Below are 54,984 nucleotides of genomic sequence, written 5' to 3' on the forward strand. Positions count from 1 at the left end.
TGCACCACGAGGATCAGCCCGGCATTGCCGAGGCTGGTGAGCACCAGAGGGTCCTCGAACAGCCGTGCGTACTGGTCAAGCCCCACCCAGGTGGATGCGCCGCCCCTGGTGCTGAAGAAGCTCTGCCAGAGCGAGACGACGAGGGGATACGCGAAGAACACGGCGAACAGGGCGGCGGCGGGCAGCGCGAACCAGGCGCCAGGGCGCTGGAGCCTGCGCCCCAGCGACCTGGCTGCTCTCGGCCGCGCCGCCGTGCGACCCGCGGTGACGGAGTCGACGGTGGCCATGCTCAGCCCGCGATCGTGCGGCCGGTCGCCGTCGCGATCTGCTTTGCCGCATCCTTCAGCGCGCTGGCAGGGTCTGCGCCGTTGATCACCGACGAGACGACGGCGTTGGCGACGATGTCCCCCGCCTTCGCGTTGTCGGCCGTGTAGGCGATCGCGGGGATCTTCGCGGTCTGCTCCGCGAACAGCTGGTACACCTTCTGGCCGCCGAAGTACGGGTCCGGCTGCTGGAACAGCGGGTCCTTCAGCGCGGGGAGGTAGGACGGGAACAGGCCGTCCTTCTTCATCATCGACACCTGGTTGGCGGTGTCGGCGAGCGCGAACGCGGCGAACGACGCGGCGAGCTGCGGGTTCTTCGCCTGAGTGGGAACAGCGAGCGCGGAGCCTCCGCTGTTCGAGGTGCGGGCGCCGTCCGAGTCGAACGCCGGCAGCTCTGCCACGCCGTACTTGCCGCTCAGCTCTGCCGCCTCTCCGGTCAGCGTCGCGATCCACCACACGGCCTCCGGGGTGACAGCGGAGTCGCCGTTCTTGGCGCTGGTGACCCGCGCATCCCAGCCCTTCACGTTCTTGAGGAGGCCCTTGTCGTTGAGCTCCTTGAGCAGTGCGAGCGCCTTCACGGCCTGCGGAGACGAGACGGTGATGTCGCCCTTCGCGTCGAAGAGCCCCTGGCCCTGCTGCTGCAGGAGCATCTGGAAGAGGCCACCGGAGGAGACATCGGCGGTGAGGAGGGTGTGACCGGTCGCGGCCTTGATCTTCTCACCGGCGGAGACCAGAGCGTCCCAGGTGGTCAGGCTCGCCGGGTCGACGCCTGCCGCGTCGAGGTAGTCGGAGCGGTAGAACAGGCCGACAGTGCCGGAGTCCCACGGCACGGCCTTGATCGCTCCGGCGCTGTCGACGGACGCCGCCCACTTGGACGGGTCGAAGTCGGCCTTCTTGTCGCCGATGATCGGGGTGAGGTCGGCGAAGCCCTTGGGGAACTGGCTGAGGTAGCCGGGGGTGTGGTCGGTCTCGATGGTGACCACGTCCGGGAGGCCGGTTCCTGCCTGGAGCCCGACGGACAGCTTGTCGTATGCGTTGTCGTAGCCGATGTCGACGACCTTGATCGTCGTGCCGGAGTGCTTCTTCTCGTACTCCCCCGCGAGGCGCTTGAGAGACACGGCTGCCGCATCCCACGACCAGACGGTGATGCTGCCGGACACCTTCGCGTTCGGGTCGATGGTCGCAGCGGGGCCGGATGCGGTCCCCGCCATCGCGCAGCCGCTGAGGACCAGCGCCGCGGCGGCTATGGGAACGAGCGTTCGCAAGCGTTTCATGATGACTCCTTTGTCGATTGAATATTGTATACAGTTAGAGACGCGGAACGATCCCGCCTCCCCCGCGGAGCGCCCGGTGTCAGCCGGTGGCGCGCACCGCGAGGTCGATGCAGAGCGCGGCAGACCAGCCGAACGACGTCGTCGCCGTCCTGGCCTTCGCACCCGTCAGCGGGTTGAAGTACTCGTGCGGACCCCCGGCGTGCTGCACCAGCCGCAGGGTGGCCTCGACCAGCTGGCGCGAGCGCTCAGCGTGGCCTGACACCGCCAGCCCCTCCGCGACGAGGGCGTTGATGTTGACCCAGACGGGGCCGCACCACATCCGCTCGGCGGAGAAGTCCGCGTCCCTAGCCGCGACCGTCGGCACGGCCCACGGGGTGGCGAACCGGTCGGGGTCGTCGAGCGCCTCGAGCATCCGGGAGACGATGCGGCCTGGCAGGCGGCCGGTGAGCAGCGGAAGAAGGCTCACCGCGGTCTCGGCGCGAAGCGGTGCGCCAGCGCCGCGGGAACGGAAGAAGCCTGCGTCGTCGTCCCACATCCCCTCCAGCAGCGCGAGCGTCCGCTCGGCGCGGGCGGTGTGGCGGTCGGCGGCCTCGGCGTCGCCGACCGACCGTGCGCGGGATGCGAGGAGGTCGTCCTGCAGGATGAGGTACGCCGCGAGGTCAGGCGACGCGACCGGCAGCTCTCCGTCGAAGATCGGGCTGTCGTCGAGGCCGGAGGAGTACGGGTGGCCGTACTCCGGCATCCCGTCGCCGTCGAGGTCGGAGTGTGCGAACCACCACTCCTGGCTGCGTGCGACCGTCGCCCAAGCGTCGTCGAACCACGCGGGGTCGTCGACCAGGCCGTCGAGGGAGCGGAGAGCCCAGGCCGCCAACGGCGGCTTGGTCAGCGGGATGGGGGCGGTCGGGTCGGCGATCGCCGAGCCTGCGCGGCGGAGGTTCTCCCTGTCGCCGGGCGGCAGGTCGTCGCTCGACGCGAGGATGCCATCGTCGTGGACGACGTCGGGAAGCTGGCCGTTCGCGGACGGGAAGCCGAAGGCGAGCGCGAGCTGCTCGCGGGCGAGCTCCGGGTCGCCGTGGCGGAGCCCGGCGGCGATGAAGTACGCATCCCACTGCCAGAGGCCCACGTAGCCGATCTTGGACGGCACGACAGCGCGCGCGTCGCCGCGGCCCGGCAGCGTGACGACGTTGGCGCCGAGCACCCACCAGCAGAACGCGGTGAGGTCGGCGAGGTCGTCGCGCACCGCCGGGGTGCGGGCGAACCAGTCGTCCCAGACGCCGGTGGTCGCCGCGAGGGCGTCGGCGTGGGTGCGCTCGGCGTCCATCGTGGCTGGGCCCAGCGCGATCCGCAGGCCCGCCCCGTCGCCGCCGGCGAACGACAGCCGCACCACAGTGTCGCCGTGCGCCTCCCGCACGAGCAGATCGTCGGCGCCCGCCGCCCGCCAGGACGCCTCGGGGGCCGACGGCAGCCCGGGCGACCAGCGGCCGGATGCGGTGAGGGCGCCAGGCAGCGTGAGCTCGACCGTCCAGCGCGTATCGCCGCCGAGGCTCAGCGCCGTCGGCCCGTCGAAGGTCAGCGTCACGCCGCCGTCGAACGCGATGCTCTCCGGGCGCACGTCCGCGATCTCCGCGATCCGCCCGTCCGCTCCGAACACCCGCACCGCGCGCACCACCACGCAGTCGTCGAGTCTGCGCTCGTACTCGGCCAGCCGCGCCGTCACGCCGCCGTCCGTCCGCTGCACCAGGATGCGCGACCCCGGCAGCGTGAACGGCGCGTTCTCGAGGTCGAGGAAGCGCGCTGCGCGGTCGGCCGCATCCCGGGCCAGGGAGACCGTCCCGCTCATCGGCCGCCCAGCCCGGAGGCCGCCATGCTGTTCAGGATGCGGCGCTGCCCGATCACGAACGCGACCAGCATCGGGATGGTCGCCACGGCGGACGCCGCCATGATGAGCCCGTAGTTGATCGACCCGAACTGACCGCGGAAGCTCTGCAGCAGCAGCGGAACGGTGAAGAGGTCCTGGCTGTTGAGCAGCACGAGAGGCAGCAGGAAGTTGTTCCAGGTGGAGAGCGCCACGATGATCGCGAGCGCGCCGAGCCCCGGGCGCAGGTTGGGCAGGATGATGCTCCAGAAGATCCGCCAGCGACCGGCGCCGTCGACCAGCGCGGCCTCCTCCAGCTCCTTGGGCAGCGACAGCACGAACTGGCGCATCAGGAAGACCGCGAACGGGTTCGCGAGCGCGGCCGGGATGATCAGCGACAGGTGCGAGTCCACCCAGCCGAGCTTGGCCATCAGGAAGTAGAACGGGATGAGCGTGACCTGCATCGGGATCATCTGCGTGGCGAGGAACACGATGAACAGCACGCGGCTCCCTCGGAACTTGATGCGCGCGAACGCGTACCCGGCCATCGCCGCCGTGATCAGCGTGCCGATGACCACCAGGATCGCGATGTAGATGCTGTTGACGTACGCCTGCGCGAACGGGGCGTCGTTCCACGCATCCACGTAGTTCTGGAAGGTGAACGGCTGCGGCAGGAAGCTCAGCGGGTCGTTGAGGAGCTGGGGCAGCGTCTTGAACGAGGTGATGAGCATCCAGATGAACGGGAAGACCATCGCGATGCCGCCGAGCGCCAGCACGACGTGCAGGATCGTCTTGCGGGTGCGTGCGCCTGCACGGCCCTCGCGGGACGCTTTCTGCGGCCCTGCGGGAGCGGAGCCGGGCGCGGGAGCCTGGGCGGATGCGGTTCTGACGGCGGTGGTCATGCTGCACCATCCTCGTAGTGGACGAACTTCTTCTGCGCCGTGAACTGGATGCCCGTGATGACGAGCGTGATCAGCAGCAGGATCACCGACGCGGCGCTGGCCGGGCCGAACTGGAACTTGCCGAAGCCGAGATCGTAGATGTGGTAGACGATCGTGCGGGTGGCGTTGTCCGGGCCGGCGTTCGCGGTGAGGATGAACACGGTGTCGAAGGTCTGCAGCGAGCTGATGAACGCGATGACCGACGAGAAGAACATGATCGGCGACAGCAGCGGCATCCGGATGCGGAAGAACAGCGTGAGCGCGCCTGCCCCGTCGATGCGTGCCGCCTCGATGACCGCGGGCGAGATGTTCTGCAGCCCGGCCAGGAAGATGATCACGTTGAGGCCGAGGGACGACCAGATCGAGACGATGCAGACGGCGATGAGCGCGAGGTGCGGGTCGCCCAGCCAGTCGGGCGCGGGAACGTGGAACACGCTGGCGATGAAGCCGGAGATCACGCCGTCCTTGCGGAAGAGCTGCTGCCAGATCATCGCGACGGCGACCGACGAGGTCACCACCGGGGCGAAGAACAGGATCAGGTACAGCGTCTTGGTCTTCAGCTTCTCCAGTGCCACCGCGATCACCACGGCGAGGCCGAGCCCGACCGGCACGGTGATGACCGCGATCAGCAGAGTGTTGATGATCGCCCTGCCGAACAGCGGGTCGGCTAGCTGGTTGCGGAAGTTGTCGAAGCCCACCCAGCTCAGGTCGTTCAGACCATCCCACTGGGCGAAGGCGAGCACCAGGCTCGCCGCGAACGGGAGCACGACGAACAGTGCCATGCCGATGAGCTGCGGGCCGACGAACACGTAGCCCCAGCGCCGGTCGCGCCGCCGCCAGGCGGACTCCCCTCGGAGTCCGCCCGGCTCGGTGCCTGCGGGTTTCGCCGACCCCCTCGTGTCGGGGGTGTCGGTCAGCGACCCTCGGATTGCACTCACGCGTCGATCCCTTACTTACCTGTCTTGCTCTTGATCATCGCTGCGACGTCGTCGAGCGTCGCCTTCGTGGACGCCTTGCCCTCGTAGAGCGCCAGCATCTTGTCGCTGATGTCGCTGGAGAGACCGGGGACGGATGCCTCCGTCGCGTAGTCCTCGAACCCGATGTCGCGCATGTCGAGCAGCGTCTGAGCGTGCTTCGGATAGCCGTCGAGCACGACGGAGTCGGCGCCCTTGATCGACGGGACGGCGTTGCCGCCGCCCTTCAACCGCGCGGTCTGGCCGGCTGCCGACAGGTAGTTGGTCCAGAACTCGAACGCCGCGTCCTTGTTCTTTGTCTTGGCGTTGATGGCGAGGTAGCTCACCGCTGTGCCGGTCGGGGCGGCCTTGCCGTCCGGGGTCGGCCACGGAGCGACGTCGTAGTTCTCCGGGTCTCCTGCCGACGTGACGGTGCCGATCGTGTACCGGCCCTGGACGAAGAAGCCGGCCTTGTGGGTGACGAAGACGCTGTCGGCGCCTGCGCCCTGCGGAAGCGTGTCCGCGACGACGAAGGTGCCGTTCTGGAAGTTCTTGGCCAGCACATCCATCGCCTTCACACTGGTCTGGTCGGTGTTCGCGACGAACTTACCCGAGTCGTCGAACGCCTTGCCGCCCTGCGACGAGATCCAGGAGTAGTGGGTGGACCAGTAGTTCCAGAACATCGAGCCGGTGAGGCCTGCCTTCTTGAGCTTCTCGTTCATGTCGAGGTAGGTCGCCGTCGTCCACTTGCCCTCGGAGGCGAGGGTGGCCGGGTCTTCTGTGACACCGGCCTTCTTGAGCGCGACCTTGTCGTACCAGAGCGCATCCGGGTTGGAGTCGTTGGGGGCTGCGTAGATCTGGTCGCCCTTCTTGGTGGCGCCGAACAGCCCCTGCGCGAAGTCCTCCGGCTTGGTCTTGCTCGCGCTGGAGTTCATCAGGTCGGTCAGCGGCATGAGTGCCTTCGAGTTGACGAACTGGCCGATCTTGTCGTCGCCGATGTAGAACACATCCGGTGCTGTGCCGGACGCGAGCTGGGCGAGGAGCTTGGTGTGGTAGTCGCCGTAGTCGGCGACGGGCTGCAGCACGACCTTGATGTCGGGGTGCTCTTTCATGAACGTGTTGTCGAAGTCCTTGTAGCGGGCGATCTCCTCCGGAGTGCCCCAGGTGGACCAGACGACCGTCTTGCTGCCCGATCCCCCCGATCCCGACCCTGAACACGCTGCCATGCTGAGTGCGATCGCGACAGCCGCCCCCACGGCCACCAGCCTTCTCATCTTCGAGTCGACGCGAGACATGCCTACCTCATTCCTTGAAGTGTCTCTTGCAATTGGGGGCCCACGGGTGAGGCCTCTCCTGGTCTGTATTCTGTATACAGTAGGCAGACGCGTTATGCAAGCAAAAGTGTTCCGCTGCGATGGGATGCGATGCGACGGGATGCGACGGGATGCGGTCGCTACGGCGCGGTGAGCGAATCCACACCGGCGGCGGGCTGGCCGGCCGCCCAGCTGGCGAGCAGGCGGAGCCGCTCTTCCGATGGCGAGCCAGGCTCTGCCGTGTAGATGAGGAACGACAGCTCTGGCTCCGCCGTGGACTCGAGACCCTCGAAGGCGAGTGTCAGATCGCCGACGACCGCGTGATGGAATCGCTTCACGCCCGTGCCGTGCCTGCGGGCAACGATGGCGGCGCTGGCTGGTCGCATCCGTGGGGATGTGCTTGCGATGAATGGTCGCGGCAGTGACCTCGAATATGAGTCCTCTGCGGCGGCGTCGTCTTGTCGTAACCATGACTTGCGGGTGCTGCAATGAGTGTCCGCGGGTGCCCAGTGCCAGCCCCCGGCAGGACCTCCCACCGGCGGCCCCACAGGCTGGGCGCTACTTCTTGCCCCCGCGCTACTGAGCGCACTGGCCACTCGGGATGGACGGTGTCTACAACGTACCGCAGCCGCGGTGCCTTCGAAGAGGCTCGGCTTGTAGGGCAGCGACAGGGGCTCGGGGCATGGTTGTTGGATGGATACACCGAGCGGCCCTGCGCCGACCGGTGCTCCAGCCGCTTCTGTTGTCACATTCTTGCAGCCGAGCGCAGCCGGCGCTCTGCGGACGGGCGACCGCTCCAGGTACGACATTGCAAGAGACCGGATGACTGAGCTCACGTATTTGCATTCTTATAGAGGAATTTCACGCTTGCGGTAGTGCTCGATACGTTGTGAATGTGGCCATAGGGGGCACGTCTAGCCGTCAACGACGCGGCCGAACGATTGGAGACAGCGCATGAGGAACACAGCCCGGGTACTGCTGGTGGGGGCTTTGTCTGCGGGACTTCTAGCGGGCAGCGTGACGTCCGCTTCTGCATCCGGTATAGCTGAGGCTACTGAGCGGCAGATCACAGTTTCGAGCTCAACGAGCCAAAAGTTCAATGGTGAGGAGCTTTTCCGCGGCGTGGTCTTTGGCCAGGGAGCAGCGGGCAACGTGCTGGGTGGCTTGTCGGCGCGTGTGCGCATCACGCCAGAGGTCGAGCGAGAGATCGATCGGATCGTGGCGGATATTCAGGCTGAGGACGAAGGGTTCTTTTCCGAGTTCGCAACCCTCGCGCAGAGCGGCGACGTGCTCCAGGTCAGGGACGCGTTCGCTAGGTTGGGCCAGGTCCTTGAAACCTCTTTGGAAAACTTGGGATATTCGGATGGCTCGAATGCTGCAACGGTCACGCCCCGATGTATTCAGGTAGTTCTGTTCGCGGTCGCAGCGTTGGTCTACGCCGGCGCTGCAATCTTGCAGGTCGCTGCGGTCGCCGTTTCGGTCTGGTACGCCGGCCCCCGATCGATGGACACGCAACCGCAGCTGTCCTACGAGAAGTGGATTGCTGAGGCCACGGTGCGACTCGCACGCTGATGGCGAAATTGTCGCTGCCGGACAAGGAGCTTGGGTCTGATTCAGGTGAACATTTAGGCGAGGGCAGTGTTCTTCCCAATCGGCGCGTCACGATTTTCGCTTTGGTTCTCGCCGCACTTTGGACACTAGTCGGCGGGTTCGTGTATCTCACCAATCAGCCAGAGAACGTGTTGACGACTTCATGGCAGAACTCGGTGAAGACCACCGTTCAGACCGTTCTCCCTGAACAGTGGGGCTTCTTCACCCGCTCTCCGAGAGAGGATGAGCTCCTGCCGTATCAATACCGCTCAGGTCGTTGGGCGTCAGCGTCGGCGTACCCGCACAGCCAGGCCCAATACGCTTTCGGCTGGAACCGGATCTCGCGAGCGCAGGGCATCGAAATTGGCGTGCTTTACAAGGAGCTTGCCGACCAGTCCTGGCAGCAGTGCTCGCCGGGTTACCTGGTGACGGATTGCCTGGTCGGGCTGACGGCGAAAGCGGAGTGGATCCGGGTATCCAACCCGTCGCCAGACCCGACGCTGTGCGGGCGCGTTGCTATCTCAAAGGCGCTCCCGCCCCCTTGGGCATGGGCCAACATCGGACAGGCGAAACAGGATGTGTCGGTGATTTTCGTGGACGTCGCGTGTTGAGGGGCGCCGATCGGGGAGTTGCCCGGGCTCTCACGCGTGATGTGTGGACGGCGAACCTGGGACTCGCGCGCACGCTCATCGCTCTCTCCGGATTGGGGACGCTCTTGGCGTCGTCGGTTTCCACCCTGATCCGGCCAGCGGCGGGTGTCAACGAACTGTTCTGTGCGGGGCCTGCCGCGATCAGCTCGTGGTGTATTACGCCGCCAGCCGCATACGAATTGATGCGATGGGTGAGCATTCTCGTGCTCCTCGTCGCCGCCTTGGGATGGCGCCCGCGCTACACCGCCATCCCCATGTGGTGGGTGCTGTTCAGTAACCAAGCGTCGCTGACTGTTGTGGACGGCGGCGACCAGATCAGTGCAGTGCTCGCGCTGTTGCTTGTTCCAATGTCACTAACCGACAATCGGAGATGGCATTGGGCATCCGCCGAATCGGCCTATCTCGACTCTCGCCCATATGCGACAATCACCGCTCACGTGACACTCGTAGTAATCCGGGTGCAAGTGGCGTACATCTACATCAACGCCTGTCTCGCAAAACTCGGAGTTCCCGAGTGGCTGGATGGTTCCGCCGTATACTACTGGCTTCGCGACCCGATGTTCGGGCCGGCTGGCGCTCTTCGGCCCTTAACGGAGTGGCTCATGGCCAAGCCTGTCCCGGTGGCGGCAGCCACGTGGGGAACTCTCTTGCTCGAGTTCGCTTTGGGTATCGCAATATTCCTTCCCACCCGCGCCCGTCGCATCCTCCTACCGATCGGTGTGGCTCTGCATCTCGGGATCGCGATCACCATGGGGCTATGGAGCTTTGCATTCACGATGTGGGCGGCGCTACTGCTCCTGCTATGGCCAGACGGCAACTTCGCACAAATGGGTAGCAGATGGCTTCAGCGAATCGCTGCACGGCGACATACTGCCTCAGCGGCTGAAGACACACGATCGCCTATCTAGTTGTTCTAGTACAATGGAAATATGTTAATCCGGCTCGATCAGGCGTCGCCGATCGGGCTCGCGGAACAAATCGCCGCCGCGATTCAGCAGAATATCGGGGAGGGCGCTGTCTCGATCGGGGAGAAACTGCCAGCGGCACGTGAGTTGGCAGCTGGGCTCGGAGTCAACGTTCATACAGCACTTCGGGCATATTCGATATTGCGCGCTGCTGGTGTCATTGAGCTACGGCAGGGACGCGGTGCTCGTGTCTTACCGCCTCCGGATGGGCTACCGAAAGAGGTCGTGGACGCTATTGATGCGCTCGTTCGGGGTGCAGCCAGTCGAGGAGTGTCGCGCGCACAGCTCGTCAGATATCTGGAGGAAATGTCATGATTGGCGGTGCGTCGACTACTCGAAACGGCCTCGCGCGAATGAGCGTTGCCGCGGCGTTGGTTACCGTGCCAGTGGTCGCGATTGTGTGGTCATTGCTGGTGTGGTGGCCCACGTTGCCCGCCGAGCTGCCCGCGCAGTGGTCCGGCGACGAGGTGGCGTCACGCTTGCCCACGTTCTTCTTTGCTGGGACCGCGGTCGTGATTGCTGGGGTTGCGGCAGCGTTCGGGTGGCACGCTGCGCTGCGTCCGCGCAGCTACGAACGCCATCGTCGGGTGTTGTTGATTTCGGGATCCGTCGCGGCCATTACCGCCGCAGCGTGGCTGATCAGCGCCAGCGTCGTCCGCAACCCTGACCAGGAGATTGGTGCCGCGGGGTTGCTGGCGATCGCCGCGCTGTTTTACGGGTTGGTTCCCTTTGCGCTCGCCCGGGCAAGCGCCCCGTCCGGGCAGGCGGAGGCAGCTGAGGAGCCGGACGAGTTTGCGGTGATGCCCAGCGAGATCCTTGCATGGTCGCGGACGCAGGTCGTGCCGACCTTTGCCTGGGCTTGCGGGATCTGCGTGCTGGCCGCGATCGTCTTCGGGTACGTGCCGCTGATCCTGGCTGGCGCGGAGGCGTCCAATCTGAGTGTCGTCATCGTAATGTCGCTCCTCGCTCTAACGTTCTACGCCGGAGCTCGGATCCGGGTAACGGTGGACCTGCGAGGACTTCGAGCACTGTCTGCGACAGTCGGGATCCGACTTGTCTCAGTTCGATTGGCAGAGGCGGCATCGGCACGTGTGACCACTCTCGAACCGTTGCGTTGGGGCGGCTGGGGCTACCGGGTGGGCCTCCGGGGGAAGGCCCTCGTACTCCGCGGTGGCCCCGCAATCGTCGTCACTCTTCACAGCGGAGCAGTGGTTGCGGTGACCACCCCGGACGCAGAACAAGCGGTGGGGGTGCTCCGGGCTCTGCAGCGCCGGAACGCAGCATAAGGAGATCCCGCGACTGCCGCGCGCCGAGGGTGCGCCCCGACAGCCGGCGTATTCGTGTCTGGGTCGCGACGTTCTAGTATCCGAGAGTGTCCGATTTGAAGGCTTCTTTCCCCGCTGGTTCGGCGGTCCGTGGAGTCCGGTTTCCAACCACGGTGCATGCCGTGAGGTCGTTGGGTGGACCCCGCCTGCCGTCTGGATTCGCCGTTGGTGTTGATGGGGGGCGGCTGAGTTTCGTTGGCTTGCGTAAGCAGACCTCGCTGTGGGAACTTCCGGTATCTAGCGTTCAGGCCGTTTCTGTTGCCGAGACGCGGTCTTCACCGCCTTATCCGCAAGTTGCGCTCGCGATTGTTTTGAGGGTGCGGACGGGCGTCGGGTTCACGGAACTCCCGATCGTGCCGGTTTCGGACGATGGCAAGCGGTCGTTGACGTGGAGAGATGCCGATGTGCGAGCACTGGCGATGCGGCTGGCGGATGCGATGAAGATCGCGCGCGGCGTGGGCTGAATGGCTTGTTTGGCCCCGGTTGGCGGTTCAGCCCCTCAGGGCTCATCCATTAAGAGCTAACGAGGGGAGTCGTACCAAGTGCCGTATCCGCATCCAATGAGAACATACCATCTTGAAACTGACATAATAAATGTTATGAGTAAACGCGCGTCAAGCGTTGCCTCGGTGATTACAAGCTGCAATTCCACTCGGGTGGCAGAACTGGTCTAGCTTTTCCTCATGACGATCGAGTCTCAGGTCCCCACTCCTTCCCCAGAAGACGTTTCGCTTGTTCAACAGGTGCAACAGCAGTGGAACAGTAGCAACCAAGCTGACGCGATCGCCCTACTGCGTCCGAGGGCTGAAGCGGGGGAGCCGTGGGCGGCTGCATTCCTTGCGTGGCTCTTCATGCAACAGGGGAGCGCGGGCGCCGAGGAGAGCATCACCTGGGCTGTTCGGGCGGCCGAACTCGGTGCACCCAATCAGATCCTTCATACGTTCAACAACGTCGTGGGGGCAGATTCCGAACCTGCCTCAGCTGGCAGACAGGCTGCCTGAGCTTCTGAGGTGGGCGCCCTTTTGGTGGAACGGCGTCGACCTCGTGGGGCAGGGGTGGAATCTGATAGCCCAGGGGCAGCCTGAGCAAGGACTCCGGATGATGATGTTGTCTTGGCCCCTGCAGGTCGAGCCACAGTTGAATGCGCTTGCCGATCAGGCCAGAACACGGATTGGAGAACTGGACGAGGTCGTCGCAGGGGCTCGCCTGCGACAGTCGGAGATCGACTCCACCGTGGGTGAGGCGCGCGCAGAGATAGACAAAGCGAAAGACGACCTAAAGACCAGCGCGAAACAGGCGGGGCTCCTGGTGACCACCGTTGCTTCAGATGCCACCAACGCCCTCTTCAAAGCGGACGCAACACGAAATGCTAAAGAGTCTCGCGGAGCATGGTTGGCTGGATTGATCGTACTTGGGTTGGCTGCAGTGGTCGCTTTGCTCCCTGTCGGCCTGCACTATCTGCACCTTGGGCCGAAGTACTCGACGGTTGAGCAGATCGGCCTTCATCTTGCCTCGACTGCGGCTCTTGCTACTTTTGCTGGCGTTCTGCTGGCAAGGGCACGATCACGAGATCAAGCGGCTCAGCGCGCCAACGATCTGTCTACGGCTATGGGAACGATGATCTCCTACAGCAATCAGATCAGCGACCCGACAGAGCGGGAACGATTTATGACCACCATGGGCCAACTCGTCCTTCAAGCACACCTGACGTCAGGGTCGAAACAGGGCGCGAAGGATGAGTCGCTCTCAGGAATGATTGCGCTCCTGAACCTTGTCAAGCCGGCCGCATCCGCGTCTCAAGGGCAACCGTAAGCTGACATAAGGTATATTATCGGTTGTATTACATCGAAGACTGCGCGGCGTGAGCACTGTCATTGGCTCATCGAAGGCAGGCTAGCGGTTGATCGCAACCTTGAGGATTCGACGCGTGCGTGGTTGCAGTTTGGTTAGCCCGCGCAAGCTCGACGACCACAACGCGAATACTAGTGATGAGTACTACGGCTCCACGACTGATGCGCTGAGAGCATCGCGCTCAAGAGGAACGTGCCCGCGCGCGCAATTGCCGATTGGAGGCTACATCGTCTCGTGAGCTGCTCGCACTTGAATCAGCGTAGCCAGGTCGTCAACCTCCGAAGTTGATAGGGACCCTCCGATAAGCGAGTGGGGCCGGATAACTGTTATCGGGATGGCGCTGTGCGATCTGCGCTTATGCGCTAGGACGAGCTTTTGTTTCTTGCGAAACCCATCCCGAACGCTCTCACTTTCGATCGACGCCAGGGAACCGTACGGGATTGACGCGATCAGTTGCGGATAGCCGGTTCCGCGCCATATGCGCAACTCGTCATTCCCGACCTCGAGAACACCGAACGTGGGCTGCAACGCAGCGCGGTTCGTTCTCTCTGAGAGAGCGCCCCAAGCGGCGCCTCCTCCCGCGATGGAGTAAGTCTGTGCGTGTGGCCTAAGCGCCAGTACGACCCTCCTCTGCGCAGACACGTAAAGCCCGATTCCCAGGTAGGAAGCAACGATGAGGACGAGGACGACGATCAGTGCGATGAGCCACGCACACAAGGGATTTCTGCCACTGACAGTATCGATGATTGATCGCGTCAACGCAGGTATGCCTACGGCTAGTGCAGCTAGATGAAGCGTCCTTCTTTGGGTAAGTCGCATGTCACTTTTCCTAGTGTACCGGCGCGATCATCAGATACGACGGGAACATTTCGTGTTTTCCGGGGGTTGTGGGGAGCCCGGGAAACGCAGAGACGCCATATGCGCCGGCGCGGCATGTGTTTCCTGCCGCAAATCCTATGCAACTGATTGCGAGTGAACTCGACGTTGCCAGGACGGATGCTATGTCCAAAAGAGGCCCAGCAAGTGCACCAATTTCTCCGCCAAACTCGCTAGCAAGGGGCAATGCAACGGATACACAGAAGCAGACGTATCGCAGAGCACGGACGGGAACACACACACAGAGGGCGCGGAGCGCCCGACCCGACCAACCCCACCAACCCGACCCACCCGATCAGAAGGAGAGACGATCATGAAGTTCACCACTGCAACGCCCACCGGCGCCGGCCCCGCTGCGCAGTTCACAGGGAACGTCTGGTTCGACGTCATCGTCGCCGGGCAGGAGCCCTCCCGCGTACGCGTCAACACCGTGCGGTTCGCACCAGGGGCGCACACGTTCTGGCACCGTCACGTGCTCGGCCAGACCCTTCACGTCGTCGCAGGCGTGGCACTGGTCGGCACCAGGGACGGCGTCGTATTCGAGGCGCATCCAGGAGAGACGGTCGTCTGCCCTCCCGGCGAGGAGCACTGGCACGGAGCGACGCCGGAGCTCTTCATGCAGCACCTCGCCATCTGGGAGACGGACGGGAGCGGCGCTCCGGAGACCAGCTGGATGGAAGAGGTGACGGAGGAGCAGTACTCGGCCGCGCGCACGCGCAGCGCATAGCCCGCTAGGGCCGGGCGTCGGCGTCGGCCATGGCCAGGTCGAAGTCCTCCTCCATCAGCGCACCGTTCACGGCTCCACCAGTGAGTGCGCCGGCTCCGACCGCCATCGGCACCGTCGCCATCGGATTCACGACATTGCCGGCCGCCCAGACGCGCGCGTGCCCGGTCTTCCCCGCCTGATCGACGGTGAGGAACGAACCGAGCCCCATCGGGAAGTCGGTGCGCGGCAGCTCGAGCGCGGCGAGGAAGCCATCGCGTGGCCTCGGGACACCGGCCGTGAACAGTGCGTCGAGCTCCGTCACCTGCCCGTCCGCGGTGCGGACCCCGGTGACCTGCGCGCCGTCGCCCAGCACCTCGACCACCGGGGACTCGACGAGCGCGACGTTCCGCGCACGCAGTCTCCGCGCATCCACGGGGTCGATGGGCCCTGCCCCTGCCGAGAACAGCACGACACTGTCGCTCCACTGCCGCACGAGCCGCGCCTGGTGCAGCGCCATCGGCGACGTCGCGAGCACGCCGAGACGCGCGCCGCGCACTTCCCAGCCGTGGCAGTACGGGCAGTGCAGCACCGTCTTCCCCCAGCGCTCCGCCAGGCCGGGGACGGCAGGCAGCTCGTCGGCGATGCCGGTCGCCACCACCACGGCGCGAGCCGTCTCCACCCGGCTGTCCGCGAGCGTCACCGTCAGCCCGCCCTCGACGTCGACGACGCTCTCGACGACGCCGTCCAGGAACTCGACGCCGTACCCGGCCGCCTCCTCCCTGCCCTTCCTCACGAAGTCTGCCGGCGCCGCACCCTCGTTCCCGAGCACGCCGTGCATGTGCTCGGCGAAGCGGTTGCGCGGGAGCCCTGCGTCGATCACGAGCACCCTGCGTCGCGCCCTGCCGAGCAGCAGCGCGGCGGACAGGCCGGCGGCGCTGCCCCCGATGACGATCGCATCCCGAGCGGTGGTGGGGTCTGGAGTGTTCATCTGGCCAGTCCAGGCGATCCGTGACATTATCGCAAGCACGCTTGCGGAATTGGCAAGCACGGACCTCGACAGACGGGACAGTGGATGCGCGAAGAGCTGGCACAGGTCGGCCCCAGGCTGCGGGTGGTCAGGCGCTCCCGCGGCTGGACCCTCGACGAGCTCGCCTCGCGCGCCGGGATGTCCGCGAGCACCCTCTCGCGCCTGGAGTCCGGCAAACGCCAGGCCAGCCTGGAGCTGCTGCTCCCGCTGACCAGGCAGCTCGGCATCCGCGTCGACGACCTCATCAGCGTCGACGCCCCCGATCCGCGCATCCACCGCCCGGTGATCCGGCGCGACGGGTTGATCATTGCGCCGCTCGCCCCCGAGGGTTCACCGGTGCACACGTACAAGATCACCTACCCTCCCGACGTGACCCTCCCCGAGCTGCGCGTGCACGACGGCTACGAGTGGCTCTACGTGCTCTCGGGCCGGCTGCGCCTCAGGCTCGGCGACCAGGACCTCACGCTCACCCGCGGCGAGGCCGCCGAGTTCGACACCCGCACCCCGCACGCGATGTCGGCGACGGGCGGCAAGCCGGCGCAGGTCATCAGCATCTTCAACGACGAAGGGGCGAGGATGCACACCCACGCGCCCACCGCGCAGGACGACTGACCCTCGCGGTGCGGCGGCACGCGTTCACGGAGTCGGACTCGAACACCTCGACGCGGCCGTTGTAGCGTCGTCCTATGCCTCCGACCCTCGTGATCGCCCGCGCCGACTTCGCCTCCCCCGCCCTGCGCGAGTTCCTGCAGGCGCACCTGGACGACATTGAGCCGACAGCGCCGCCGGAGAGCAGGCACGCCCTCGACCTGGCCGCGCTGCAAGCGCCACACGTCCGCCTCTGGACGGCGCGGGATGGGGAAACCATCGTCGGCACGGCGGCCCTGGCTGCGCTCGAGGAGCCCGGCCACGAAGAGCTCAAGAGCATGCGCACGGACCCGGAGCGTCGCGGCGAGGGCATCGCCGCGGCGCTGCTGGAGTTCGTGCTCGGCGACGCACGCGAGCGCGGCGTCGAGCGGGTGTCACTGGAGACCGGCTCGATGGCGTTCTTCGCCCCGGCCAGGCGGCTGTACGCTCGGGCGGGCTTCGTGGAGTCCGGCCCGTTCGGCTCGTACACCGACGATCCGAACAGCGCGTTCCTGACCCTGGCGTTATAGGCTGGGCGCCGCCGATCCGATCGGCATCACCGGCCGACGAAGGGGAGACCGACCGTGATCACTGTGCACCTCCGCTACCAGATCGACGACGCGAAGCTCGCGGAGTTCACCGAGTACGGCAGACGCTGGATCCGGCTGGTCGAGAAGCTGGGTGGCGACCACCACGGCTACTTCATGCCGAGCGAGGGGGACAGCGACGAGGCGTTCGCGCTGTTCACGTTCCCGTCCATGGCCGAGTACGAGAAATACCGCACGGCAGCCGCGACGGACCCGGAATGCGTCGCCGCCGTGCAGTACGCGCGTGACACCGGCTGCATCCGCCGCTACGAGCGCCGCTTCACGACGCCGGTTTTCGAGTAGGCGTTCGCCGGCCGTGCTGCGCGCCTCCGCTCAGGCGAGCCGCGCATCCAGCCAGTCGAACATCCGCTGGTCGACCAGCGAGCGGGCGAGCGGCTCGCAGTGGAAGTTCGCGCCCTCGTTCACGGTGAACGGCACCACGGTGGAGACGCCAGGGGTGAGCTCGGCGAGACGGCGGGACTGGCCAGGCCAGAACTGTTCGTCCTCCGGGTCGGTGATGAGCAGCGGTGTCCTGATCGAGGACGCGACGTTGTCGAGACGGTAGTTGAGGACCGCGGTGATCGTGTCGAAGTAGCCGTCCTTCTGGTACGGCCGCGCCCGGAACTCCCAGGTGCGTGCGAGGTCCGGCGAGAACTTCATGGCGAGCTCCATGTCGCGGTCGAACTTCTCCCTCTCGCCCTCCGCCAGCAGCTTCAACATGCTCTTCGGCAGGTGCCCCGTCCACGAACTGGACACATCCACGACGCCAGGATCGACGACGGCCGCGGCGATCCGGTGCTCGAACGCGAGCGCCCGCGGCACCCAGTAGCCGCCCTGGCTGATGCCGTAGAGCGCGATCTTGTCGCGGTCGACGTCATCCCGCCCGAGCAGGTAGTCAACGACCGGAGTGATCACGGCCTCCCAGTCGTGCCGGAACGGCATCCCGTGCTCGAACAGCATCGCCTGCTGGCCTGGGCCGTCGAACATGAGCACGTTGTACCCGCGCTGCAGCGCCCCGGCTCCGCCACTCGCCCACAGCGAGCTGATGGCACCGTCGCTGCCGTTGTTCATGATGAGCGTGCGCCCCGATCCTGCGAGCCCCCACGGACGAAAGAAGTAGCCGGGCAGCGTCGTGCCCTCATACGGGATGCTCACCCGGTGGATGGAGACGGGCGTGGTGTCCACGAACCGGTCCCACGCGGCCCGGTGCGCGCGGAACGTCGAGAGCAGTGCATCCGACGACGGCAGCGACGCCACCGCGTTGAGGGCCGTGCCGAGGTAGGTGGCCGCTCGCAGGTAGGAACGCGAGGCACTGATGTCGTTCCCCGCCGCGGCCTGATCGTCGCCCGCCGCGCGGATGCGCGACCCGAGCGCCAGCCACGCCGCGAACCACGCCTCATGGTCGTGCTCGCCGACGGACTCCACCGCCGCAAGCACCTCCCCGGTGTCCGCGGCGCCCGAGAACGCGTGCCCGAGAACGACACGCAGCTCGAAGTCGAAATCCGGGTTGTGGAAGAACCCGTCGGAGAACGGGCCATGCGAGTGGTGCGGGCGCTGCTGATGCTGCTGATGCTGCGGATTCGAGCCGAGAGCCATGTCCGGCCTCCTTCGACGACGCGATGATGACTCGGTGCTGACGAGGTGGATCTGGTTCGGAGCCTAATCCTGTGCCGCGGTCGGCGCTATGGGGTCTGGCGTGGCTGGTCCCGGTCCTCGCGTGTCATTGGCGAGGCGCACACGGTGATACCCCACCTAAAGCGTCCTACCGTGAGGCGCCTGGCACCGAGGGCGCGACAGCCGTTGCACCCTATGCAGCCAGCTCGTCACGCACGCGTTGAGCGAAAACCCGCGCTCCGCTGCGCGAGAGCCGATCCAGCAGTTGCGCGGGTTCGACCGGCGGACGCTTCATCGCGGCCGCCTGCTCGGTAATGATTCGGCACGCGCCCTTCGGTGAGAGGTCGAACTGGTCGAGTAGGAACTCATCGAGCCGGACAGCTTTGAGTCCAAGAGCACCAAGCGCGCGGTCTGGAAAGTCTTTCGTGTTCTCCGTCACGATCACGTCGGCCCTGCCAACCAACGCGGCCGCCACCACGTGCGCGTCGTTCGGATCCGGAAGCTCGATGGAGTTCACCAGCGTTTCCCAACCCCTGACCAGGGCATCGTCGAATGCCTCGTTCATCGACCTGAACCGGCTACGAAACCGATTCGGGTCAACGTCTGGGTGAATGCGCTCCAGAGCACGCTGAGCCTCGTCAATGACCTTCGCGGACCACAGGGGCCGGAACGCTCCATTGTCAGCCATCCGAAGCATCGTGTCGCACGGTGCGACGGGCACCAGGACGCACGCGTCCAGAAAGGCCGAGAAGATGGCCAACGCTACGACTTCCGCGCCGCAGCCAAGGCATCTTGATATGCGTCAGCGTCCACGTCGTATAGACCATCCTCGTCCGCCTGACGAGTCAACTCATCGAGGCGGGCGCGCCGATCCGCCCTCTTGCGCTCCCGATATGCGAGCACATCGTGTAGTCGCAGGCGGCGATGGCGCGAGTCCCCCAGGCGATCGAACGGCAGTTCATTCTCGTCGAGGAGTCGGACGAGCGTGCTGCGGCTCACACCGAGCAAGCTGGCAGCTTGCTGCGTCGTCAACTGCCGATCGATCGGTTCAACGCTCACGGATTCGCCGTGCTGCATCGCCTTCACGACCTCTCGCAGCACATCGTATGCCTCCATGGGCAGAGGGATTTGCTCGCCGTCGGGGCCAACCAGGACAGCGGGCGCCGTGTGGTGCTCAAGGAACTGCGCTAGGTCCAGGAGTTCGCGGAGATCCTGCGGCGGGTCAACGACAACTGGGTCCTTGCTCCTTGCGCGTGTGTTAGCGATCATGAATAGATTATCGCCCAAAACGTTCAAAACGTCCATATCGTTCATCGCGTCCAGCGAATCCTGACCGGGCACCCGACCGCCCCCTATGCTGTGCGCATGAGCACGAAGAGCAAGCAGGGGCCGCATCGGGAAGAGACGCTCGACATCGGGGCGGGAGTCGGGCGGGGTGCGTGGGGTGCGTTCGCCGGGCTGATCGTCGCGGTGCTGATCGCGTATCCGCTGTCGGCGTGCATCGCGTTCGCCACGCATCCGGCAACGCAGAAGCTGTTCGGCGGGAGGCTCGAATCGGCGTCGCAGTTCGGGTTCCAGGCGTTCTGGTGGATTCTGGCGCTGGGGTGCCTCGCGCTGCCGTTCCTGGTCGGCTTCGGAATCGCGAAGCTGTCGAAGCGCACGCTCGGGGTCATCGGCGGAATCGTCGGGATCTTCCTCATCCTGGTGATCGTGTTCGGGCAGGTCTTCGCGTTCTGACCCGTCCCGACCGGACTCGCCTGACCGTCAGCCGCGCGGGGATGCGGGGAGGCGCACCGTGACGCGGCCTCCGGCACCGGCGCCGCCGACGCCGTCGTTGCTCACCGCGACCGTCCCCCGGTGGCGTTCGACCACCTCAGCGACGAGGGCGAGGCCCAGGCCGTAGTGGCGCGCGACCTCGTCGGTCGCCCGTGACGATGCGAAGCGCTCGAAGACGCGGCGGTCGGCTCCGTCCGCGAAGCCGGGGCCGTCGTCGCTGACGCTGAGGATCACCGAGCCCCTGTCTCGCCTGGTTTCGACGAGGACTCGGGATGCGGCGTGATCCACCGCGTTGTCGACCAGCGCCACCACCATCCTCCGCAGCGAAACGGGGGCGCCGGACACGACGGCCGGCGCCGGCGCAGCCCCACCGTCCGACGCAGCCACGCCCGCGGGCTCAGCACCCGCCTCACTCCACCCGCGCGTCTCGCCCCCGCCGCGCGTCTCGATCCGCACCCCGCGCTCCACCGCGCGCGCCTCCGCCGCGCGCGCTACAGCGGCGGCCACAGCGCCGAGGTCCACCTGCTCCGCCTCCGTCGCCTGGCGCGGGTCGGCCGCGATCAGCAGGTCTTCGACGATCTCGGTGAGGGCCTTGCTGTCGTCGACGATCTCGTCGATGCCCGACCGCACCTCCTGGTCGACGGCGGGGGACGCATCCCGTGCCCTGCGGCGCACCAGCTGGGCGCGCGTGCTGAGCAGCGTCAGCGGGGTGCGCAGCTCGTGGCTAGCGTCGGCGACGAAGCGCCGCTGCAGGGCGAGCGCGTCGGCCAGCGGTCGCATCGCTCGACGGGCGATGAACACGGCGATGAACGAGGCGGCGACAGCGGCGACGATGCCGGAGATGACGAGGGCGACGACCAGCCGGTTCAGCTCCTCCTGCTGCTCGGCGAGGCTGTAGGAGATCTGCACCACCTTGCCGCGGCGCACGTCCGTGACGGTCAGATAGCTGATGCCGTCCGCCTGAATGGTCGACGTCTCCGGAGCGCCGCCCGCCTCGACGCGGGAGAGGGCCGCCTGGTCCGGCAGGCCGTCCGGCATCCCGGGCGAACTGTCCGTGCCCTGCGGCGAGATCACCGTGATCAGCAGGTTGCGCGGGGCGTCGTGCACGGAGTCGACCATGGATGCGTCGGCCAGCGTGCGCTTCGCCGACTCCGCCTGGCCGGCCGAGACGACCGCGTAGACCACGAAGCCGAGCACGGCGAACAGCACCAGGATGACCGCGGTGAACTGCACGGCGAGCCTGGTCGCGGCGGAACGGGCCTCCCTGCGCTCCGGGGACGTCACGATGCCGACCCCATCCGGTAGCCGAGGCCGCGGACGGTCTCGATCAGATCGCGGCCGAACTTCTTGCGGAGGTGGTGCACGTAGGTGTCGACCACGCCGGGGTCGTCTGCGTCGGCGAAGACGCTCTCCAGGAGCACAGCGCGGGAGAACACCTGCGTCGGGCGCCTGGCGAGCTGTTCCAGCAGCGCCGACTCGCGCTCGGAGAGCACGACGCGCGCGCCCTCCGCTGTGACGACCGTCCTGTTTCCGACGTCGAGCATCCCGCCGCGGAAGCGCACAGCGGAGGCGGCGGAGCCAGTGGATGCGCCCCTGCGCCTCAGCACGCGCAGCCTGGCCAGCAGTTCGTCGATGTCGAACGGCTTCGCCAGATAGTCCTCCGCACCGCCGTCGAGGCCTTCGACCCTGTGGGCGGCGTTGCCGAGCGCGGAGAGGATCAGGACGGGGACCGTCGCACCGCTGGCGCGGAGACGGCGCAGCACGTCGAGCCCGTCGATGATCGGGAGCCCGCGATCGAGCACGATCACGTCGACCTCCTCGGTCAGCCCGAGGTGCAGTGCGCGCTGGCCGTCCTTCGCCACGACGACCTCGTAGCCCTCCGAGGCGAGCAGTTCGGTCAGCATCCCGGCCAGGCGTGCGTCGTCCTCGGCAACCAGTACGCGGGGTGTCCCGTTCACTGTCGCAGTATAGGTGTCCGCTCCCTTCTCCATCCCGTTCACGCCAGTGGATGCGCGAAGTCGATGACACCGGCCCCGAGCAGTTCCCCGGCGTCGGTGAGGGCCAGCACGCCGCGAGCACCGCGCAGCACAGCCCAGTCGATCCCTGCAGGGCCGAGGGCGAAGACGGCTGTCGCGAGGATGTCGGCGGTGGTGAGGTCGTCGGCGATCACCGTCGCACTGAGCAGGCCGGTCGCCGGCGCGCCGGTGCGGCCGTCCACGATGTGGGCGCCGCGCTCGTACGCGCCGGAGGTCGCGACGGCGGCGTTGCTCACCGACAGCACCGCGAGCATCGCGGCGGGGTCGGCGGGGGTGCGGACCCCGACGTTCCACGCATCCACCGCCGCAACGCCTTCCCCGGCACCGCCTTCCCCGGCACCGCCTTCCCTGTCGCGCTCAGAACCGTCACCGCCAGGGCCGTCCCCGACCACCACGTCGCCACCCGCGTTCAGGCAGAACCGGCGCACCCCGCCCGCACGCAGCTCCCCGGCCGCACGCGCGGCCGCCCAGCCCTTGACCACGCCGTCCAGATCGAGCGTCCCTTCGGGCCTGTGGATGCGGAACGCGCCACCAGACGCCCGCTCTGCCTCCTCGCCCAGCGCGATCGTCTCGGCCAGGTCCGCACTGAACGCGGAAGGGCCGAGCTCACCGCGGTTGGCAGCGCTCACCTCGCTGTCCGGCCGGTAGACGCTGAACCGCGCATCCGCCTCGCGCAGCACGGCGAAGGCGCGCGCTGCCGCGTCGGAGTGGTCGCCCGCATCCCGGATGTCGATGGACATCGGGATGCCCATGACGGTCTCGACGAACCTCACAGTTGGTCGATCGCCGACTGGAGCGACTGGATGTAGCCCTCCGAGGTGTACGTCGCGCCAGAGATCGTGTCGATCTTCGCGGACTGCGACGACATCGCCTCCTGGGTGAGCATCGGCACCGCCTGCTCGTTGATCGAGACGCTTCGCCTGTCCTGGTTCGGGGTCTGCAACGCGGTGATCGCCGTGATGGTCGAACCGGAGAACGTCACCTGGAGCTGGATGGGACCGTAGCGGGTGTCGACCGTGCTCCCCGTGATGACCTTGGTGGCCGACGCCGTCGCTGTCGACGGGGTCGACGTCGCAGACGGGCTGGGGGTGGAGGCGGACGAACCCGTGCCGGTGGACGTCGAACCGGTCGTGCCGGTCGACCCCGTCCCGGAGCCCGTCGACCCCGTCCCCGAGCTCGTCGTCCCGGCGACGGCCGCCGTCGTCGCCGTACCCTGCTCGCCGATGCCGTACAGCTTCAGGCCGATGGTCCCGCCCATCACCACGACGATCACCGTGAACAGGATCGTCCCGCGCCACTTCTTCTGACTCATGACATGCTCAGTTCTTCTCGGTGGATGAAGCGCCCGGGCATCCCGAGCTCTCGGAGGGTCAGTTCCGCCCTGTCCGCCATTCCCTCGGGGCCGCAGATGAAGGCCTCCCAGTCGCGCAGAGCGGGGATGAAGTTCTGCATCGCCGGCACATCGAGCGGGTCGTAGCCGAGCTCGCCGCGCCTGCCGGGCGCCGGCACCACGATCACGCCGCGCATGGCCTGCAGTTCGGCGAGCAGCGCGAGGTGAGCCGTCGAGTGCGCGCGGTACAGGACGACGGGCTGCGCGCCGCGGTCGGCCAACTCCTCTGCGAGCGCCCGGATCGGCCCGATGCCCGCCCCTCCCGCGATCAGCAGGATGCGCGACCTGCTCGCCCTGTCGGCGGTGAAGTGTCCGAACGGCCCCTCCGCGAAGACGAGCGTGCCCTTCTTCAGGCCGGCCAGTCTGGTCGAGTGGTCGCCGAGCGCGCCGACCGTGATGCGCAGGTAGCCGTCGGACGGCAGGCGGGACACCGAGTACGGGTGCGCTGTGAGCAGGTGCCCCCAGGCGAGGAAGCGGAAGTTCATGAAGTTGCCTCCGCGGACGCCGAGGTCGCCCAGCCGGTGACCGCTGAGCCAGACGCTCGACACACCCTCCGCCTCCTGGATGACCGCTTCGACGCGCATCCGATGACGCCACGCATCCATCGTCGGGAGCACGAAACGCCAGGTGAGCACGGCTGCGGCCGTCCCGAGGTACAGCGCGATCCACAGGATGCGGTTGACCGGCTCCCCGACGAAGTGCGCCCCGCCGCTGAGCTGGTGGAAGAAGGTGAGGAAGACTGCGACGTACGTGGTGACGTGCAGCCAGTACCAGACCTCGTACGACAGCTTCGAACGGATCCACCTGGCGCTGCTCAGCCCGACGACGAGGAACGCGATGGTGCCGATGAGCGCGGTCAGCATGTCCGGGTAGCTCTGCAGCATCGAGACGAACTCGTCCCACGGCATCGCCTTGTCGAGCAGTTCGCCGCCGACGACCATGAAGACGACGTGCGTGATCACCAGGAAGACCACGGATGCGCCGAGCGAGCGGTGCCAGGACACCAGCCGGTCGAGCCCGACCGCCCGCTCGAACCACGGCACCCTGGCGATCAAGAGCACCTGGGCGCAGACGAGGTAGGCGCCGAGCATCCCGCTCAGCTCGCCGACGGTGGTCGCGACGCTGGCCGGGGTGGTGGTGAACGTGGCAGGCACGGTGGCCCACCACATCCACAGCACCCCGACGAGACCGGCCGCCAGCACGATGCGGACGGTGAGGGAACGCCGCCGCCTGGCCGCGTGGCCGGCTGCGCGCGCTGCGACTCTGCGCGGTGTCGCGATCGCAGTCATGGTCTGATCTCCATGACATCAACGATCGCTGGTGATTCTTGCGCGATTCTTACTCCGGCTGGGGAGGGGCTGAGGCCTTCCTATGGGTTTGCCCAGCACGCAGCCCCTGCTGCTTCCGGCGCGACCCGCTGAACGCGACGACGATCACGATCGCAGCGAACAGCACGAGGCTCACCTGCCCCGTTCCGAAACCCAGCCCGTGGCGCGCGTGCGACACGGCCAGCCAGTCCGAGATGGATGCGCCGAACGGCCGGGTGAGCACGTACGACATCCAGAACGCGGCCGTGCCGCCGAGGCCCCACCAGCGGTATGCGGCACCGGGGAGGGCGAACAGCACCAGAAACACCAGGCCGGACGCGAGGTAGCCGAGACCGAAGGTGACCGCGGTGAGATCGCCGACCGCCGTGCCGAGCGCGAAGGTGGTCATCACCGCCGCCCAGTAGAAGAACTCGCGCGGCCTGGTGTCGATCGTGTGCACGGACAGTGTGCGCTGCGTGCCGTACCAGAGTGCGAACACCGCGGCCAGGATCACCAGGAACGCCGTGGTGGAGACCAGGTACGGCACGCCGAACTGCACGTGGATGACGTCGGCGACCATCGTCCCGAACACCGCCACCATCAGCACGGCGAACCAGTAGACCCAGGAGATGTACCGGCGCACGGCGAACTGCAGCACGAGGGCGACGGCGAGCACCAGCGCAGCGCCGGCCACCGCCACGGGCGGATCGATCTGGTGCACGAGGAAGTCGGAGGTGGTCTCCCCCATCGCCGTGGTCAGCACTTTCGCCACCCAGAACAGGGCGGTCACCTCGGGGACTTTGTTGCGCAGCACCAGCACACTCTGCCGAGTCGGTTCCAAGAAAGCGCTAAGGCGCATCCACTGGCCGGGCAGTATGGTGAGCGATCATGGACCGGGAAAGACAACGCCTGCTGCTGGTGGAGGACGACCAGCAGCTCGGCCCGCTGATCGAGCAGGTGCTCGCGGAGACCTACGACGTCACACTGGTCGCCGATGGCGACGACGGGCTTCGCGTGGGTCTGGAGGGGACCTTCGACGCGATCGTGGTCGACCGCAGACTCCCCGGGCTGGACGGGGTGACCATCGTGGAGACGCTGCGCGCCCGCCGGGTCGTCACGCCCATCCTGATGCTGACGGCGCTCGGCAGCCTCGGCGACAGAGTCGACGGTCTGGATGCGGGCGCGAACGACTACCTGGTGAAGCCGTTCGAGTTCGACGAGCTGCTCGCCAGGCTCCGCGCGATCACGCGGACCTTCACCGGCGAGGGTCCGTCGCTGCCGGTGGGCGAGTGGCAGTTCTACCCGGAGAGCCGCTGCATCTACTCGCCGTACGACGGGCGCATCCAGCTGACCGTGCGGGAGAACGCGCTGCTGCGGCTCCTCGCGGAGAACCCGCTGCGCACGTTCACCCGCCGCCAGATCCTGAGCGAAGTGTTCGAGAGCGACGAGCAGCCGGGGACGGTCGACACCTACGTGCACTACGTGCGACGCAAGACGGACAAAGACCTGATCAGCACGGTGCGCGGCGAGGGTTACCGGCTGGGGCGGCCGTGACGCGCCGCGCAGAGAACGATGTGGATGCGACGGCCGTCCGTCGTGCATCCAGGGTGGTCGGCCTGCAGATCACCATCGCCTCCGGCGCGCTGGTCATCGCCGCGATCGGAGTGGCGTTCTTCTTCGTCCTCGACCAGCTCCGGCCTGCAGAGCTCGCGGAGAAGCCGCGGCCCGGCGAGCACAAGATCTACATCGACACCACAGAGGCGATGGTCGCGTTCGTCGTGGTCGGTGTGCTCGCGGTCGCGGTGGCAGGGCTCGCCAGCCTCATCATCACGCGCCGCGCCGTCGAGCCGCTCGGAAGGGCGCTGCGGATGCAGCGGACGTTCGTGCAGGACGCGAGTCACGAGCTGCGCACTCCGCTGGCCGTGCTCGACGCGCGCCTGCAGATCCTGCAGCGCGCCCTCGCAGCCGACGACCCGTCCTCGCCGATCGTCGCAGAGCTGCGCACGGACACGCGCGCCCTGATCGACATCGTGAACGACCTGCTGCTCGCCGCGGAGCCCGTCCAGGATGCGCCGGCTGGCCCGACCCGCGTCCTCTCCTCCGTCGGCAGGGCCGTCGACGCGATGCGCGTGCTCGCCGAGCCGCACGGCATCCTGGTGCAGGTGGATTCGGACACCGAGCAGGACCCGCAGGTCGCGATGCCTGCTGCGAGCCTGCAGCGCTGCATCACCGCGCTGGTGGACAACGCCATCGCCCACTCGCCGGACGGGTCGACGATCACGGTCGCGGTGCGCGTGCAGGGACGGACGGTGCTGCTGACGGTGACCGACCAGGGCGGCGGCATCCAGGGGATCGACCCCCGACGGATCTTCGACCGGTTCGCGCGGGCGCCCAGGACCGCGACGGGCGACGCTGGTGTCGCATCCCGCTCTGCGAGCAGTACTCGCCCGAGCTTCGGAATCGGCCTCGCCCTGGTCCGCGACCTCGCGGCACGCGCAGGAGGGAGCGTCGACGTGGCGGCGACCGGCGACGACGGGACGGTGCTCAGGTTGAGCCTGCCCAGCCTGCCGATCCGCTCAGGTTCCTAGCGTGTCGCGCTGTCTTGGAGGATTCTGAGACACAACAGGATGGACTGGGGGGAACAGTCCGCCCTGCGTGGGTTCGCCTGTGAGAGGGGAGGTCACCCGGTGGCATTCGTCGCGACGCGTCCAGCGCCGACCCGTGTCCGGCCGCTCTCCGACGCCCGTTGGTTCGTCGCGACCGTCGCCGGGCTCCTGGCGACTCTGCTCTCCGCTGCCGGCTCGTGGATCCCGTCGCTGTGGGGCGACGAAGCGGCCAGCCTCATGTCCGCCCAGCGTTCCCTGCCGTCTCTGGCGTCGATGCTCGGCCACGTGGACGCCGTGCACGGCGCGTACTATCTGGGCCTGCACGTGTGGGTGCATCTCTTCGGCACCTCCCCGTTCGTGCTGCGCTTCCCCAGCGCGGTAGCCGTCGGACTGACGACTGCCGCGGTGGTGGTGCTGATCTGGCGACTGGACGGACGCCGGATGGCGATCGTCGCCGGAGCGGTCTGCATGATCCTGCCTCGCGTGACGTACATGGGCGAGGAAGCCCGCTCGTTCGCGTTCAGCGCCGCCGGTGCCGCCTGGCTGACTGTGCTGCTCGTCGAGATCCTGCACAGGCGGGAGGTGGGCCGCCGCTGGTGGTTCGCGTACGGCGTGATCCTCGCGGTCGGCACATACGTGTTCCTCTACGTCGCCCTGTTCGTCCTGGTGCACGCGATCATCCTCGCTACGGTTCGCGTGCGGAGGGCGACCCTGATCGGCTGGGCGGCCGCGGTCGCCGGAGCCGCGGTCGCCGCGCTGCCTCTCGGTGTCGCCGGGCTCCTCGAGCACCACCAGATCTCCTACCTGACCCAGACGGATCAGGCATCGTTCCAGATCCTGTTCAGCTCGCTCTGGTTCAGCTCCTGGTGGGTGGCCGCTGCGGCCTGGGCGCTCATGCTGGCCGCTGTGTGCATCCCGTGGTGGATGCGGACGCGCGCCGGCGTGCGCAACTCCTGGATGGCGACCAGGACCACGCCGACGCCGATCGCGGTGGGGGTCGCCTGGCTGGTCGTGCCGACCGGGGTGCTCGTCGCCGCGCACACCGTGATCCCCGATTTCACCGCCCGCTACGTCTCGTTCTGCGCTCCGGCCGCCGCGATCCTGGTGGCGTACGGGCTCCGGACGCTGTTCACGCTGCGCGCCTGGGCGGGCATCGCGGCCGGGGCGGTGCTGCTGGCCCTGATCGTCCCTGCCTACGTCGGGCAGCGCACGCCGTACGCCAAGAACGACAGCGACTGGGCGGAGCTCAGCGCGGTGATCGGCGCCCACGCCCATCCGGGGGACGGCGTGATCTTCGACGAGGGCGCCCGCCCCTCCCGGCGGCCCCGGCTGGCCATGCACACCTACCCCGCCGGGTTCACCGGGCTGGTGGACGTCACGCTCGAGGTGCCGTTCCAGCAGAACTACACCTGGCACGACACCGCGTACACCGTCGACCAGGCCGACTCCCGCGGCCGCCTCGCCGGGATCGAGCGCGTGTGGCTGATCGAATACGCGGAGACCCCGGCGACGCCCGACAGCTGGGGGCTGGTGCCGCTGGAACGCGAGGGGTTCGTGCAGACCGGGCTGCGGATAGCCACGCACTCGGAACTGGTGATCGAGCTGGAGCGCTGACCGAAGCGCGCCGAGCATCCCCTGCCGGTAGCGCATCCACTGCCGGTAGATTGCAGTGGACACCATCACAGGGGGGATGCGGATGCGCGCGGTGATCCTCGGCGGCACGGGCGCCATCGGCGGAGCGACGGCGGAGCGGCCGGCGCTGGACGAAGTTGACGGGGTGCGTCGGCATGGCTGATCGCCTGGCTCCCTCGCCGCTGATCGCGCCGCCCAAGCTCCGGCCGGGCGACCGGGTCGCCGTGCTCTCGCCGTCGTTCGCCGCACCGGGATTCGCGCCGGAGGTGCACGAGCAGGCGATGCGGAGACTCGCGGAGGCCACCGGGCTCGTTCCCGTCGAGTTCTCGACGACACGGCTGCTCGATGCCTCTCCCGAAGCGCGGGCTGCCGACCTCAACGCCGCTTTCGCCGACCCGGCCATCCGCGCGATTCTGGCGACCATCGGAGGCGACGACCAGATCACGGTGATCCCCCACCTCGACGCGGCCGCCGCTGTCGCGAACCCGACGATCTTCCTCGGGTACAGCGACAACACGAACATCCTGAACTGGCTCTGGAACCTCGGGATCGCGGCGTACTACGGCGGTTCGACCCAGGTGCAGCTGGGCGCAGGACCCGGCATCGACGACATCCACCTGGCCGCGCTGCTGGCCTCGCTCCTCGACGGCGGACGGCTCGACGTGACCGACCCCGGCGTCTCCGAGGACTTCGGGATCGACTGGCGCTCCCCGCTCGCCCTGACCGAGCACGGCGACCGCGAGGCGACGGAGCCGTGGGTGTGGGCGGGAGCGGAGAAGCGCGTGGTCGGTCCGACCTGGGGCGGCTGCATCGAAGTGGTGGACCAGCTCGCGGTCGCCGACCGGCTGCCGCCGGTGCAGGCGCTGCGCGGGGGCATCCTGCTGCTGGAGACGAGCGAGGAGGTGCCGCCGGCGCGAGTGGTCATGCGCTGGGTGCGCGCCCTCGGCGAGCGCGGAGTGCTCGAGGCCGTCTCTGCTGTGCTGCTGGCGCGGCCCCCGGCGAGCGAGTTCGGGAACATTCCGTCCGCCCCCGACCGAGCGGCGTACCGGGCGGAGCAGAGCGCGACGGTGATCTCCGAGGTGCTGCGGTACAACCCGGATGCGGTCGTCTGCACCGGCGTGCCGTTCGGCCACACGCGGCCCCAGTGGATCCTGCCGTACGGCGGGCTGATGGAGGTCGACGGCGTGACGAGACGGATCGTGGCGGACTATGCGGGAGTCGGGGGCGCGGTGAGCGGGCGATGAGCTCGTGATGACGGCGATGGCCGTCCGGTCAGGCGCGATCGGCTACGCCCAGGCTGCATAAAGTTCTTCCGCGGACGCCAGGGCGGTTTTTGCGAAGTACAGATTGCAGCGCCACGCCTCACCGCTCACCCCCACAGGCGGGCGTGCAGCTCCCGCACCGCCGCGCCCAGTGCCGCCTCCGCCGCCGGCTGCGTGGTTGCGGGGACAGTGGATGCGCTGAGCGCGACGATCGCGAAGCGGGAACCGTCCGCGTGCTCGAGCACCCCCGCCTCGTGCCGCAGGTTGAGCAGCGTTCCCGTCTTGGATGCCCAGCGGGCGTCGTCCGAGGCGAGGTCGGGAGCGAGGCGGTGGCGCGCGGTGTTGCCGTGCAGGTGCTCGCGGAGTCGCTCGGCGGCGGCCGACGGGATGCCCCGCTCGCGCCAGATCGCCTCCAGGAGGTCGGCGAAGCCACTCGCGGTGACAGTGTTCGTCCTGGCCACGTCGAGCTGCCGCACCGGATGGCCGTTCGCCGGGGTGCTCCCGCGGATCGCGAGCGTGTGGGCGAGGTGGGCGTCGTCCGGCCCGAGGCGTTCGAGCGGTGTGTCTGACAGGTCGGCGAACGGGTGCCGGACGGCGATCCCCCTGATGCCGAGCCTGTCCAGGTCGGCCATCACCGCTGCGGCGGGGACGATGCCGAGCAGAGCGTCCGCTGCACCGTTGTCGCTGATGGTGATCGCGAGCGACACGAGATCGTCCACGGCGACGGTCGACGGGTGACGGAACCTGCCCGTGCCAGGCGTGCCCTCCGCAGGATCGCCGGGCGGCACCGTCACGGGGAAAGCGCCGTCGAGCCTGCCGTCGGCGATTCTGAGCAGGACCGAGAGGGCGATCGGGACTTTCGCGAGCGACGCGGCCGGCGTAGGGACGTCCGCGTCGATGGCGATCTCGCGGCCGGAGTCGATGTCGCGGACGACGATGGATGCTCGGAGCCCGGCGCCCGCGAGGCCTGCACGGATGTTGTTGAGGAGGCGCTGGTCAGGCATGCGGGTCTCCAGGCGGTCGCACCGCAGGCGGTCGCACCCCGAGCGCCCGCACCGCGGGCGGTCGCAGCGCATCCACCGCACCGAGCGCCGCCGCGAGCTCATCCGCTACCGCCGCGCGCACCACGTCCACGTCGTGCGCGCTGTCCCCGGCGAGGGCGTAACCGCGGGCGATGTCGAGCCCGGCGAAGGGCCGCCAGTGCAGCCCGAGGTCGTCCGCCTCCGCTCTGGTGCAGAGCAGCAGATCCCCGTCGGCGAGCACCGCGGCGAGGGCGGACGTGATCGACGCATCCACCGGGAGCTGCCCTGGCAGGAGTCCGGCGGCGTAACCAGCGCGGGTGAGCAGGTCCCGGACGTGCGGGAGGTCGTCCTCCGGCCCGATCCGGATGCGTGAGCCAGCGTCACCATCCCGTCGCGCGCTGGCGCCGCGGGACGTGCGCAGCCCGTCCAGCCGGAGCGGGCGATCGGACGGGCGGCGCCCCGCGGCGCCGAGCTCCGCGATCCAGGCCGCCTCATCCGCCGGCACGGCGAGCACCGCGACCCGCACCGCGAGGGTCGTTGCCAGCTCGGCGCGCCGGAGAGGAGGCGCCGTGCGGAACTCGAGCCGCAGGCCGACAGCGCGACCTGCCGCATCGGCGACCGCGAGATCCCTGGTCGGGCATCCGGTCGGCACCGCGACCGTCACAGGGCGGAGCCGCGCGCGTTCGGCGTCGAGCTCCACCTCGTCGGCCAGGCGGACGAGCCTGCGCGCGGACGGCACGAGGTCGCGGCCGAACGCCGTGAGGACGGCGCGGCGCGCGTTCCGTTCGAGGAGCGGCGCGCCGAAGTGCCGCTCGAGCGCAAGGATGCGGCGGCTCGCGACGGACTGCGCCACATCCAGGGCAGCGGCCGCGCGCGTGACCGTGCCGCGCTCGTCGAGTTCGACGAGCACCCGGAAAGCCGCGATCAGGTCCACCGCAGCAGCCTACGCTCATGCCCGATCAGCATGGGTCGGCGCGATCCGGTCTTCGACGGGATGAGTCGGACAGGCGAGGGTGAGGGGATGAACTCTCGCACACGATTCGTCCTCCGCGCCGCGGTGGTGTCCGTCGCGGTCTCCACCGCGGTCACCGGATGTCAGGTGGCCTCGCCGACCGCCCTTGCGCCGACGGCCGCTGTCTCGTCCACCTCCGGTACCTCCGAGGCCACGACGCGGGCGTTCGCCGCTCTCGAGCGCAGCCACGCAGCGGCCCTCGGGGTCACCGCGATCGACACCGGCAGCGGGCGCACCGTCGGCTTCCGGGCGGACGAGCGCTTCCCGTTCGCGTCGTCGAACAAGACGTTCATCGCCGCCGCCACCCTGCAGCGCGCGACGACGGCCGACCTCGATACCGTCATCCACTACACGCAAGCAGACCTCCTCGACTACGCCCCGATCACGAGCCGCTTCGTCGACACCGGCATGACCGTGCGCGAGCTCATCGACGCCATGCTCCGCTTCAGCGACAACACGGCGGCCAACCTGCTCGTCGCCCGTCTCGGCGGCCCGGATGCGGTGGAACAGTGGATGCGCGGGATCGGCGACCGCGTCACGAACGTCGACCGCGTCGAACCCGACCTCAACGCGGCGATCCCCGGCGACCCCCGCGACACGACGACGGCCGCCCAGTTCGCCACCGACCTGCGCTCGGTGGTGCTGGGGAAGACCCTCGAGACCGCCGACCGCACACTGCTGCGGAACACGATGCTCGACAACACGACGGGCGACGACACCATCCGCGCAGGCGTCGACCCCGCCTGGCCGGTCGCCGACAAGACCGGAACGGGCGAGTACGGCGTGCGCGACGACATCGCCGTGGTGTACCCGGCAGGGCGGGCGCCGATCGTCGTGGTGGTGCTGACGAGGAAGGACGCGCCGGACGCGACGCCGGACAACGCTCTGCTCGCCGAGGCGACGAAGATAGCCGTGGCTGCGCTTCGCCGGTAGGGGCGCGCGGACGGTGCTGACCGGCTACTCGCAGGCGACGCCGTCCCCGTCACGGTCGAGCTTGCGCGAGTAGCCGGGCTCGCCGACGTGGATGGGCGCGACGCCTGCCGCCCGTGCTGCTGCGCAATTGGGGTAGAAGGCGTCGGCGGGCGCGGGCGGAGCCGGGGCTGGCGGAGCGGGCGGGGCGGGGGCTGGCGGAGCCGGCGCAGGCGGAGCCGGCGCAGGCGGAGCCGGCGCAGGCGGAGCCGGCGCAGGCGCAGCGGGTGCGGGCGGCGCAGGGTCGGCGTTCACCGATTCGGCCGTCGACTCCGGCTGCGGAACGGGAAGTGGTGCGAACGGCGACACGGGTGCCTGCTGGTCCGCGCATCCGGAGAGCACGCGGGCGATGGCGTCGTGCTCGGCCTTCGTCACCCACAGTCCGTACGTGGCCTTCACCGACACCTGGCGGGCGACGTACGCGCACCGGAAGTCCTTCTTCGGCGGCAGCCACGTGGCTGCGTCGCCTGCGCTCTTCTGGGCGTTGACGGCGGCTCCGACCGCGATCAGGTTCAGGGGGTCGTTCGCCAGACTGATCCGCTGTGCCCGCGTCAGGTTCTGGGCGCCGGTCTCCCACGCGTTCAGCAGCGGGACGACGTGGTCGATCTGCACGGCCAGCGATGTGGTGTTCCCGCGGGTGAACGGGATCGTCTTTCCCGTATACGCGTCCAGCAGCGTCCCCGACACCACCCGGCAGCCGCCGCTCACCGTCGCCGGGTGGAGGTCGCGGCCGAGGATGTCGTTGCGGGTGTCGCATCCGTTGCGGTCGACGTCGAGCCACGCCGCGCCGAACTCGCCGGTGCGGTCGTAGCCGGTCTTGGGCGCGCGTCCCTTGACCGGCAGCGTCTCCAGGAGGGCGGTCGCAGTGGTCTGCGTGGCCGAGGCGACGACGGATGCGGCGTCGACCGGCGCGGAGACCAGATCGGGCGCATCCGGCTCGGGGGTGACGGCGGGGGTCGGCGTGGAGCTGCGCGCCGCTCCGTTGCTCTGGGGCGTTGCGGCGGTCGCCCCGCAGGCGGCGAGGGCCGCGATCAGCCCCGCGGCGACGACGACGGCCGCTGCTCGCCGTCGCAGGCTCTCCCGGCGATCGTGGTGCGCCGGCCGGCCTGCCCGCTCTCCGCTGCTCTCGGCGGACGATTGCAGGGTGGGGCGCGGAGCAGACACGAACAGCAGTCTTTCAGGAAATCCACTGACTCCGCGCCCCCAGACCAGGGCGCATACATTGGATTTCAGTGGGTCAGGGTTGCTCGTCATCCTGACCGGGGCGCGACGCCGACCGGCGCCCGATCCCCCAGCCGACCAGGCCGGCGCCGATCAGCAGACCGACGATCGCGCAGGTCGCGCCGATCGCACGCTCCTCGGTCAGCGGGTACATGCCGCTGAACGTGCTGGACGACAGCGGCGAGTACGCGGTCCAGCCGAACGTGGCCGGCACGAACAGCAGCACGGCTCCGCCGATCACGACCAGCACGACAGCAACAGTGAGCAGCGCCCACACCACGATCCCCCGCATCGGCCCAGAGTACCGAGGCAACGCCGCACGCGCATCCACCCTCACCGGCGCGACAGCGGCGTCTCCTCCGTGACCCTGGTGAGCTTCTGCGGGTTGCGGACGAAGTAGAGGCCGACGATGCGGCCGTCAGCGACCTGGGCGGCGAGGACGCCGTCCATCACGCCGTCGACGCTGAGGACCAGGGCAGGGTTGCCGTTGACCGTGGTCGGAGCGCCGGTGACCGTCGCGCCCGTCTTGCGGATGCCGCCGGCGATGAAGCGCGCCACCTTCTCCGCGCCGACGATCGGGCGGAGTGCCGCCTGTTTCAGACCACCTCCGTCGCTGACGAGCACGACGTCTGGCGCGAGCACGGACAGCACCGCTTCCGTGTTCCCGGTCTCCACGGCGACACGGAACGCCTCAAGCGCGGCCCGCGCCTCCGCGGCCGACACCGGGACGCGCGGACGCCTGGCCTCGACGTGGCCGCGGGCGCGGTGGGCGATCTGCCGCACCGTGGCCGGAGCCCTGTCGACGGCGGCCGCGATCTCGTCGAAGCTGAATCCGAACACCTCGCGCAGCACGAACACCACGCGCTCGGTCGGGCCGAGGGTCTCCAGCACCACCATCAGCGCCATCGAGACGCTCTCCGCGAGCTCGGCGTCCTCAGCGACGTCCGGCGCGGTCAGCAGCGGCTCTGGCAGCCACGGGCCGACATACGCCTCGCGGCGACGCTGCACGGAACGCAGCCGGTTGAGCGCCAGCCTGGTCGCGATCCTCACCAGGTATGCGCGCTCGTTCTGGACCTTCGACCGGTCGACGCGAACCCAGCGCAGCCAGGTCTCCTGCAGCACGTCCTCCGCGTCGGCCGCGGAGCCGAGCATTTCGTAAGCGACCGTGAACAGGAGGTTGCGGTGCGCGACGAAGAACTCCGTCGCGTCCTCGGAGGCGGCGTCTCCCTCGTCCGCCTGTTCGTCCGCGAGCTCGTCAGTCAGCTCGCCGCGCGGCTCGTCCCCCCGCGCAACGCCCGGCTCGTCCCCACGTGCATCCCCGCTCACTTCCGCTCCCCTCGCCCGGCCACCGCCAGCGTGTCCGACTCTGCGAGCATACGGCGGCGGTCCCGATCGCCGAAGGCCGCCGGCAGCCTGGTCGCTCCCGGGTGCCGCGCTTCGAGCGTGAGCTGCTCGACCGTTCCCCAGCACACCAGCGCCTTCACCTTCGCGCCCGCGCGGCCGGAGATGAACGCGCGCGTCGCGGTGTCGTCCCTGTGCTCGAACTGGAAGATCCCGCTGTCGCGTCCGAGGCTCAGGCAGAGGCCGACGAAGCCGAGGGAGAACGGCGTCGGCTGCTCTCCCGCGATCCTGCGCAGCACCGTGTCGGCCGCGTGACCGCCGAGCGGGCCCGCCGCCTGGCAGCTCATCCGCACCGGAACGTCGGACGGAGCGGCAGAGTCGCCCGCCGCCACGATCCTGTCGTCGTCCACGCTCGTCAGTGTCTCGTCCGTGACCAGGCGACCGATCGCGTCGGTCGTCAGGCCGCTGCGGCGCGCGAGGTCGGGCACGCCGAAGCCGGTCGCCCAGATCGTCACCGCGCTCGGGATGCGGCGACCGTCTGACAGCTCGACCGCATCCGGAGTCACAGCGGTCACCCGCGAGCCTGGGCCGTCCTCGATCCGCACGCCGATGGCGGCCAGGCGGCGTGCGACCACCCGGCGAGCGCGCTGGTGCAGCGACGGGCCGAGCTGACCGGCGCAGAACAGCACGACGTCACGGCCCTGCTCGGCGAGCTCCGCTGCGGTCTCGATGCCGGCCGGGCCGGCGCCCACGACGCTCACCGGAGCCGCCGGATCTGCCGCGGCGAGCGCATCCCGTAGCCGCTCCGCATCCGCGAACTCGGCGATCGGCAGCGCGTGCTCGGCGGCGCCGGTCACCCCGAGGTCGCCGCGGCCGCTTCCCGCCGCGTAGACGAGGTGGTCGTATGCGATGCTGCCGCCGGACGCGAGGATCACTGTCCGCCGGGCTGCGTCGATGCGGTCGACCGTGTCCACCACGAGGCGGATGCGGTCGGCGAGCACCTTCCCGAAGTCGACGACGGCGTCGTCGGAGCCGCCGACGAGCTGGTGCAGCCGGATGCGCTCCACGAACATCGGCTGCGCGTTCACGAGCGTCACGGCGACATCGTCGCGCTTCGTCAGGCGGTTGGCGGCGGTCACACCGGCGTATCCTCCGCCGATGACGACGACCTGGTGCTGGGTGGTCATGGTGTCTCCCTTTTTCGTATCCATGCACCATCAGGACACCGGCCGAGTCCGGGATGTGACACGAACCTCGACGAACGCTCCAAGCCGGCCCAGCCCATCCCGGCCCAGCCCATCCCGGCCCAGCCCATCCCGGCCCAGCCCATCCCGGCCCAGCCCATCCCGGCCCAGCCCATCCCGGCCCAGCCCATCCGGGCCCATCCCGCCTCAGCTGTCGAGCAGCCCCCGGATGTCGTCCGCACTCAGCGTCCCGTCGAACGCGCCGCCCGGGTCGTCCATCAGCGCCTCGAACAGGCGGGCCTTGCGCTCCTTCAGCGCCATCACCTTGTCTTCGATGGTGTCGTCGGCGATCATCCGGTACACCATCACGTTCTTCTGCTGGCCGATGCGGTGGGTGCGGTCGATGGCCTGCGACTCCGTCGCCGGGTTCCACCACGGGTCGAGCAGGAAGACATAGTCGGCCTCTGTCAGGTTCAGGCCGAAACCGCCCGCCTTGAGGCTGATCAGGAACGCCGGGGCGTCGCCGTCCCGGAAGCCGTCGATGACCTCGTCACGGCGGCGGGTCGAGCCGTCGAGGTATGCGTACCCGATGCCGCGCTCGTCGAGCCGGACGGCGACCGTGCGCAGCAGACTCGTGAACTGGCTGAAGATCAGAGCCCGGTGGCCGCCGGCCACCACATCGGCGAGTTCGTCCAGCAGCACGTCGATCTTCGCCGACGGGATGCCCGCATACTGTGCGTCGACCAGGGTCGCGTCGAGCGCCAGCATCCGCAGGAGCGTGAGCGAGCGGAACACGATGAAGCGGTTGCGGTCCAGATCGTCGACCAGTCCGAGGATCTTCTGGCGCTCGCGCTGCAGCACGAGGTCGTACAGCCTGCGGTGCTTCGGTGCCAGCTCGACGCGCAGCACCTGCTCCTGCTTCGGCGGAAGCTCGGACGCGACCGCCTCCTTGGTGCGCCGCAGCATGAGCGGCCGCACCCGCTGCCGCAGCCGGACCAGCAGGTCGGGTCGGTCGCCCGCCGCGAGCGGCTTGAGGTACCGGTCGGTGAAGCTCGACCGCGGGGGCAGCAGGCCAGGCGAGACGACGCGGAAGATGGACCAGACGTCGAAGAGGTCGTTCTCCATCGGGGTGCCGGTGATCGCGAGCTTGAACGGCACCCGCAGATCGCGGGCGGCCTCGTGCGCCTTCGATGTCCTGTTCTTGATGAGCTGCGCCTCGTCGAGGATCAGCCCCGCCCATCCCACTGCCTGGTAGCGGGCGATGTCGAGCCGGAACAGTGCGTACGACGTGACCACCACATCCGCGCCGTCCGCGATGGTGCGCAGCGGGCGGCGGCTCTTCGCCTGGGTGGCCGTGACGGCGCGCACGCTGAGCTCCGGCGTGAATCGCGCGGCCTCCGCGACCCAGTTCGAGACCACAGAGGTGGGCGCGACGACGAGAAACGGCGGACCGCCGGGTTCCCTGCCACGGGCGTGGGCGATCAGCGCGAGGGTCTGCAGCGTCTTGCCGAGCCCCATATCGTCGGCGAGGACGCCGCCCAGCCCGTGCTCCCACAGGAAGGCGAGCCAGCGGAAGCCGTCGACCTGATATGGCCGCAGGGTCGCCGCGACGGACGCGGGCACGGCGACATCGTCGGGCGACTCGCCATCGCGGATCGCCCGCAGACCCTCCGCAGTACGCCGCCACGATTCGGCCTGGTGCGCCTCGTCGGCGAGCTCCACGAACTCCGACCAGAGGCTCGCCTGATACCGGCTGATCCGCAGCGAGCCCGGCTCCCACTCGTCCAGCGACTTCGCCTCGTCGATGAGCGCCCTCAGCCGGTCGAACACCGGCTGCTGCAGCGACAGATAGGACTTGTCGACCAGGAGCAGCTTCGGCCGGCCCTGCGAGAGCGCCTTGAACAGCGGAGTGAACGGGATCGTGCGCCCCTCGACGGTCACCAGTACGCCCAGGTCGAACCAGTCGCGCTTGTCCGTCTCCACTGTGGTCACCACGAGCTTCGGCGTGTCCACCAGCTCGCGGTAGTCCGGCCGGTCCCCGACGATGTCGACCCGGACGTCCTTCCGGCGTTCCAGCGCGGGCAGGAGCGTCGCGGAGAACTCCGCCGCGTCGAGCCCGGTGAGCTCTGCGGCGTGCGGACGCCACCCCAGCGCATCGACCAGTCCGCTGGGCACGGGATGCGCATCCACCGGCTCCTCGCCGATCGCGGACAGCCACGCCCAGTCCAGTTCGAGCCTGTCGTTCCCGGCGAAGGTGGCCGTGAGTACGAGCACGGGCGGCAGGATCTCCGAAAACTCGACGGACGCATCCGTGCTCACCACCTCGACCACGCCCTGCAGCCGCGGATAGTAGGAGCGCAGGAACTCGTCCGTCTCGTCCGCCGGCACCTCGATGGTGTCGTCGGCGGCGAGCAGCCGCCGCTGCTCAGCGCTCAGCGGCTTCGCCGTGCGCGCGAGCGTGAACCGGGGTGCTGGGTCGAGGCTCCAGAGGTAGATGCCGTGGTCGGCGATGGCCCCGGCCGCCGACCCTGGATGCGCCGTCTCCCCCACGATGGCGACCGTGCGCAATCGCAGGCCGCCGTCTGGCAGGGTGTCCGCATCCACTGCCACGGACGCGCCATCGGCGACGTCGACATCCGTCTCGCGCTTCCCCGTGACGAGCGCGATGCCCAGCCGCTCCCCCTCCTCGAGCAAAGGCCACAGCAGTGGACTCGCGAACTCGTCGATGGAGAGCCAGTCCGCCTCGCCTGGCACGTACACATCCCGACCGGCCCGGTGCAGCGCGGCGAACTGCCCGAACCAGGCGTGCTGCGCCGGATCGAGCGACAGCCGGTTGAGCAGATGAGGCAGCGCCGACCAGGTGAGCGAACCGCGAACCCAGTTGCCCGTGCCGCTCCGCATGACGGGACGCACCCCCAGCCGCAGCATCCCGCGAGCGCCCTTGCCTGCGTTCGCGACTGCCGCGGCGGTCGCGGTGCGGGACGTCGGCGCATCCCACCGGCCCGTGGATGCGCGCGTGCGCTCCCGCAGCTCGAACTGCAGCCCCAGCGCGGCGGCGCGGGCGGGCGCGGCGGCCAGGGAAGCCGCGGAGGCGGCGGGACGGGTGAGCCCGGAGACCTGCGCCTTCCACCCGGCGGGAGTGGGGGTGTCGGGCATGGGACTCAGCCTCTCACGCGCCGGGGACACGGGTGGGCGGACATCACCGGCTCACATCGTCTGCCGCATCCCGCCGTCGATGACGATGTCGGCGCCTGTCAGGTTGCCGAGGAGCGGGGACGCGATCATGGTGACGAGGGCGGCGACCTCCTCCGGCGTCGTGAAGCGGCCCGTCACCATCGCCTGCTCCGCGCCGTGCCGCACCTCCTCCGGGGTACCGCCGCCCGCTGCGGAGACCGTCTTGGCCACGCCGCCGTCGCCGAGCCAGAGCGCCGTCGCGACGGGGCCAGGGCTGATCGCGTTCACCCGGATGCCGCGCGGACCGAGCTCCTTCGAGAGGGACTTGCTGAAGCTGAGCACGGCGGCCTTCGCGGCGCTGTAGTCCATCACCAGCGGGTCGGCGAGTTTCGAGTTCTCGCTGGCGATGTTGACGATCGAGCCGCCCTCCGGGATCTTCCCGAGGAGCGCGCGCGTGACGCGCACCGTGGCGAGCGTGTTGAGGCCGTAGGTGCGCATCCAGTCGTCGTCGGTGATGGAGGCGAACCCGCCAGGGCGCGACGGTGCGGCCCCGACATTGTTGACCAGAAGATCGACAGGTGCGTCGACCTCGTCGGCGAACGCGGTGATCCTGGCCGGGTCGGACAGGTCGACGGAGACGAAACGGAAACGGTCGTCGGCCTGCAGGGCTGCGATGTCGTCCGTGACGGTCTTGGCGATGGCGGTCACGCGCGCGCCCTCGGCGAGCAGGGTGCGCACGATGGCGAGTCCGATGCCTCTGCTGGCACCGGTGACGATGGCGGTCTTGCCGTTCAGGTGAAGGTCCACAGTGCGAGAGTATGGCGCGGGTCGGGATTCGGCTAGCGTGCGTTCGCCGCGCCGCCGCCGTTCGCATCCAGCCAGTCCAGCACCCGCGGCACCGCCTTGTTCGCCACGGTGCCGTGCGTGGCACCGGGGATGCGGTCATAGGTGACCGCCGTGCCGTCGCCCTTCTCGCGCGCGACGAACGCGTCCGTCGCCTCCGGTCGCACCAGCTTGTCCGCCAGCCCCTGCGCCACGAACAGCGGTACAGCGATCCTGGCTGCGCCTGGCGTGTTCGCCGCGAGGAGCCCAGACCACGGTTCCGTCGTCTCCGGGTCGGCGGACAGGAAGGTGCCGATGAGCGGCTTCGCCACCGCGTGCAGGGCCGAGTTCTGGGTGAGGAGGCAGAAGCCGTTCATCGTGGGAAGGGCATCCACTGCCGCAGGGGTGAGGATGCTCCGCACCGGGACGTCGTACACGTCGGAGTACGCGGCGAACGCGTACGACGCGATGCTCACCCCGGAGACGTCGCCGATGTCGGCGCGCATCAGGCTGGCGAGATCGGTGGCCGGCGCGGCCACCGCTGCGGCGCGGATGTCGAGGTCCGGCGCGTACGATGCGGCGAGCTGGGCGGCGAACAGCACGGCCTGACCGCCCTGCGAGTGACCCCACAGCACCACCCGGTTGCTGGCCTCCGCGCCGAGGACGTCGCGGGCGGCTCTGGCGGCGTCGAGCACGTTCCTGCCCTCCGTCTCGCCGACGAGGTAGGAGTCGGGGCCCGGCACGCCCATCCCGGTGTAGTCGGTGTAGACGACGGCGTATCCACGGGCGAGCAGGTCGGTGAGACCTTCGACGAAGACGTACGGGTCGAAGAACCGCGACGGCGCGCACTTCTCCGCGCTTCCGGTGGTCGGGTGACCCCACGAGACGATCGTCCGGCCGCCGGCCGGGGCGGGGGCGTCGGGGACGACGAGGAGCCCACTGTTCACGACCGGCTTTCCGTCGAGGTCCGTGGAGCGGAACATGATGCGCCATGCGGCGGCGCCGGCCGGCTGCCCCGGCGCCTCCTCGGTGGCGATGAGAGAGCCAGGCGCGCCGCTCGGCAGCGGAGACGGCACGCGATAGAAGCTGCCGACGTACGGGCGGGCACCGAGGTCCTCCTCGACGCGGGTGGCCTGGGTGGGCGAGCACGCGGTCAGCGCCGCGACCACCGCCACCACCACGGCCACGACCCGCAACCCTCGCGCGCTCACACCCAAACGCTACCCGCTCCCGGCCCCTCTTCCCCTCTCTCCGAGGCAATCGAGCCGGGACTTGTGCACGCGACACGCCGGCGCAGGTGTGCACAAGTCCCGGCTCGATTGCTTGGGGAGGGGTGTCGGAAGGGGGTGGGAGGATGAGGGGGTGCTGGTTGACGCGCTGGTGAAGACTTCGGAGGCCGTCGCATCCACTCGGTCGCGGCTGGCGAAAGTGGATGCGCTCGCCGGGCTGCTCTCGCAGCTCGCGCCGGAGGAGATCGCACCGGCGGTCGGGCTGCTCGTCGGCAAGCCGCGCCAGGGCAGGGTCGGCGTCGGCTGGCGCGGACTGTCCGCCGCGATCGGCGCACCCGCGCCGCAGCCCTGCCTCACCATCGACGACCTGGATGCGCTGCTCGACCGGCTCGCCGCGCTGTCGGGCACAGGGTCGGCCGGGGACCGCACCCGCGAGTTGCGCGCGTTCACCGAGCGCGCCACCGCGGAGGAACAGGACTTCATCGCCAGGGCGCTCCTGGGCGAGATGCGCACGGGCGCCCTGGAGGGCGTCCTCACCGACGCCATCGCCAGGGCGGCAGACCGGCCAGGGGAGGTGGTGCGGCGCGCGGCGATGCTGACCGGCGACCTCGGCGAGACGGCCAGGCTCGCACTGACGGGCACAGCCGCAGAGCTCGCCGACGTCGGCCTGGTGGTCGGGCGGCCCGTGCAGCCGATGCTCGCGGGAACGGCAGCGAGCGCATCGGCCGCGCTGGCGACGACCGGCGAGGCGTCGGTCGAGTTCAAGCTCGACGGTGCGCGCATCCAGGTGCACCGGTCCGGCGACGACGTGCGGGTGTTCACGAGGAACCTCGCCGACATCACCCGTCGCGTGCCGGAGGTGGTCGAGGTCGTGCGCGGGATGCCGGTGCGCGACGTCATCCTCGACGGGGAGACCCTCTCTCTCGACGAGGACGGCGCGCCTCGTCCGTTCCAGGAGACGATGTCCCGGTTCGGGGCGGAGGCCGCGCGGGAGGCGGACCTGCATCCATGGTTCTTCGACGTGCTGCACGTCGACGGCCGCGACCTCCTCGACGAGCCGCTGTCTACGCGGATCGCCGAGCTGGAGCGGATCGCGGGCGCGCACCGCATCCCGGGCGAGGTCACCGACGACCCTGCGGTGGCGGAGCGGATCGCGGAGGATGCACTGGCGGCCGGTCAGGAGGGCGTGGTCGTGAAGGCGATCGACTCTCCGTACGCGGCGGGGAGGCGCGGGTCGTCCTGGATCAAGGTGAAGCCCGTGCACACCTACGACCTGGTGGTGCTCGCGTGCGAGTGGGGTTCCGGGCGACGGCAGGGCTGGCTGTCCAACCTGCACCTCGGAGCCCTCGACCCGGACGGCGAGTTCGGCGAACCGGGCGGCTACGTGATGGTGGGCAAGACGTTCAAGGGCCTCACCGACGAGTTGCTGCGCTGGCAGACGGAGCACTTCCTGGAGATCGAGGTGCGCCGCACGGCGGGGACGGTCTGGGTGACGCCGACGACCGTCGTGGAGATCGCGATCGACGGGGTGCAGCGCTCCAGCCGGTATCCGGGCGGGATCGCGCTGCGCTTCGCGCGGGTGAAGCGGTACCGCGACGACAAGGATGCGGCAGAGGCCGACACGATCCAGACGCTGCGGGGGCTGCTGCGGGAGTGACGAGGCGGGCGGGCGCTGCCGGCGCTGCGGGCGCTGCCGGCGCTGCCGACGTGTGGCCCGGTGGGTCAGAAATCCTCGCGGCCCTCCGCATCCACGTCCAGTCTCCTCTCGTCCTCCGCCCACGCGGCGAGCGCGAGGCCGAGCTGGCGTCGCACCCAGTCCGGAGGCAGAGGGGAGTCGGCCTCCCCTTCGAGGCTGGCGAGGCGGTGAGCGCGTTCGGTCGATGACCCGGTGAGATCGTCCATGATCGTTCCCTTCCGTGACCGATTGTCCTCCTCGGGATGCGCGACGGGAACGGGTGAGCGCATGATGGCCTGATGAGCCAGTGGATCTACTTCATCCATCCGCCCCGCGACGACTTCGCGGCGACGATGACGGACGCGGAGAAGGAGGCGTGGAGGCGGCACTGGGCGCGGCTGCAACGCGCGTTCGCCGACGGGCGCGTGATCCTGGTGGGGCCGACGCTGGGGCACGTTAACACCGGCATCTGCGTGTTCGACGCCGAGGACGAACCGGAAGCGAGAGCCTTCATGGAGGAGGACCCGGTGATCGCGGAAGGGTTCGCGCGCGGGGAGCTGCGCGGGTTTCAGGTGTCGCTGCTGCGGGGTGCGTGAACCAGCGCGGTGCGAGGTCGCCGCGCGAGACCGCGCGGCCAGCAGGCGAGCGCGCATGACCCGCGCGCGTCACCGCACCGTCGCGGCCAGCGCAGCCCCCGCCGCCCGCGCCCAGCGCTCCGGCTCCGCCATCGCGCCCTCCGCTCCCCCGGCCAGCGCGCTGAGCGAGGCCGCGGCCGCGAATCCTTCCGTCTCCGCGTCGATCGCCCCGGCCGCGAGGAGCGCAGGGATGCCGCCATCCCGTGCCAGCTGCGATACGTACGCCGGCACCTTTCCCGCTGCCGACTGGGTGTCGAAGCGGCCCTCGCCCGTGATCACGGCGTCGGCCGTGCGCACCAGCGCCGGCAGGCCGAGCGCGTCTCCCACCGCCGCAGAGCCCGGTGCGAGCTGCGCGCCCCAGGCGAGCAGGCCGTAGCCTGTTCCGCCCGCCGCTCCAGCGCCGGGCGTGCCGGGGCGCACGGGCCGCGCGCCGGGCACCTGACCTCCGCCGAGCACGCGCGCCAACCGCACCAGGCCGGACTCCAGCCCAGCCACCTGTTCCGGCGTCGCGCCCTTCTGCGGGCCGAATACGGCCGCCGCTCCCGTGGTGCCGAGCAGGGGGTTGGTCACATCGCTCAGGATGCGCACCCCGCCCGGCGGAAGCGCCGGCAGTCCGGACAGGTCGGCGCGGGCCAGCGTGCCGAGGCCGCGGTTGCCGAGGCGGATCGGACGGCCGGTCGCGTCCGTGAACCGGGCGCCGAGCGCTGCGAGGGCTCCGACGCCGCCATCGGTGGATGCGCTCCCTCCGATGGCGAGCAGAAGTCCGGTCGCGCCCGCATCCAGTGCTGCGGCGATCGCCTGCCCGAAGCCGAAGGTGTGGGCGTCGAGCGGGGCGAGGGCCGGCATGTGGGAGAGGCCGCTGGTCTCCGCCAGCTCGACCACGGCGGTGCCGTCCGGGAGGGACAGCCAGGACGCATCCACGGCTGCGCCTGCCGGGCCGAGCACGGTGATCGGGTGGCGGGCGGAGCCAGGGACCGCCACGTCGAAGGCGTCGAGCGTTCCCTCGCCGCCGTCCGCCATCGGGGCGAGCACGAGACGATCGTCCGGCCGCACGGACGACCACCCGGCCGCGAGCGCTCCGGCGACAGCGGTGGCCGTCGCCGACCCCTTGAAGGAGTCTGGTGCTACGACAACGGTGTACGGCATCCCACTACAGTGGCACGTGCTCGGCGAACGCCCGAACGGTGCGCTCGACGACCGACGCCGGCGACGCATCCCAGATCGCCTGGTTGAAGATCTCCACCTCGACGTCGCCCGTGTACCCCGCCGCGTTCACCGCGGCGGTGATGCTCGCGAAGTCGATGTGCCCGTCGCCCATCATGCCGCGGGCGAGGAGCACATCGGCGGCGAGCGGGGTGACCCAGTCGCAGACCTGGTAGCTGGCGATCCGGCCGGATGCGCCCGCCCGCGCGATCTGGTCGCGCACAGCCGGGTCCCACCAGACGTGAAAGGTGTCGACCACGACGCCGACCGACTCCGCGGGGAACTGCTCCGCCACGTCGAGCGCCTGGCCGAGCGTGGAGAGCACGGCCCGGTCGGCCGCGTACATGGGATGCAGGGCCTCCAGCGCGAGGGTGACCCCCGCCGCGCGCGCCTCCGGTTCGAGCTCGGCGACGGCGTCGCGCATCCGCTCTCTGGCTCCGCGCAGGTCGGTGGAGCCGGCAGGCAGACCACCGGCGACCAGGACGAGCACGGCGGCGGAGCCGGCGGCACCCGCTGCTGCAAGGGCGGCCGTCTCCTCGATCGCCGCGCGGTTGTCGTCGAGCGATCGGCGGCGCTCTTCGCCCTCCGGAGCCGTGAAGAACCCGGCCCGGCAGAGACTCGACACGCGCAGACCGGAGTCGGCCACGCGCGCGGCCGCCTCGCGTACCCCGACCTCGGCTACCGGCTCCCGCCAGAGGCCGATGCTCTGCACTCCCGCCTCCGCGGTCAGGCGCAGAGCGGTTCCGAGGTCGGCGTACTTGATGGTCGCCTGGTTGATCGAGAGACGCGGATGCGGGGTCACGGCGATGCCGGTCATGCGGTGAATCCGTTCAGTCGGAGGAGTCCGTGCCAGCGGTCGGCGGCCAGCTCGGGGCGCTCGAGGGCACCGGAGGCGTTCGCCAGGCGCACGATCTCCGACAGGTGGGGCAGACTGCGGGCGGCGTGCAGGCCGCCGATCATCGTGAACGACGGCTGGTGGCCGTTCAGCCAGGAGAGGAAGGCCACGCCCGTCTTGTAGTAGAAGGTCGGAGCAGCGAACACCTGGCGCGACAGCTCCTCGGTGGGGCCGAGGACCGCACGGTAGCGGGCGACGTCCCCGGCGTCGAGCGCCTGGATGGCCGCGGACGCGCTCGGCGCGACGGCCGCGAACGCGCCGAGCAGCGCATCCGAGTGGGCGTCGCCGTCGCCCTCGATGAGGCCGACGTAGTTGAAGTCGTCTCCCGTGAACATCCTGGCCGTCTCTGGGAGGCGGGACCGGAGGGCGACCTCGGCGTCCGCATCCAGCAGGCTCATCTTGATGCCGCTGACCCTGTCGGCGTTGTCGTCGATGATCCGCAGCACCGTCTCGCTGGCCTCTGCGGAGTCCGTCGAGCCGAAGTACGCCGCGAGGGCCGGGTCGAACGCGGCGCCCAGCCAGTGCAGCACGACGGGGGTGGATGCGGCGGCGAGCACCGCGCGGTACACCCGCTCGTAGTCTGCCGCCGAGGTCGCGGCGCGGGCGAGGTGGCGGCTGGCCATCAGCACGACCCCTGCCCCCGCGTCCTCGGTGAAGTGAAGCTGCTCGATGTACGCGTCGATCACGGCATCGAGGGAGATGACCTCGTCGTCGACGTGGTCGGTGTTGACGCCGACCACGATCGCACCGCCGACCGAGCGCGCCTCTGCGGCACTGCGGGAGATGAGGTCGCGAGTGGCGCGCGCATCCAGGCCCATGTTGCGCTGAGCGGTGTCCATCGCGTCCGCCACGCCGAGGCCCCAGGACCAGACGTGGTGGCGGAAGGCGAGCGTCGCATCCCAGTCGATGTCGGCGGGGGAGCCTGGCACGTTGTCCGCCCACGGCTTCGGCACGACGTGAGCCGCGGCGTACGCGACGCGAGAGGCGAGCGGCGCGGCGGGCTTGGCGTACGCGGGGGCGGCCTGCAGGTCGAGGGTGCTCGTGCTGCCGTCTGCGGAGAGGAGGACGAGGTCGCCCATCAGAGGCTGACCTCCGGCAGGTCGATGCGGCGGCCCTCGCGTGACGAGATCAGGCCCTGCTCTGCGAGCTGCACGCCGCGCGCTCCGGCCAGGAAGTCGTAGGCGTTCGGCGCGTCCTCGACCACGTGGCGGATGAACTCCTCCCACTGCGTCTTGAAGCCGTTCTCGAACACGTCGTTCGCCGGCGACTCGATCCAGTCGGTGTCGTAGTCGTGCTCGTCGGCCAGGTCCGGGTTCCAGACCGGCTTGGGGGTGGCGTTACGCGGCTGGATCTTGCAGCCGAACAGGCCGACGACCGCGCTGCCGAGGGTGCCATCCACCTGGAACTCGACCAGCTCGTCCCGGTTGACGCGGGTGGTCCAGGAGGAGTTGAGCTGCGCGGTGATGCCGCCCTCCAGCTCGAAGATCGCGTACGCGGCGTCGTCGGCGGTGGCGGCGTACGGCTCGCCCTTCTCATCGACTCTGGTCGGGATCTCGGTGACGGCGTGGGCGTAGACCGACCTGACCGTGCCGAACAGGTTCTCCAACACATACGACCAGTGCGGGAACATGTCGACGACGATGCCGCCGCCGTCCTCGGCCCGGTAGTTCCAGCTCGGGCGCTGCGCTGCCTGCCAGTCGCCCTCGAACACCCAGTAGCCGAACTCGCCGCGCACCGACAGGATGCGGCCGAAGAAGCCGGAGTCGATCAGCCGCTTGAGCTTGCGCAGGCCGGGCAGGTAGAGCTTGTCGTGCACGACGCCGTTCTTGACGCCGGCTTCCCAGGCGAGACGCGCGAGCTCCAGCGCCTCCTCGAACGACTCGGCGGTGGGCTTCTCCGTGTAGATGGCCTTGCCTGCCGCGATGGCCTTCTTGATGGCGGATGCGCGGGCCTGAGTGACGAGGAAGTCGGAGTAGATCTGCCAGCGGTCGTCGGCGAGCGCCGCATCCAGATCGGTGGTGAAGTTCTCGATGCCGTGCTTGGCGGCGAGCTCTGCCAGCTTGGCCTCACTGCGGCCGACCAGGATGGGCTCGACCTGCACCCTGCTGCCGTCGGAGAGCAGCACGCCGCCCTGCTCGCGGATGGCGAGGATGCTGCGCAGCAGGTGCTGCCGGTAGCCCATGCGGCCGGATACGCCGTTCATGATGATGCCGATGGTCGACGTTGACACGGGAACTCCTTCGGTGCGGTGGTGGTGTTGCTGTCGTTGGGAAAGCGCTTACCAGACTAGGCGAACGCGGCTGTCTCGTCAAACGCCCGCGACGGATGGGTGCGGAGGCGGCGGGTGCGAACCGCGACTACGCGCGCAGCAGCCAGCGGGCGGCGGCCGCGACGATGGCGCGGTGGGTGTCCGACTCGTACGACGCCTCGTCGTGGCCGAGGGCGTCGTAGACGACTCTGGCGTCGCCGTAGTCGCGCGCCCAGAGCAGCGGGAACTCGGCGCCGTCGTGCTCGTGCGTGGCGAGCGGAACCAGGTCGGGCGCCGTCCGCAGGTAGGTGTACCGCTCGTCCTCCACCTCGAAGTCGGTCAGCCCGGCGACGATCGGATGCCGCTCCGGATACACGTGGATGCGCGCCCGCGAGTAGTCCGGGTGCATCGTCGTCCCGCGCACCCACACGCCGCCGAGGATGTCCTCCCACTCCGGCACGCCACGCAGCGAGGTGGACGAGACGTGCATGGCGAGCAGTGAGCGGCCGGCGGCGAGGTGCGCGAGCAGCCCGGCGCGGGCGAGTCGCTCCGCTTCCGGCTGTGGATGCTCGGGGTCGGTGAGCGCGGGGTCGCCGATGTTGAGGACCAGCAGGTCGGGGGCAGATCCCGCTTCACCGTCGGCCAGGGCGGCCAGGCGCGCATCCACGTCCTCCGAGATCTCGACCTCGATGCCTTCGCCGCGGAGGATGTCGGCGATTCGGGAGGAGGTCGCGACGAACGGGTGCCAGGGGTCGGCGTATCGTCCGGCGCCGCTGAGGATGAGGGCGTGGTGTGGCATGGGGTTCCTTCCGTCGACGTCCTCGAATGGTAAGCGCATTCCGACCCGATGCGCCAACCTGTGAGAAGTCGCGCTTGACGAATCGGCCGGGAGGATTCATGATGAGGAATGCGCATTCTGGGAATGCGCAATCCGGACAGGCGGAGTCACAAGCCGCCAGCAACGACGCAATCCAGAGGAGTCGACGATGACTGACCCGCACAAGCCGGTGGCCGCGTTCGCGATGCGCCCCGACCTGCCAGGGCTCCTCTTCTCGGACGACGACCTCGCCGCCCTCTCCCGCGTCCTCGACTTCGAGACGGCGTCCGCAGCGGCCACCCCCTCCGCCGAAGCGCCCGCCACCGCTTTCCCCACCATCACCACGTTCCCCATCGCGGGCTCCACCTCCACCACCGCCTCCGACGCCCTCGCCTCCGTCGAGGTGCTCATCACCGGCTGGGGCTGCCCACCGATCGGGCGCGCCGAACTGAACGCCATGCCCCGCCTCTCGGCGGTCATCCACGCGGCGGGCAGCGTCAAGGGTCACCTGGACGACGAGGCGTGGGATCGCGGCATCCGGGTGACGAGCGCGGCGAGCGCCAACGCGTATCCCGTTGCCGAGTACACACTCGCGATGATCCTGCTCGCCGGCAAACGGGTGCCCGACTACATCCGGCGCTACGCGGTCGACCCCGCCCTTTACGACGAGTCGCCCGACCCGTCGATCGGGAACTTCGGGCGCACGGTCGGCATCGTCGGCGCCTCCAGGGTGGGGCGCAGGGTGATCGAACTGCTGCGGCCGTTCGACGTGGAGGTGCTGCTCTACGATCCGCACCTCTCGGCAGGCGACCCTGTGCTCGCCGATGCCAGGCGGGTCGAGCTGAACGAGCTGTTCGCGCTGTCCAGCATCGTGAGCATCCACGCCCCGCTGCTGCCGGAGACCGTCGGCATGGTCGGCGCGAAGCAGCTCGCTCTTCTGCCGGACGGCGCCACCGTCATCAACACGGCTCGCGCCCCCATCCTCGATCAGGATGCGCTTGCCGCGGCCGTGCGGGATCGCGGGCTCCGCGCCATCCTCGACGTCACCGATCCGGAACCGCTGCCGTCAGGGCACCAGCTCCGCGAGCTCGACGGCGTCGTCCTCACCCCGCACGTCGCCGGAGCACTCGGCACAGAGCTGCGACGGCTCGGCGCGTGCGCCAGGCGCGAGGCCGAACTGTTCGTCGCCGGCGCGCCGGCTGCGTTCCCCGTCACGAAAGAAGCTCTGATCGCCGTTGCCTGAGACCCTCACGCCCCAGAACCTGTCCGAGACTGAGACCCGACCACATCCGTTTTCGCGCCGGGAGGCGACCATGCATCAGCTCCGCGAGTACACCGCACAGGTTTTCATCGACGGCCGTTTCGAGGCGCCGGACGGCGACCGCGATCTGCCCGTGCTCGACAAGGCGTCCAGCACGCTGCTCGGCACGTACGGAAACGCCTCCGCTGCGCAGGTGGACCGCGCCGTCCGCGTCGCCAAGGCCGCGCAGCCGGGCTGGGCAGGGGTCAACGCCAACCGTCGCAGCGAGATCGTCCGCGATTTCGCCCGCCAGCTCGAGCTGCGGCGCGACGAGCTCCTCACCCTGATCATCCGCGAGACAGGCGGCACGGCGGAGAAGGCGGAGGAGGAGCTCGGCCAGGCGATCACGCAACTCAACAACTCCGCCACCCAGCTCACCGAGAACGCCGGAGCGATCCTGCCGCCGTACAAGGACGGCAAGATCTCGCTCTCCCGCGCCGTCCCGCTCGGCGTCATCGGCCTCATCGTCCCCTGGAACTACCCGATGAGCCTCGCGATGCGCGCCCTCGCGCCCGGCCTCGCATACGGCAACGCCGTCGTGCTCAAGCCGGCAGAGCTCACCCCGTTCGCCGGTGGCCAGATCCTCGCGGAGGCAGCGCAGGCCGCCGGTGTGCCTGACGGCGTGTTCAACGTTGTCCCCGGCGACGGGCCGACCACCGGGCGCACGCTCTCCGAGCATCCCGACCTCGACCTCGTGCACTTCACCGGTTCGTTCGAGGTCGGACACCAGATCGCCAACTTCGCGGCGCGCTCCTTCAAGCCTGTGGCCACCGAACTCGGCGGAGACAATGCGTTCGTCGTCCTCGACGACGCCGACATCGCCCAGGCAGCGAGCTGCGCCGTGTGGTCGGCCCTCTGGTATCAGGGCCAGACCTGCATCACCGCCGGACGCCACATCGTGCTCCGCAGCGCGGCGGATGCGTTCACCGAGGCCGTCGTGGAACGCGTCAGCAAGCTGCGGGTCGGCAACGGACTCGACGACAACGTGGACCTCGGACCGATCATCAGCGAGACCCAGCTCCGCCGCTTCCACGAAGGGCTGGTGCAGCCGTCCATCGCCTCCGGGGCCACCGTCGCCATCGGCGGAAGCTTCGACGGCCTGTTCTACCAGCCGACCGTGCTCACCGGGGTCACCCCGGAGATGCCGGTCTTCACCGAAGAGATCTTCGGCCCGGTGATGCCGATCACCGTGGTCGACACCGAAGCCGAGGCGCTCGCCCTCGTCAACCGGCACCGCACGCTCATGAACTCGGTGTTCACCGGCGACCCCATGCGGGGGCTCGCCTTCGCCGAGCAGGTCAAGAGCAACGAGGTGCACGTCAACGACGGCTACGCGCGGCACGGCGGCGAGGGACAGCTCGCCGGCTTCACCAACCGGCAGTGGATCGGCATCCAGACGACGCCGACGACATACCCGGCCTGGGCAGAGGGCTGAAGCCTCCGAGCCCCCGGCCGACGCCCGAAGCGCACCGCTGACGGCCGAGCAATCGCAACCACCCATCAAAGGAGATGTACACAGTGAGAAAGACAACGCTGAGGACACTCGGCGCCACAGTCGGCGTGCTCGCCGCGGCGGCGACGGTCCTGACCGGATGCTCGAGCTCCGGCTCTGGGGATGCCGCCAGCTCCGGCGGCAAGGTCACCCTGAACTACGTCAACTGGGACGGAGGGATGCAGGCCGTCGTCGACGAGTGGAACAAGGCCAACCCGAACATCCAGGTCAAGCTGACAAAGCCGTCCGGCACCGGATACACCCTCTACAACAAGCTCATCACCAACAACAAGGCCGGCACCAACCCGGATGTGACAGAGGTCGAGTACCAGGCGCTCCCCGCCCTGATCGCGAACAACGTCGTCATCCCGATCGACAAGTACGTCGGCGACCTCTCCGGCGAGTTCTCGACGTCGACGCTGGCGCAGGTGCAGTTCGAGGGCAAGACGTACGGCGTGCCCCAGAACGTGTGCCCGATGGTGTTCTTCTACCGCAAGGACATCTTCGACTCCCTCGGGCTCAAGGCTCCCACCACGTGGGACGAGTACGCGGCAGACGCCGCCGCCATCCACGCGGCCGACCCGAAGAAGTACATCGGCAACTTCACCGCGGCGGACCCCGGATGGTTCGCGGGGCTCGCGCAGCAGGCGGGCGCCAACTGGTGGAGCGCATCGGGAAGCGACCAGTGGACCGTCGCGATCAACGACGCGCAGAGCAAGAAGGTCGCGGACTACTGGGGCGACCTGGTGAACAAGGGGCTCGTCAGCCCTGAGCCGAACTGGTCTGCGCAGTGGAACACCGACATGAACAACGGAACGCTCGTCGGCTGGGTCGGTGCGCAGTGGGGCCCCAACCAGCTCCCGTCGATCGCCAAGGACACCGCAGGCAAGTGGCAGGCCGCAGCGCTTCCCGCCTGGACCGCCGGTGACGACACGGTCGGCATCTGGGGCGGCGAGACCGAGGCGGTGACCACCAACTCGAAGCACCCGGCGGAGGCCGCGAAGTTCGTCAAGTGGATGAACTCCTCCAAGGACGGCGTCAACTCGCTGATCAAGAACGTGCAGGTCTTCCCCGCGAGCATCCCGAACCAGTCGCTGCCCGCGCTGCAGACCCCGCCGCCGTTCATGTCGAACCAGCCGGACTACAACACGCTGATGGCGACCGTCGCCAAGGGCGTCCGCACCTTCGACATCTGGGGTCCGAACGCGAACGTCACGTTCGACTCGTACTCCAACGCGTTCGCCGCCGCCCTGCAGAACAAGACGCAGCTCTCCGGCGCGCTCGACAAGATGCAGACGGACACCGTGGCCGACATGAAGAAGCTGGGCTTCAAGGTCACCGGCTGATCCGCCCCCGACCGACGCCGGTGGCCTGAGCGCGAGACTCGGCCACCGGCGTCGCACCACGAAACCGAACCACGACGCCTGCACCAGCACCGTCCGTTCCGAGGAGTTCACACATGGCCGTCATCGGAGACAGCACAGCGTCGACGCCGCCGACGCCCACGCGAGGGAGCGCATCCCGTGCCCCGGTCGGCACAGCGGCCGAACCGCACCGCCGCCCGCGACGGAAACGCGGCAGCCTCCTGCCGGTGCTCCTGGTCGCACCCGCCGTCATCCTGCTGCTGCTGTTCACCATCGCCCCCGCGATCTACGCGGTGATCCTCAGCTTCCTGCAGGTGAAGGTGGGCGGAGGGCTGCTCGGCGGCGGAGGGACCGTGGAGGTCTTCGCCGGCTTCGCCAACTACGTCTCGACGCTCGTCGACCCGGAGTTCTGGGCGAGCCTCGGCAGGATGCTCATCGTCGCGGTCATCGGAGTGCCGCTCACCATCGTCCTCTCCACGGTCTTCGCGCTCTGCCTCGACGCGAAGCGGACCAGGCTGGTCGGGTTCACCCGGCTCGCGATCTTTCTTCCGTACGCGGTTCCCGGCGTCGTCGCCTCCCTGCTCTGGGGCTTCATGTACCTTCCGGCGACCAGCCCGATCGGCGGCCAGGTGATCGACTACTTCGGCAGCACGGGCATCTTCTTCTCGGTGGCGAACGTGGCCGTCTGGGGTGTGGTCGGGTTCAACATGGTCATCCTGTACACCGCCGTCCGCAGCCTCCCCAAAGACCTGTTCGAGGCGGCGGAGCTGGACGGCGCATCCGAGCTGCAGATCGCCCTCCGGGTGAAGCTGCCGCTGATCGCCCCCGCGATCACGATGGTCGCCCTGTTCTCGATCATCGGCGCGCTGCAGCTCTTCAACGAGCCGACGACGCT

56 protein-coding genes and 1 pseudogene (1 of these 57 running past the window's edge) are annotated in these 54,984 nt (G+C 69.0%); 25 read left to right on the forward strand and 32 right to left on the reverse strand.

What is annotated here, in order from left to right; all coding sequences use genetic code 11:
- The 7 genes and pseudogenes from ACIRCZ_RS10100 to ACIRCZ_RS10130 form a co-directional block, all read right to left on the reverse strand.
- Positions 1–287: pseudogene (locus ACIRCZ_RS10100) on the reverse strand (sugar ABC transporter permease); the annotation flags it as partial.
- A gap of 2 nt (positions 288–289) precedes the next feature.
- Positions 290–1,597: an ABC transporter substrate-binding protein gene (locus ACIRCZ_RS10105; protein WP_157480435.1), complete on the reverse strand. Its 1,308-nt coding sequence runs from the start codon at positions 1,595–1,597 to the stop codon at positions 290–292.
- Positions 1,598–1,676: 79 nt separating this feature from the next.
- Positions 1,677–3,437, reverse strand: a complete 1,761-nt coding sequence (locus ACIRCZ_RS10110) for an amylo-alpha-1,6-glucosidase (protein ID WP_402852510.1) — start codon at positions 3,435–3,437, stop codon at positions 1,677–1,679.
- Positions 3,434–4,354 (reverse strand): carbohydrate ABC transporter permease, encoded by a 921-nt coding sequence (locus ACIRCZ_RS10115; RefSeq protein ID WP_402852513.1) that lies wholly within the window; start codon positions 4,352–4,354, stop codon positions 3,434–3,436. Before ACIRCZ_RS10115 ends, ACIRCZ_RS10110 begins: the two co-directional genes overlap by 4 nt.
- Positions 4,351–5,331 carry a carbohydrate ABC transporter permease gene (locus tag ACIRCZ_RS10120; RefSeq protein ID WP_402852516.1) on the reverse strand — a complete coding sequence of 327 codons (981 nt, stop codon included), beginning with the start codon at positions 5,329–5,331 and terminating at the stop codon, positions 4,351–4,353. Before ACIRCZ_RS10120 ends, ACIRCZ_RS10115 begins: the two co-directional genes overlap by 4 nt.
- Positions 5,332–5,342: 11 nt before the next feature.
- Complete coding sequence (locus ACIRCZ_RS10125; protein WP_402852519.1) at positions 5,343–6,641, reverse strand: ABC transporter substrate-binding protein; 1,299 nt, start codon at positions 6,639–6,641, stop codon at positions 5,343–5,345.
- 158 nt (positions 6,642–6,799) lie between these two features.
- Positions 6,800–7,468 carry a hypothetical protein gene (locus tag ACIRCZ_RS10130; protein ID WP_402853600.1) on the reverse strand — a complete coding sequence of 223 codons (669 nt, stop codon included), beginning with the start codon at positions 7,466–7,468 and terminating at the stop codon, positions 6,800–6,802.
- A gap of 145 nt (positions 7,469–7,613) precedes the next feature.
- Here ACIRCZ_RS10130 and ACIRCZ_RS10135 point away from each other — a divergent pair, with 145 nt between their 5' ends.
- The 9 genes from ACIRCZ_RS10135 (at position 7,614) to ACIRCZ_RS10175 (ending at position 14,643) form a co-directional block, all read left to right on the forward strand.
- The gene (locus tag ACIRCZ_RS10135) at positions 7,614–8,231 is read left to right on the forward strand and encodes a hypothetical protein (protein WP_402852522.1); all 618 of its coding nucleotides are present in this window, start codon (positions 7,614–7,616) and stop codon (positions 8,229–8,231) included.
- Positions 8,231–8,860 (forward strand): SdpA family antimicrobial peptide system protein, encoded by a 630-nt coding sequence (locus ACIRCZ_RS10140; RefSeq protein ID WP_402852525.1) that lies wholly within the window; start codon positions 8,231–8,233, stop codon positions 8,858–8,860. The genes ACIRCZ_RS10135 and ACIRCZ_RS10140 overlap by 1 nt, the downstream gene beginning before the upstream one ends.
- Complete coding sequence (locus ACIRCZ_RS10145; protein WP_402853603.1) at positions 8,797–9,807, forward strand: sporulation-delaying protein SdpB family protein; 1,011 nt, start codon at positions 8,797–8,799, stop codon at positions 9,805–9,807. Before ACIRCZ_RS10140 ends, ACIRCZ_RS10145 begins: the two co-directional genes overlap by 64 nt.
- 21 nt (positions 9,808–9,828) lie before the next feature.
- The gene (locus ACIRCZ_RS10150) at positions 9,829–10,179 is read left to right on the forward strand and encodes a GntR family transcriptional regulator (RefSeq protein ID WP_402852528.1); all 351 of its coding nucleotides are present in this window, start codon (positions 9,829–9,831) and stop codon (positions 10,177–10,179) included.
- Positions 10,176–11,150 (forward strand): hypothetical protein, encoded by a 975-nt coding sequence (locus ACIRCZ_RS10155; RefSeq protein WP_402852531.1) that lies wholly within the window; start codon positions 10,176–10,178, stop codon positions 11,148–11,150. The genes ACIRCZ_RS10150 and ACIRCZ_RS10155 overlap by 4 nt, the downstream gene beginning before the upstream one ends.
- Positions 11,151–11,236: 86 nt before the next feature.
- The gene (locus ACIRCZ_RS10160) at positions 11,237–11,653 is read left to right on the forward strand and encodes a hypothetical protein (RefSeq protein WP_402852534.1); all 417 of its coding nucleotides are present in this window, start codon (positions 11,237–11,239) and stop codon (positions 11,651–11,653) included.
- Positions 11,654–11,872: 219 nt separating this feature from the next.
- Entirely contained in the window at positions 11,873–12,190 is a 318-nt protein-coding gene (locus ACIRCZ_RS10165) for a hypothetical protein (protein WP_402852537.1), read from the forward strand.
- Between the two features lie 97 nt (positions 12,191–12,287).
- Complete coding sequence (locus ACIRCZ_RS10170; protein ID WP_402852540.1) at positions 12,288–13,001, forward strand: hypothetical protein; 714 nt, start codon at positions 12,288–12,290, stop codon at positions 12,999–13,001.
- A 1,228-nt stretch (positions 13,002–14,229) separates the two neighbouring features.
- Positions 14,230–14,643: a cupin domain-containing protein gene (locus ACIRCZ_RS10175; protein ID WP_402852543.1), complete on the forward strand. Its 414-nt coding sequence runs from the start codon at positions 14,230–14,232 to the stop codon at positions 14,641–14,643.
- A 4-nt stretch (positions 14,644–14,647) separates the two neighbouring features.
- Here the strand turns inward: ACIRCZ_RS10175 and ACIRCZ_RS10180 are convergent, their stop codons facing one another.
- Positions 14,648–15,610, reverse strand: a complete 963-nt coding sequence (locus ACIRCZ_RS10180) for an NAD(P)/FAD-dependent oxidoreductase (protein ID WP_402852546.1) — start codon at positions 15,608–15,610, stop codon at positions 14,648–14,650.
- Between the two features lie 84 nt (positions 15,611–15,694).
- On the opposite strand from ACIRCZ_RS10180, the gene ACIRCZ_RS10185 reads away from it, so the two are divergent.
- From ACIRCZ_RS10185 to ACIRCZ_RS10195, 3 genes are all read left to right on the forward strand, one after another.
- Positions 15,695–16,261 (forward strand): helix-turn-helix domain-containing protein, encoded by a 567-nt coding sequence (locus ACIRCZ_RS10185; protein WP_402852549.1) that lies wholly within the window; start codon positions 15,695–15,697, stop codon positions 16,259–16,261.
- Between the two features lie 74 nt (positions 16,262–16,335).
- On the forward strand, positions 16,336–16,806 hold the full coding sequence (locus ACIRCZ_RS10190; RefSeq protein ID WP_402852552.1) for a GNAT family N-acetyltransferase: 471 nt from the start codon (positions 16,336–16,338) through the stop codon (positions 16,804–16,806).
- A gap of 54 nt (positions 16,807–16,860) precedes the next feature.
- Positions 16,861–17,166, forward strand: coding sequence for an NIPSNAP family protein (locus ACIRCZ_RS10195; RefSeq protein WP_055897869.1), 306 nt, complete (start codon positions 16,861–16,863; stop codon positions 17,164–17,166).
- 30 nt (positions 17,167–17,196) lie between these two features.
- Here ACIRCZ_RS10195 and ACIRCZ_RS10200 read toward each other — a convergent pair whose 3' ends face one another.
- From ACIRCZ_RS10200 to ACIRCZ_RS10210, 3 genes are all read right to left on the reverse strand, one after another.
- Positions 17,197–18,459, reverse strand: coding sequence for an alpha/beta hydrolase family protein (locus ACIRCZ_RS10200; protein ID WP_402852556.1), 1,263 nt, complete (start codon positions 18,457–18,459; stop codon positions 17,197–17,199).
- A gap of 211 nt (positions 18,460–18,670) precedes the next feature.
- A complete protein-coding gene (locus tag ACIRCZ_RS10205; protein ID WP_055897862.1) occupies positions 18,671–19,237 on the reverse strand; it encodes a PIN domain-containing protein in 567 nt (188 codons plus the stop codon).
- Positions 19,238–19,239: 2 nt separating this feature from the next.
- Positions 19,240–19,818, reverse strand: coding sequence for a helix-turn-helix domain-containing protein (locus ACIRCZ_RS10210; protein WP_402852560.1), 579 nt, complete (start codon positions 19,816–19,818; stop codon positions 19,240–19,242).
- 24 nt (positions 19,819–19,842) lie between these two features.
- On the opposite strand from ACIRCZ_RS10210, the gene ACIRCZ_RS10215 reads away from it, so the two are divergent.
- Complete coding sequence (locus ACIRCZ_RS10215) at positions 19,843–20,214, forward strand: hypothetical protein (RefSeq protein WP_055898951.1); 372 nt, start codon at positions 19,843–19,845, stop codon at positions 20,212–20,214.
- Positions 20,215–20,241: 27 nt separating this feature from the next.
- Here ACIRCZ_RS10215 and ACIRCZ_RS10220 read toward each other — a convergent pair whose 3' ends face one another.
- From ACIRCZ_RS10220 to ACIRCZ_RS10245, 6 genes are read right to left on the reverse strand one after another with little or no spacing between them, the layout of a single operon-like run.
- Positions 20,242–21,537, reverse strand: a complete 1,296-nt coding sequence (locus ACIRCZ_RS10220; RefSeq protein ID WP_402852563.1) for a sensor histidine kinase — start codon at positions 21,535–21,537, stop codon at positions 20,242–20,244.
- A complete protein-coding gene (locus ACIRCZ_RS10225; RefSeq protein ID WP_402852566.1) occupies positions 21,534–22,211 on the reverse strand; it encodes a response regulator transcription factor in 678 nt (225 codons plus the stop codon). The genes ACIRCZ_RS10220 and ACIRCZ_RS10225 overlap by 4 nt, the downstream gene beginning before the upstream one ends.
- Positions 22,212–22,249: 38 nt before the next feature.
- A complete protein-coding gene (locus tag ACIRCZ_RS10230; RefSeq protein ID WP_402852569.1) occupies positions 22,250–23,062 on the reverse strand; it encodes an FAD:protein FMN transferase in 813 nt (270 codons plus the stop codon).
- Complete coding sequence (locus ACIRCZ_RS10235; RefSeq protein WP_055897855.1) at positions 23,059–23,601, reverse strand: FMN-binding protein; 543 nt, start codon at positions 23,599–23,601, stop codon at positions 23,059–23,061. The genes ACIRCZ_RS10230 and ACIRCZ_RS10235 overlap by 4 nt, the downstream gene beginning before the upstream one ends.
- A complete protein-coding gene (locus tag ACIRCZ_RS10240) occupies positions 23,598–24,968 on the reverse strand; it encodes a ferric reductase-like transmembrane domain-containing protein (protein ID WP_402852573.1) in 1,371 nt (456 codons plus the stop codon). Before ACIRCZ_RS10240 ends, ACIRCZ_RS10235 begins: the two co-directional genes overlap by 4 nt.
- Positions 24,969–25,017: 49 nt before the next feature.
- The gene (locus ACIRCZ_RS10245) at positions 25,018–25,800 is read right to left on the reverse strand and encodes a hypothetical protein (protein WP_402852576.1); all 783 of its coding nucleotides are present in this window, start codon (positions 25,798–25,800) and stop codon (positions 25,018–25,020) included.
- 74 nt (positions 25,801–25,874) lie between these two features.
- Between ACIRCZ_RS10245 and ACIRCZ_RS10250 the strand changes: the two genes are divergently transcribed.
- The 5 genes from ACIRCZ_RS10250 to ACIRCZ_RS10270 all read left to right on the forward strand — a co-directional run bounded on the left by ACIRCZ_RS10250 (position 25,875) and on the right by ACIRCZ_RS10270 (position 30,468).
- Positions 25,875–26,540 carry a response regulator transcription factor gene (locus ACIRCZ_RS10250; RefSeq protein ID WP_402852579.1) on the forward strand — a complete coding sequence of 222 codons (666 nt, stop codon included), beginning with the start codon at positions 25,875–25,877 and terminating at the stop codon, positions 26,538–26,540.
- A complete protein-coding gene (locus ACIRCZ_RS10255) occupies positions 26,537–27,574 on the forward strand; it encodes a sensor histidine kinase (protein ID WP_402852581.1) in 1,038 nt (345 codons plus the stop codon). The genes ACIRCZ_RS10250 and ACIRCZ_RS10255 overlap by 4 nt, the downstream gene beginning before the upstream one ends.
- Positions 27,575–27,673: 99 nt before the next feature.
- Positions 27,674–29,206 (forward strand): hypothetical protein, encoded by a 1,533-nt coding sequence (locus ACIRCZ_RS10260; protein ID WP_402852584.1) that lies wholly within the window; start codon positions 27,674–27,676, stop codon positions 29,204–29,206.
- 55 nt (positions 29,207–29,261) lie between these two features.
- Positions 29,262–29,387, forward strand: coding sequence for a hypothetical protein (locus ACIRCZ_RS10265; RefSeq protein ID WP_402852587.1), 126 nt, complete (start codon positions 29,262–29,264; stop codon positions 29,385–29,387).
- Entirely contained in the window at positions 29,380–30,468 is a 1,089-nt protein-coding gene (locus tag ACIRCZ_RS10270) for a S66 peptidase family protein (protein ID WP_402852590.1), read from the forward strand. Before ACIRCZ_RS10265 ends, ACIRCZ_RS10270 begins: the two co-directional genes overlap by 8 nt.
- A 125-nt stretch (positions 30,469–30,593) precedes the next feature.
- Here ACIRCZ_RS10270 and ACIRCZ_RS10275 read toward each other — a convergent pair whose 3' ends face one another.
- Both ACIRCZ_RS10275 and ACIRCZ_RS10280 read right to left on the reverse strand, forming a co-directional pair.
- Entirely contained in the window at positions 30,594–31,490 is an 897-nt protein-coding gene (locus ACIRCZ_RS10275) for a serine hydrolase (RefSeq protein ID WP_402852593.1), read from the reverse strand.
- On the reverse strand, positions 31,483–32,442 hold the full coding sequence (locus ACIRCZ_RS10280; RefSeq protein ID WP_402852596.1) for a LysR family transcriptional regulator: 960 nt from the start codon (positions 32,440–32,442) through the stop codon (positions 31,483–31,485). Before ACIRCZ_RS10280 ends, ACIRCZ_RS10275 begins: the two co-directional genes overlap by 8 nt.
- An 87-nt stretch (positions 32,443–32,529) precedes the next feature.
- On the opposite strand from ACIRCZ_RS10280, the gene bla reads away from it, so the two are divergent.
- Positions 32,530–33,453: a class A beta-lactamase gene (bla, locus tag ACIRCZ_RS10285; protein ID WP_055897830.1), complete on the forward strand. Its 924-nt coding sequence runs from the start codon at positions 32,530–32,532 to the stop codon at positions 33,451–33,453.
- A 24-nt stretch (positions 33,454–33,477) separates the two neighbouring features.
- Here bla and ACIRCZ_RS10290 read toward each other — a convergent pair whose 3' ends face one another.
- From ACIRCZ_RS10290 to ACIRCZ_RS10320, 7 genes are all read right to left on the reverse strand, one after another.
- Positions 33,478–34,653: a DUF1524 domain-containing protein gene (locus ACIRCZ_RS10290; protein WP_402852600.1), complete on the reverse strand. Its 1,176-nt coding sequence runs from the start codon at positions 34,651–34,653 to the stop codon at positions 33,478–33,480.
- A gap of 73 nt (positions 34,654–34,726) precedes the next feature.
- On the reverse strand, positions 34,727–35,002 hold the full coding sequence (locus ACIRCZ_RS10295; protein ID WP_055897824.1) for a hypothetical protein: 276 nt from the start codon (positions 35,000–35,002) through the stop codon (positions 34,727–34,729).
- A gap of 41 nt (positions 35,003–35,043) precedes the next feature.
- Entirely contained in the window at positions 35,044–36,036 is a 993-nt protein-coding gene (locus ACIRCZ_RS10300; RefSeq protein WP_402852604.1) for an RNA polymerase sigma-70 factor, read from the reverse strand.
- A complete protein-coding gene (locus ACIRCZ_RS10305) occupies positions 36,033–37,238 on the reverse strand; it encodes an NAD(P)/FAD-dependent oxidoreductase (RefSeq protein ID WP_055897821.1) in 1,206 nt (401 codons plus the stop codon). Before ACIRCZ_RS10305 ends, ACIRCZ_RS10300 begins: the two co-directional genes overlap by 4 nt.
- 204 nt (positions 37,239–37,442) lie before the next feature.
- The gene (locus ACIRCZ_RS10310) at positions 37,443–40,391 is read right to left on the reverse strand and encodes an SNF2-related protein (protein WP_402852608.1); all 2,949 of its coding nucleotides are present in this window, start codon (positions 40,389–40,391) and stop codon (positions 37,443–37,445) included.
- Between the two features lie 51 nt (positions 40,392–40,442).
- A complete protein-coding gene (locus tag ACIRCZ_RS10315) occupies positions 40,443–41,216 on the reverse strand; it encodes an SDR family NAD(P)-dependent oxidoreductase (protein ID WP_402852611.1) in 774 nt (257 codons plus the stop codon).
- Between the two features lie 32 nt (positions 41,217–41,248).
- On the reverse strand, positions 41,249–42,442 hold the full coding sequence (locus tag ACIRCZ_RS10320; RefSeq protein ID WP_402852614.1) for an alpha/beta fold hydrolase: 1,194 nt from the start codon (positions 42,440–42,442) through the stop codon (positions 41,249–41,251).
- 151 nt (positions 42,443–42,593) lie between these two features.
- Here ACIRCZ_RS10320 and ACIRCZ_RS10325 point away from each other — a divergent pair, with 151 nt between their 5' ends.
- Positions 42,594–44,117 carry an ATP-dependent DNA ligase gene (locus ACIRCZ_RS10325; RefSeq protein WP_402852617.1) on the forward strand — a complete coding sequence of 508 codons (1,524 nt, stop codon included), beginning with the start codon at positions 42,594–42,596 and terminating at the stop codon, positions 44,115–44,117.
- A 65-nt stretch (positions 44,118–44,182) separates the two neighbouring features.
- Here ACIRCZ_RS10325 and ACIRCZ_RS10330 read toward each other — a convergent pair whose 3' ends face one another.
- Positions 44,183–44,362, reverse strand: coding sequence for a hypothetical protein (locus ACIRCZ_RS10330; protein WP_055897804.1), 180 nt, complete (start codon positions 44,360–44,362; stop codon positions 44,183–44,185).
- A gap of 72 nt (positions 44,363–44,434) precedes the next feature.
- Between ACIRCZ_RS10330 and ACIRCZ_RS10335 the strand changes: the two genes are divergently transcribed.
- Positions 44,435–44,731, forward strand: a complete 297-nt coding sequence (locus ACIRCZ_RS10335) for a YciI family protein (RefSeq protein WP_402852621.1) — start codon at positions 44,435–44,437, stop codon at positions 44,729–44,731.
- Between the two features lie 69 nt (positions 44,732–44,800).
- On the opposite strand, the gene ACIRCZ_RS10340 is transcribed toward ACIRCZ_RS10335, so the two are convergent.
- From ACIRCZ_RS10340 to ACIRCZ_RS10360, 5 genes are all read right to left on the reverse strand, one after another.
- Positions 44,801–45,916 carry a glycerate kinase gene (locus ACIRCZ_RS10340; protein ID WP_402852624.1) on the reverse strand — a complete coding sequence of 372 codons (1,116 nt, stop codon included), beginning with the start codon at positions 45,914–45,916 and terminating at the stop codon, positions 44,801–44,803.
- A gap of 4 nt (positions 45,917–45,920) precedes the next feature.
- Positions 45,921–46,790, reverse strand: a complete 870-nt coding sequence (locus ACIRCZ_RS10345; protein WP_200949676.1) for a sugar phosphate isomerase/epimerase — start codon at positions 46,788–46,790, stop codon at positions 45,921–45,923.
- Positions 46,787–47,947 carry a dihydrodipicolinate synthase family protein gene (locus tag ACIRCZ_RS10350; protein WP_402852628.1) on the reverse strand — a complete coding sequence of 387 codons (1,161 nt, stop codon included), beginning with the start codon at positions 47,945–47,947 and terminating at the stop codon, positions 46,787–46,789. Before ACIRCZ_RS10350 ends, ACIRCZ_RS10345 begins: the two co-directional genes overlap by 4 nt.
- Positions 47,947–49,071, reverse strand: a complete 1,125-nt coding sequence (locus tag ACIRCZ_RS10355) for a Gfo/Idh/MocA family protein (RefSeq protein ID WP_402853606.1) — start codon at positions 49,069–49,071, stop codon at positions 47,947–47,949. The genes ACIRCZ_RS10350 and ACIRCZ_RS10355 overlap by 1 nt, the downstream gene beginning before the upstream one ends.
- Before the next feature lie 154 nt (positions 49,072–49,225).
- Positions 49,226–49,915 (reverse strand): ThuA domain-containing protein, encoded by a 690-nt coding sequence (locus ACIRCZ_RS10360; protein WP_402852631.1) that lies wholly within the window; start codon positions 49,913–49,915, stop codon positions 49,226–49,228.
- 187 nt (positions 49,916–50,102) lie between these two features.
- Here ACIRCZ_RS10360 and ACIRCZ_RS10365 point away from each other — a divergent pair, with 187 nt between their 5' ends.
- The 4 genes from ACIRCZ_RS10365 to ACIRCZ_RS10380 form a co-directional block, all read left to right on the forward strand.
- A complete protein-coding gene (locus tag ACIRCZ_RS10365) occupies positions 50,103–51,176 on the forward strand; it encodes a hydroxyacid dehydrogenase (RefSeq protein ID WP_402852633.1) in 1,074 nt (357 codons plus the stop codon).
- Positions 51,177–51,246: 70 nt separating this feature from the next.
- Entirely contained in the window at positions 51,247–52,668 is a 1,422-nt protein-coding gene (locus ACIRCZ_RS10370) for an aldehyde dehydrogenase family protein (RefSeq protein WP_402852636.1), read from the forward strand.
- Between the two features lie 83 nt (positions 52,669–52,751).
- Positions 52,752–54,071 (forward strand): ABC transporter substrate-binding protein, encoded by a 1,320-nt coding sequence (locus ACIRCZ_RS10375; protein ID WP_402852639.1) that lies wholly within the window; start codon positions 52,752–52,754, stop codon positions 54,069–54,071.
- A 113-nt stretch (positions 54,072–54,184) separates the two neighbouring features.
- Positions 54,185–54,984: the 5' portion of a carbohydrate ABC transporter permease gene (locus tag ACIRCZ_RS10380; protein ID WP_082581539.1), read on the forward strand. The gene runs 187 nt beyond the window's last position; the window shows 800 of its 987 coding nt (coding positions 1–800); its start codon is at positions 54,185–54,187; its stop codon lies off the right edge, out of view.

This window comes from Leifsonia sp. NPDC102414 (assembly GCF_044765685.1).
In the GTDB taxonomy this organism is placed as follows: domain Bacteria; phylum Actinomycetota; class Actinomycetes; order Actinomycetales; family Microbacteriaceae; genus Leifsonia.

Bases quoted from the DNA above. Each gene is read 5' to 3' on its own strand.
- ACIRCZ_RS10105 (WP_157480435.1), bottom strand. From the start codon at position 1,597: ATGAAACGCTTGCGAACGCTCGTTCCCATAGCCGCCGCGGCGCTGGTC.
- ACIRCZ_RS10110 (WP_402852510.1), bottom strand. From the start codon at position 3,437: ATGAGCGGGACGGTCTCCCTGGCCCGGGATGCGGCCGACCGCGCAGCG.
- ACIRCZ_RS10115 (WP_402852513.1), bottom strand. From the start codon at position 4,354: ATGACCACCGCCGTCAGAACCGCATCCGCCCAGGCTCCCGCGCCCGGC.
- ACIRCZ_RS10125 (WP_402852519.1), bottom strand. From the start codon at position 6,641: ATGTCTCGCGTCGACTCGAAGATGAGAAGGCTGGTGGCCGTGGGGGCG.
- ACIRCZ_RS10130 (WP_402853600.1), bottom strand. From the start codon at position 7,468: ATGTCGTACCTGGAGCGGTCGCCCGTCCGCAGAGCGCCGGCTGCGCTC.
- ACIRCZ_RS10135 (WP_402852522.1), top strand. From the start codon at position 7,614: ATGAGGAACACAGCCCGGGTACTGCTGGTGGGGGCTTTGTCTGCGGGA.
- ACIRCZ_RS10140 (WP_402852525.1), top strand. From the start codon at position 8,231: ATGGCGAAATTGTCGCTGCCGGACAAGGAGCTTGGGTCTGATTCAGGT.
- ACIRCZ_RS10145 (WP_402853603.1), top strand. From the start codon at position 8,797: ATGGGCCAACATCGGACAGGCGAAACAGGATGTGTCGGTGATTTTCGT.
- ACIRCZ_RS10150 (WP_402852528.1), top strand. From the start codon at position 9,829: ATGTTAATCCGGCTCGATCAGGCGTCGCCGATCGGGCTCGCGGAACAA.
- ACIRCZ_RS10155 (WP_402852531.1), top strand. From the start codon at position 10,176: ATGATTGGCGGTGCGTCGACTACTCGAAACGGCCTCGCGCGAATGAGC.
- ACIRCZ_RS10165 (WP_402852537.1), top strand. From the start codon at position 11,873: ATGACGATCGAGTCTCAGGTCCCCACTCCTTCCCCAGAAGACGTTTCG.
- ACIRCZ_RS10170 (WP_402852540.1), top strand. From the start codon at position 12,288: ATGATGATGTTGTCTTGGCCCCTGCAGGTCGAGCCACAGTTGAATGCG.
- ACIRCZ_RS10175 (WP_402852543.1), top strand. From the start codon at position 14,230: ATGAAGTTCACCACTGCAACGCCCACCGGCGCCGGCCCCGCTGCGCAG.
- ACIRCZ_RS10180 (WP_402852546.1), bottom strand. From the start codon at position 15,610: ATGAACACTCCAGACCCCACCACCGCTCGGGATGCGATCGTCATCGGG.
- ACIRCZ_RS10185 (WP_402852549.1), top strand. From the start codon at position 15,695: ATGCGCGAAGAGCTGGCACAGGTCGGCCCCAGGCTGCGGGTGGTCAGG.
- ACIRCZ_RS10190 (WP_402852552.1), top strand. From the start codon at position 16,336: ATGCCTCCGACCCTCGTGATCGCCCGCGCCGACTTCGCCTCCCCCGCC.
- ACIRCZ_RS10200 (WP_402852556.1), bottom strand. From the start codon at position 18,459: ATGGCTCTCGGCTCGAATCCGCAGCATCAGCAGCATCAGCAGCGCCCG.
- ACIRCZ_RS10215 (WP_055898951.1), top strand. From the start codon at position 19,843: ATGAGCACGAAGAGCAAGCAGGGGCCGCATCGGGAAGAGACGCTCGAC.
- ACIRCZ_RS10235 (WP_055897855.1), bottom strand. From the start codon at position 23,601: ATGAGTCAGAAGAAGTGGCGCGGGACGATCCTGTTCACGGTGATCGTC.
- ACIRCZ_RS10240 (WP_402852573.1), bottom strand. From the start codon at position 24,968: ATGACTGCGATCGCGACACCGCGCAGAGTCGCAGCGCGCGCAGCCGGC.
- ACIRCZ_RS10250 (WP_402852579.1), top strand. From the start codon at position 25,875: ATGGACCGGGAAAGACAACGCCTGCTGCTGGTGGAGGACGACCAGCAG.
- ACIRCZ_RS10270 (WP_402852590.1), top strand. From the start codon at position 29,380: ATGGCTGATCGCCTGGCTCCCTCGCCGCTGATCGCGCCGCCCAAGCTC.
- ACIRCZ_RS10275 (WP_402852593.1), bottom strand. From the start codon at position 31,490: ATGCCTGACCAGCGCCTCCTCAACAACATCCGTGCAGGCCTCGCGGGC.
- bla (WP_055897830.1), top strand. From the start codon at position 32,530: ATGAACTCTCGCACACGATTCGTCCTCCGCGCCGCGGTGGTGTCCGTC.
- ACIRCZ_RS10295 (WP_055897824.1), bottom strand. From the start codon at position 35,002: ATGCGGGGGATCGTGGTGTGGGCGCTGCTCACTGTTGCTGTCGTGCTG.
- ACIRCZ_RS10305 (WP_055897821.1), bottom strand. From the start codon at position 37,238: ATGACCACCCAGCACCAGGTCGTCGTCATCGGCGGAGGATACGCCGGT.
- ACIRCZ_RS10310 (WP_402852608.1), bottom strand. From the start codon at position 40,391: ATGCCCGACACCCCCACTCCCGCCGGGTGGAAGGCGCAGGTCTCCGGG.
- ACIRCZ_RS10330 (WP_055897804.1), bottom strand. From the start codon at position 44,362: ATGGACGATCTCACCGGGTCATCGACCGAACGCGCTCACCGCCTCGCC.
- ACIRCZ_RS10335 (WP_402852621.1), top strand. From the start codon at position 44,435: ATGAGCCAGTGGATCTACTTCATCCATCCGCCCCGCGACGACTTCGCG.
- ACIRCZ_RS10340 (WP_402852624.1), bottom strand. From the start codon at position 45,916: ATGCCGTACACCGTTGTCGTAGCACCAGACTCCTTCAAGGGGTCGGCG.
- ACIRCZ_RS10345 (WP_200949676.1), bottom strand. From the start codon at position 46,790: ATGACCGGCATCGCCGTGACCCCGCATCCGCGTCTCTCGATCAACCAG.
- ACIRCZ_RS10350 (WP_402852628.1), bottom strand. From the start codon at position 47,947: ATGGGCGACCTCGTCCTCCTCTCCGCAGACGGCAGCACGAGCACCCTC.
- ACIRCZ_RS10355 (WP_402853606.1), bottom strand. From the start codon at position 49,071: ATGAACGGCGTATCCGGCCGCATGGGCTACCGGCAGCACCTGCTGCGC.
- ACIRCZ_RS10360 (WP_402852631.1), bottom strand. From the start codon at position 49,915: ATGCCACACCACGCCCTCATCCTCAGCGGCGCCGGACGATACGCCGAC.
- ACIRCZ_RS10365 (WP_402852633.1), top strand. From the start codon at position 50,103: ATGACTGACCCGCACAAGCCGGTGGCCGCGTTCGCGATGCGCCCCGAC.
- ACIRCZ_RS10370 (WP_402852636.1), top strand. From the start codon at position 51,247: ATGCATCAGCTCCGCGAGTACACCGCACAGGTTTTCATCGACGGCCGT.